Source organism: Sinorhizobium chiapasense (assembly GCF_045277575.1).
Taxonomy (GTDB): domain Bacteria; phylum Pseudomonadota; class Alphaproteobacteria; order Rhizobiales; family Rhizobiaceae; genus Ensifer; species Ensifer chiapasense_A.
The window spans coordinates 3,478,209-3,535,879 of sequence record NZ_CP144205.1 but is presented as its reverse complement, the minus strand read 5'-3'; the positions used below and the strand labels follow the sequence as shown (position 1 = coordinate 3,535,879).

The 57,671-nt window shown below is 63.3% G+C and carries 44 protein-coding genes (1 of these 44 only partly in view); 28 read left to right on the top strand and 16 right to left on the bottom strand.

What is annotated here, in order from left to right:
- The first annotated feature begins 114 nt into the window (after positions 1-114).
- Together QM996_RS16965 and QM996_RS16960 are read left to right on the top strand one after the other, a co-directional pair.
- A complete protein-coding gene (locus QM996_RS16965; protein WP_500268443.1) occupies positions 115-774 on the top strand; it encodes a YggS family pyridoxal phosphate enzyme in 660 nt (219 codons plus the stop codon).
- Between the two features lie 191 nt (positions 775-965).
- On the top strand, positions 966-2,873 hold the full coding sequence (locus QM996_RS16960) for an acyl-CoA synthetase family protein (protein WP_500268442.1): 1,908 nt from the start codon (positions 966-968) through the stop codon (positions 2,871-2,873).
- A 45-nt stretch (positions 2,874-2,918) separates the two neighbouring features.
- Here QM996_RS16960 and QM996_RS16955 read toward each other — a convergent pair whose 3' ends face one another.
- A complete protein-coding gene (locus QM996_RS16955) occupies positions 2,919-3,788 on the bottom strand; it encodes a LysR family transcriptional regulator (protein ID WP_500268441.1) in 870 nt (289 codons plus the stop codon).
- A gap of 137 nt (positions 3,789-3,925) precedes the next feature.
- On the opposite strand from QM996_RS16955, the gene QM996_RS16950 reads away from it, so the two are divergent.
- Positions 3,926-4,312, top strand: a complete 387-nt coding sequence (locus tag QM996_RS16950) for an ectoine synthase (RefSeq protein ID WP_500268440.1) — start codon at positions 3,926-3,928, stop codon at positions 4,310-4,312.
- Positions 4,313-4,387: 75 nt separating this feature from the next.
- Here the strand turns inward: QM996_RS16950 and QM996_RS16945 are convergent, their stop codons facing one another.
- Complete coding sequence (locus QM996_RS16945; protein ID WP_500268439.1) at positions 4,388-5,089, bottom strand: DUF1013 domain-containing protein; 702 nt, start codon at positions 5,087-5,089, stop codon at positions 4,388-4,390.
- Positions 5,090-5,316: 227 nt separating this feature from the next.
- On the opposite strand from QM996_RS16945, the gene acs reads away from it, so the two are divergent.
- Positions 5,317-7,266 (top strand): acetate--CoA ligase, encoded by a 1,950-nt coding sequence (gene acs, locus QM996_RS16940; RefSeq protein ID WP_500268438.1) that lies wholly within the window; start codon positions 5,317-5,319, stop codon positions 7,264-7,266.
- 170 nt (positions 7,267-7,436) lie between these two features.
- On the opposite strand, the gene QM996_RS16935 is transcribed toward acs, so the two are convergent.
- Positions 7,437-7,637: a DUF1674 domain-containing protein gene (locus QM996_RS16935; protein ID WP_500268437.1), complete on the bottom strand. Its 201-nt coding sequence runs from the start codon at positions 7,635-7,637 to the stop codon at positions 7,437-7,439.
- A gap of 124 nt (positions 7,638-7,761) precedes the next feature.
- Here QM996_RS16935 and htpX point away from each other — a divergent pair, with 124 nt between their 5' ends.
- The 4 genes from htpX (at position 7,762) to purH (ending at position 13,765) form a co-directional block, all read left to right on the top strand.
- A complete protein-coding gene (gene htpX, locus QM996_RS16930) occupies positions 7,762-8,721 on the top strand; it encodes a zinc metalloprotease HtpX (protein ID WP_500268436.1) in 960 nt (319 codons plus the stop codon).
- Positions 8,721-10,130: an RsmB/NOP family class I SAM-dependent RNA methyltransferase gene (locus QM996_RS16925; RefSeq protein ID WP_500268435.1), complete on the top strand. Its 1,410-nt coding sequence runs from the start codon at positions 8,721-8,723 to the stop codon at positions 10,128-10,130. The genes htpX and QM996_RS16925 overlap by 1 nt, the downstream gene beginning before the upstream one ends.
- Before the next feature lie 216 nt (positions 10,131-10,346).
- Positions 10,347-12,029 carry a heparinase II/III family protein gene (locus QM996_RS16920; RefSeq protein ID WP_500270342.1) on the top strand — a complete coding sequence of 561 codons (1,683 nt, stop codon included), beginning with the start codon at positions 10,347-10,349 and terminating at the stop codon, positions 12,027-12,029.
- Positions 12,030-12,154: 125 nt separating this feature from the next.
- Complete coding sequence (gene purH / locus QM996_RS16915) at positions 12,155-13,765, top strand: bifunctional phosphoribosylaminoimidazolecarboxamide formyltransferase/inosine monophosphate cyclohydrolase (RefSeq protein WP_500268434.1); 1,611 nt, start codon at positions 12,155-12,157, stop codon at positions 13,763-13,765.
- A gap of 57 nt (positions 13,766-13,822) precedes the next feature.
- On the opposite strand, the gene QM996_RS16910 is transcribed toward purH, so the two are convergent.
- Positions 13,823-15,250, bottom strand: a complete 1,428-nt coding sequence (locus tag QM996_RS16910) for an MFS transporter (RefSeq protein WP_500268433.1) — start codon at positions 15,248-15,250, stop codon at positions 13,823-13,825.
- Positions 15,251-15,435: 185 nt separating this feature from the next.
- Positions 15,436-20,229, bottom strand: a complete 4,794-nt coding sequence (locus tag QM996_RS16905; RefSeq protein ID WP_500268432.1) for an NAD-glutamate dehydrogenase — start codon at positions 20,227-20,229, stop codon at positions 15,436-15,438.
- A 285-nt stretch (positions 20,230-20,514) separates the two neighbouring features.
- On the opposite strand from QM996_RS16905, the gene pdxY reads away from it, so the two are divergent.
- Both pdxY and QM996_RS16895 read left to right on the top strand, forming a co-directional pair.
- On the top strand, positions 20,515-21,396 hold the full coding sequence (gene pdxY, locus QM996_RS16900) for a pyridoxal kinase PdxY (protein ID WP_500268431.1): 882 nt from the start codon (positions 20,515-20,517) through the stop codon (positions 21,394-21,396).
- A 129-nt stretch (positions 21,397-21,525) separates the two neighbouring features.
- Positions 21,526-22,179, top strand: a complete 654-nt coding sequence (locus QM996_RS16895) for a carbonic anhydrase (RefSeq protein WP_429818893.1) — start codon at positions 21,526-21,528, stop codon at positions 22,177-22,179.
- 69 nt (positions 22,180-22,248) lie between these two features.
- On the opposite strand, the gene QM996_RS16890 is transcribed toward QM996_RS16895, so the two are convergent.
- From QM996_RS16890 to QM996_RS16880, 3 genes are all read right to left on the bottom strand, one after another.
- A complete protein-coding gene (locus tag QM996_RS16890; protein WP_500268430.1) occupies positions 22,249-23,070 on the bottom strand; it encodes a lytic murein transglycosylase in 822 nt (273 codons plus the stop codon).
- A 197-nt stretch (positions 23,071-23,267) separates the two neighbouring features.
- A complete protein-coding gene (locus QM996_RS16885; RefSeq protein ID WP_173517921.1) occupies positions 23,268-24,302 on the bottom strand; it encodes an aspartate-semialdehyde dehydrogenase in 1,035 nt (344 codons plus the stop codon).
- 112 nt (positions 24,303-24,414) lie between these two features.
- Entirely contained in the window at positions 24,415-24,756 is a 342-nt protein-coding gene (locus QM996_RS16880; protein WP_500268429.1) for a hypothetical protein, read from the bottom strand.
- 42 nt (positions 24,757-24,798) lie between these two features.
- Here QM996_RS16880 and QM996_RS16875 point away from each other — a divergent pair, with 42 nt between their 5' ends.
- Complete coding sequence (locus tag QM996_RS16875) at positions 24,799-26,688, top strand: MFS transporter (protein WP_500268428.1); 1,890 nt, start codon at positions 24,799-24,801, stop codon at positions 26,686-26,688.
- Positions 26,689-26,800: 112 nt separating this feature from the next.
- Here QM996_RS16875 and QM996_RS16870 read toward each other — a convergent pair whose 3' ends face one another.
- Both QM996_RS16870 and leuB read right to left on the bottom strand, forming a co-directional pair.
- Positions 26,801-27,490 carry a phosphatase PAP2 family protein gene (locus tag QM996_RS16870; RefSeq protein WP_500268427.1) on the bottom strand — a complete coding sequence of 230 codons (690 nt, stop codon included), beginning with the start codon at positions 27,488-27,490 and terminating at the stop codon, positions 26,801-26,803.
- Between the two features lie 202 nt (positions 27,491-27,692).
- Positions 27,693-28,805 carry a 3-isopropylmalate dehydrogenase gene (gene leuB / locus QM996_RS16865; RefSeq protein ID WP_500268426.1) on the bottom strand — a complete coding sequence of 371 codons (1,113 nt, stop codon included), beginning with the start codon at positions 28,803-28,805 and terminating at the stop codon, positions 27,693-27,695.
- A 555-nt stretch (positions 28,806-29,360) separates the two neighbouring features.
- On the opposite strand from leuB, the gene QM996_RS16860 reads away from it, so the two are divergent.
- On the top strand, positions 29,361-30,002 hold the full coding sequence (locus QM996_RS16860) for a LysE family translocator (RefSeq protein WP_500268425.1): 642 nt from the start codon (positions 29,361-29,363) through the stop codon (positions 30,000-30,002).
- 104 nt (positions 30,003-30,106) lie between these two features.
- Positions 30,107-32,170 (top strand): M3 family metallopeptidase, encoded by a 2,064-nt coding sequence (locus QM996_RS16855; protein WP_500268424.1) that lies wholly within the window; start codon positions 30,107-30,109, stop codon positions 32,168-32,170.
- A gap of 152 nt (positions 32,171-32,322) precedes the next feature.
- Here the strand turns inward: QM996_RS16855 and QM996_RS16850 are convergent, their stop codons facing one another.
- Positions 32,323-33,495, bottom strand: coding sequence for a dihydrodipicolinate synthase family protein (locus QM996_RS16850; protein ID WP_500268423.1), 1,173 nt, complete (start codon positions 33,493-33,495; stop codon positions 32,323-32,325).
- 297 nt (positions 33,496-33,792) lie between these two features.
- Between QM996_RS16850 and QM996_RS16845 the strand changes: the two genes are divergently transcribed.
- Genes QM996_RS16845 through QM996_RS16825 form a run of 5 tightly spaced genes read left to right on the top strand, consistent with a single transcriptional unit; the run spans position 33,793 to position 39,735 of the window.
- On the top strand, positions 33,793-34,833 hold the full coding sequence (locus QM996_RS16845) for a LacI family DNA-binding transcriptional regulator (RefSeq protein ID WP_173517914.1): 1,041 nt from the start codon (positions 33,793-33,795) through the stop codon (positions 34,831-34,833).
- Positions 34,830-35,831, top strand: coding sequence for a Gfo/Idh/MocA family protein (locus QM996_RS16840; RefSeq protein WP_500268422.1), 1,002 nt, complete (start codon positions 34,830-34,832; stop codon positions 35,829-35,831). The genes QM996_RS16845 and QM996_RS16840 overlap by 4 nt, the downstream gene beginning before the upstream one ends.
- Before the next feature lie 4 nt (positions 35,832-35,835).
- The gene (locus QM996_RS16835) at positions 35,836-37,455 is read left to right on the top strand and encodes an acyl CoA:acetate/3-ketoacid CoA transferase (protein WP_500268421.1); all 1,620 of its coding nucleotides are present in this window, start codon (positions 35,836-35,838) and stop codon (positions 37,453-37,455) included.
- Positions 37,448-38,227 carry an enoyl-CoA hydratase/isomerase family protein gene (locus QM996_RS16830; protein WP_500268420.1) on the top strand — a complete coding sequence of 260 codons (780 nt, stop codon included), beginning with the start codon at positions 37,448-37,450 and terminating at the stop codon, positions 38,225-38,227. The genes QM996_RS16835 and QM996_RS16830 overlap by 8 nt, the downstream gene beginning before the upstream one ends.
- Positions 38,227-39,735: an aldehyde dehydrogenase family protein gene (locus tag QM996_RS16825; protein WP_500268419.1), complete on the top strand. Its 1,509-nt coding sequence runs from the start codon at positions 38,227-38,229 to the stop codon at positions 39,733-39,735. Before QM996_RS16830 ends, QM996_RS16825 begins: the two co-directional genes overlap by 1 nt.
- A 99-nt stretch (positions 39,736-39,834) precedes the next feature.
- Here QM996_RS16825 and QM996_RS16820 read toward each other — a convergent pair whose 3' ends face one another.
- Positions 39,835-40,899, bottom strand: coding sequence for a LacI family transcriptional regulator (locus QM996_RS16820; protein ID WP_429814507.1), 1,065 nt, complete (start codon positions 40,897-40,899; stop codon positions 39,835-39,837).
- A 315-nt stretch (positions 40,900-41,214) separates the two neighbouring features.
- Between QM996_RS16820 and QM996_RS16815 the strand changes: the two genes are divergently transcribed.
- From QM996_RS16815 to QM996_RS16775, 9 genes are all read left to right on the top strand, one after another.
- Positions 41,215-42,447, top strand: a complete 1,233-nt coding sequence (locus QM996_RS16815) for an ABC transporter substrate-binding protein (protein ID WP_500270341.1) — start codon at positions 41,215-41,217, stop codon at positions 42,445-42,447.
- A 277-nt stretch (positions 42,448-42,724) separates the two neighbouring features.
- The gene (locus QM996_RS16810) at positions 42,725-43,603 is read left to right on the top strand and encodes a carbohydrate ABC transporter permease (RefSeq protein ID WP_429814510.1); all 879 of its coding nucleotides are present in this window, start codon (positions 42,725-42,727) and stop codon (positions 43,601-43,603) included.
- A complete protein-coding gene (locus QM996_RS16805; protein ID WP_500268418.1) occupies positions 43,603-44,484 on the top strand; it encodes a carbohydrate ABC transporter permease in 882 nt (293 codons plus the stop codon). The genes QM996_RS16810 and QM996_RS16805 overlap by 1 nt, the downstream gene beginning before the upstream one ends.
- A gap of 4 nt (positions 44,485-44,488) precedes the next feature.
- Complete coding sequence (locus QM996_RS16800) at positions 44,489-45,604, top strand: ABC transporter ATP-binding protein (RefSeq protein ID WP_429814515.1); 1,116 nt, start codon at positions 44,489-44,491, stop codon at positions 45,602-45,604.
- 6 nt (positions 45,605-45,610) lie between these two features.
- The gene (locus QM996_RS16795) at positions 45,611-47,122 is read left to right on the top strand and encodes a GMC family oxidoreductase (RefSeq protein ID WP_500268417.1); all 1,512 of its coding nucleotides are present in this window, start codon (positions 45,611-45,613) and stop codon (positions 47,120-47,122) included.
- Positions 47,119-47,898 (top strand): 3-ketoacyl-ACP reductase, encoded by a 780-nt coding sequence (locus tag QM996_RS16790; RefSeq protein WP_500268416.1) that lies wholly within the window; start codon positions 47,119-47,121, stop codon positions 47,896-47,898. The genes QM996_RS16795 and QM996_RS16790 overlap by 4 nt, the downstream gene beginning before the upstream one ends.
- Positions 47,899-47,999: 101 nt before the next feature.
- Positions 48,000-49,655, top strand: coding sequence for a GMC family oxidoreductase (locus QM996_RS16785; RefSeq protein ID WP_500268415.1), 1,656 nt, complete (start codon positions 48,000-48,002; stop codon positions 49,653-49,655).
- Positions 49,656-49,662: 7 nt separating this feature from the next.
- The gene (locus QM996_RS16780) at positions 49,663-49,980 is read left to right on the top strand and encodes a Dabb family protein (protein WP_500268414.1); all 318 of its coding nucleotides are present in this window, start codon (positions 49,663-49,665) and stop codon (positions 49,978-49,980) included.
- A gap of 8 nt (positions 49,981-49,988) precedes the next feature.
- On the top strand, positions 49,989-51,254 hold the full coding sequence (locus QM996_RS16775; protein WP_500268413.1) for a glycerate kinase type-2 family protein: 1,266 nt from the start codon (positions 49,989-49,991) through the stop codon (positions 51,252-51,254).
- 111 nt (positions 51,255-51,365) lie between these two features.
- On the opposite strand, the gene aptA is transcribed toward QM996_RS16775, so the two are convergent.
- Complete coding sequence (gene aptA, locus QM996_RS16770) at positions 51,366-52,703, bottom strand: aspartate aminotransferase family protein (RefSeq protein WP_500268412.1); 1,338 nt, start codon at positions 52,701-52,703, stop codon at positions 51,366-51,368.
- A 147-nt stretch (positions 52,704-52,850) separates the two neighbouring features.
- Between aptA and QM996_RS16765 the strand changes: the two genes are divergently transcribed.
- Positions 52,851-53,399 (top strand): cupin domain-containing protein, encoded by a 549-nt coding sequence (locus QM996_RS16765; protein ID WP_057255083.1) that lies wholly within the window; start codon positions 52,851-52,853, stop codon positions 53,397-53,399.
- Between the two features lie 267 nt (positions 53,400-53,666).
- On the opposite strand, the gene QM996_RS16760 is transcribed toward QM996_RS16765, so the two are convergent.
- From QM996_RS16760 to QM996_RS16750, 3 genes are all read right to left on the bottom strand, one after another.
- On the bottom strand, positions 53,667-54,899 hold the full coding sequence (locus QM996_RS16760) for a pyridoxal phosphate-dependent aminotransferase (protein WP_500268411.1): 1,233 nt from the start codon (positions 54,897-54,899) through the stop codon (positions 53,667-53,669).
- Between the two features lie 24 nt (positions 54,900-54,923).
- On the bottom strand, positions 54,924-56,456 hold the full coding sequence (gene amaB, locus QM996_RS16755) for an aldehyde dehydrogenase family protein (RefSeq protein ID WP_500268410.1): 1,533 nt from the start codon (positions 56,454-56,456) through the stop codon (positions 54,924-54,926).
- Between the two features lie 86 nt (positions 56,457-56,542).
- Positions 56,543-57,671, bottom strand: the 3' portion of a protein-coding gene (locus QM996_RS16750; protein WP_500268409.1) for an FAD-binding oxidoreductase. The gene runs 293 nt beyond the window's last position; only the last 1,129 of its 1,422 coding nucleotides appear in the window; its start codon lies off the right edge, out of view — the gene reads right to left on this strand; its stop codon occupies positions 56,543-56,545.

Below are 57,671 nucleotides of genomic sequence, written 5' to 3'. Positions count from 1 at the left end.
CGACACTTTGGCGGATTTGAGCCTGCCGGTGTGGTCACGGCCTTGGCAAGTCGGTCAAGTTTGCCTAAGCCGCTTCGTCAGTGGTTTGATGGTTCCTTGTCGGAGAACAGGTCGATGGAAGTCCAAGAGCGGTTGCAGGATGTCGTGAGCCGGATTCATGCGGCGGAGAAGTCTGCCGATCGCGCCAAGGGCGCCGTTACGCTGGTCGCGGTTTCCAAGACCTTCGACGCCGATGCCATCCGGCCGGTGATCGTGGCGGGCCAGCGGGTCTTTGGCGAAAACCGGGTGCAGGAAGCGCAGGGCAAGTGGCCGGAGCTGAAGGCCGAGACACCAGGCCTCGAACTCCACCTGATCGGCCCGCTGCAATCGAACAAGGCGGCCGAAGCCGTGGCCCTGTTCGACGTCATCGAGACCGTCGACCGCGAGAAGATTGCTCGTGCGCTTGCGGCAGAGATGCAGAAGCAGGGTCGGAACCTCAGTTTTTACATACAGGTCAACACCGGGCTCGAGCCGCAGAAGGCCGGCATCGCACCGGAAGAGACGGTCGCCTTCGTCGATCTCTGCCGCCGGGAGCTGGGCCTTCAGATCGAGGGGCTGATGTGCATTCCGCCGGTCGAGGAAAATCCCGGCCCGCATTTTGCGCTGCTTGCCAAGCTCGCCGCAGCCTGCAAGCTCGACAAGCTGTCGATGGGCATGTCCGGCGATTTCGAGACGGCCATCCAGTTCGGCGCCACCAGCGTTCGCGTCGGTTCGGCCATTTTCGGCGCGCGCTGACGACAGCGCGTCGAACGTTCCATCTCGTTGTTCTTGCACAATTCCGGACGCGAAACCCCGTCAGCTTTCGCTGGAATTGCTCGAGCGCGACGCATACCGCTTTCGTCGGGGTTCCCCTGCCCACTCATTAGCCTATCCTTGTGCACGAGGAGGCCGGACATGTCCGGCAACATGCATAGGGAGGAACGGAAATGGCGAGTCGCTATTCCGAAGTGTACGCCGCCTGGAAGGCGGATCCGCAGGGTTTCTGGTCTGGTGCCGCCGACGCCATCGATTGGTTCGAACGTCCGCAACGGACCTTTGATGCCGAGCGTGGCACCTATGGGCACTGGTATGCCGATGGCCTGACGAATACCTGCTACAACTGTCTCGACCGTCATGTCGAAGCAGGGCGCGGAGAGCAGATTGCCTTTATCTATGACAGCCCGGTCACCGGTCGGGTCGAGCGCATTTCCTATGCGGCACTGCTTGCCGACGTGAAGGCGCTGGCCGCCGTCTATCGGAAGCTCGGCGTTGGCAAGGGCGACCGTATCATCATCTATATGCCGATGATCCCGCAGGCGGCGGTTGCCATGCTTGCTGCCGCCCGGATTGGCGCCGTCCATTCCGTGGTCTTCGGCGGTTTTGCCGCCAACGAACTGGCGGTGCGTATCGACGATTGCCAGGCGAAGCTCGTGGTTTCCGCAAGCTGCGGCATCGAACCCGGCCGGACCGTCGCCTATAAGCCGCTGCTTGATGCGGCGCTGGAGATCGCCACCCACAAGCCGGCGCATTGCCTCGTCTTCCAGCGCGAAATGGCGGAAGCCGCGATGACGGAGGGACGCGACATCGATTTCGCTGCGGCACTGGCGTCGGCGAAGCAGGCGGGCGAAGAGGTCGGATGCACGCCCGTTGTCTCCACCGATCCGCTTTATGTGCTCTACACATCAGGCACGACCGGCCAGCCCAAGGGCGTGGTGCGCGACAATGGCGGCCATATGGTCGCGCTCAAATGGTCGATGGAGAATTTCTTCGGCGTGCAGCCGGGCGAAGTGTTCTGGGCCGCCTCCGACATCGGCTGGGTCGTCGGCCACTCCTATATCGTCTATGGGCCGCTCCTGAACGGCAGCACCTCGATCCTCTTCGAAGGCAAGCCGGTCGGAACGCCCGATCCCGGAACCTATTGGCGGATTATTGCCGAGCACGGCGTCGTGGTGATGTTCACGGCGCCGACGGCACTGCGGGCGATCCGCAAGGAGGATCCCGACGCTTCCCATGTCGGCCGCTATGACCTGTCGCGGTTCCGTGCGCTGTTCCTTGCCGGAGAGCGGGCGGACCCTGACACGATCCGCTGGGCCGAGAAGGCGCTGGGCGTGCCCGTCATCGACCACTGGTGGCAGACGGAGACTGGGTGGCCCGTGGCCGGCAATCCTATGGGCCTCGGCCTGTTGCCGGTCAAATACGGTTCGCCGTCCGTTCCGCTGCCGGGATATGACGTCCAGATCCTCGACGATGCCGGGCATCCGGTCGACCCGGGGACGCTCGGCAACGTCGTCGTGAAACTGCCGCTGCCGCCCGGCTGCCTGCCGACGCTCTGGAATGCCGACCATCGCTTCCGCGCGGCCTATCTCGACGAGTTTCCCGGCTACTACAAGACCGCTGACGCCGGTTACCTCGACGACGACGGCTATATTTTCATCATGGCGCGCACCGACGACATCATCAATGTTGCCGGTCATCGCCTCTCGACCGGGGCTATGGAGGAAGTCTGCGCCAGCCATCCCGATGTCGCCGAATGCGCCGTCATCGGCATCGCAGACGATCTGAAAGGCCAGGTGCCGGCGGGCTTTCTGGTGATCAACTCCAATGTTTCCCGTGAAACGTCGGAGATCGAACGCGAAGTGATCAGCCTCGTGCGCGAGCGTATCGGGCCGGTGGCGGCTTTCCGGCTGGCGATCTGTGTCAAGCGGCTGCCGAAGACGCGCTCGGGCAAGATCCTGCGGGCAACGATCCAGAAGATCGCCGATCGGCAACCCTGGAAAATGCCGGCGACAATCGACGATCCGCTTATCCTCGACGAGATCACCGTGGCCTTGCATGGCCGGGGGATCGGTATCTAGAGGCTTTCTGAGCCGGCTTATGATGTGAGCGCCGCGGCGCTCGCATCAAGACCTGGCAACCATCGCGAACCAGTCGCTGAAGGCCGACACCGCCTTTGAGCGTGCCGTCTTGGTGATGAGAAAATAGCTTTCGTTTTCGAGCGTGGCGATACCGGAGAGGATCACGAGGTCGCCGCTCTCGATTTCGCGCCGGAAGACCTCGACCGGGCAAAGTGCCACGCCATGGCCGGCGATGACGGCCGTGGCGAGAAGGTTGAAGTCCTGGAAGATGGGACCCCGCAGAGTTTGCCCCACTACCACCCCTGCCTTGGCGAACCAATCGCGCCAGCGTGAGGTTGTCTCGTCATGCAGCAGATCGGCGGAAGTGATCGCCGGCGCCGTCCTCAGATCCCCTTTTCGTTCGATGTAGCGTGGGCTGGCAACCGGCCGGTTGATTCGTGAAAACAGCCGGTCTGAGCGCGTCCCTTCGCTTGTGTCGGCGCCGAGGGTAATGAGGATATCGCAGCCGGTTTCGCGCAATTGCTGCTCCGCCATGGCGTAGACGACCTTGACGTCGACCTCCGGGTGATCGCGGAGAAACTCTCCGAGTGCCGGTATCAGCCAGCGAGTGGCGATCGAAGGAATACAGGCGACGCTCACTTGCGCCTTGGCATTCAGCCGCAGCAACTCCGTTTCCGCGGCGATGCGCTCGAAGGCCGATGTCAGCGTTGCTGCCAGGCTCTCGGCTTCCGCCGCCAGCCGCACACCACGCTTCTCCCGCACGAAGAGCGGCCGGCCGAACCACTCCTCCAGCAGGCGGATCTGGTGGCTGACGGCCGCATGGGTCACGTGCAGTTCGTCCCCTGCGCGGGAGAAACTTGCCAAACGCGCCGCGGCTTCGAAGGCGCGCAGCATGCCAAGTGGCGGCAATGTCATCTGTAAGATTTCCTCATCTATTCCGTGAGGAATCGTCGTTTGATCGGCTGCCGATGTCAACGGATACTGGTTTCATCGCGGGAATGAGCGGGAAGCTTGCCCGGAAACATTAGAAATCTTGACAGATGGAGAGGCCCATGTTCGTGCGCAGCCTGCAGCAGGTCGAAGCAACCGATCATTTCGTCGAATGGGGCAGCGGTACCAGCCACCGCCTGCTTACCGAGAAGGATGGCATGGGATTCACCGTATGCCACACGGTCGTGCGCGCTGGCACCGTCTCGCTGCTCGAGTACCGCAACCATCTGGAGGCGTGCTACTGCATCGCCGGCCACGGTGAGGTCGAGGACATGCAGGGCAAGGTCTTCCCGATCAACAAGGGCGACATCTACGTGCTGGACCAGCACGACAAGCACTATCTCCGCGGTGGCAAGGACGAGGATCTGATCCTCGTCAGCATCTTTAATCCGCCGCTCAAAGGGACCGAGCGCCACAACCTCAACGATCCGTCTGGTTCGGCTTACTGAACACTTTATTGGGCAAAGGCCAACAAAAAAGCCCGGATCGTCGATCCGGGCTTTTCTGGTCGAACTGGACGGCGATCAGAACTGATCGTCGTCGTCCTCGTCCTTGCGGTCCGACTTCAGCGACTTGAGCTTGGCGAAGACGGCATCGGCATCGATTTCCTTCTCCTCTTCGCGCTCGTAGCTGAAGCCGAGCTTTTCGGTTTCCTGAGCCGATTCCAGCGTCTGGCCGAGTTCGGCAGCCGTCGGCAGCGGACGGCCCTTGGACGCGCGTTCGACTTCCAGGTCGAGGTCGATCTGCGAGCACAGGCCGAGGGTCACCGGATCCATCGGCGTCAGGTTGGCGGAGTTCCAGTGGGTGCGCTCGCGGATCTGCTCGATCGTCGACTTGGTCGTGCCGACGAGGCGCGAAATCTGCGCATCCTTCAACTCGGGATGGTTGCGTACGAGCCAGAGAATGGCGTTGGGGCGATCCTGGCGCTTGGAGACCGGCGTGTAGCGCGGACCCTTACGCTTGGAATCGGGAACGCGGACCTTCGGCTCCGAAAGCTTCAGCTTGTGGTTGGGGTTTCCTTCTGCGCGCGCGATCTCGTCACGCGAAAGCTGGCCGGTGGCAATCGGGTCGAGGCCCTTGATGCCCTGCGCGGATTCACCGTCGGCGATCGCCTTCACTTCAAGCGGGTGCAGCTTGCAAAACTGCGCGATCTGGTCGAAGGACAGCGCGGTATTGTCAACGAGCCAGACGGCTGTTGCCTTGGGCATAAGCAGTTGCTGAGCCATGGATATAGTCCTTTTGTCCGTCCGCGCCGGTGTCGCGGGCCGTGGAGTCTACCACTGATTTCCGGGAAATGTGGGCCTCTATACCGTCCTTGTCTCAAAATTGCAATTCTTCAGTTCCAAATGTCCTTTTGTCTAATTGCGGCGGGGATTTGACCTGCTATGAATGTGCGCGAAGCGAGCGCCCCGGGGAGGGGTCGCCCGGCATCGAAATGCGCAGGGAGGAAAAAATGTCCGCCAAGATCTATCCGGTGTTGAAGTCTGCCAAGAGCCGGACGCTGCTCGACAACGCCACTTACCTGAAGTGGTACGAGGAGAGTGTTTCGGACCCGGCAAAGTTCTGGGGCAAACACGGCAAACGGATCGATTGGTTCAAGCCCTATACCAAGGTCAAGAACACCTCCTTCAAGGGCAAGGTTTCGATCAAGTGGTACGAAGACGGCCTGACCAACGTCTCCTACAACTGTATCGACCGCCACCTGAAGACGCATGGCGAGAAGACCGCGATCATCTGGGAAGGCGACAATCCCTATATCGACAAGAAGATCACCTACAACCAGCTCTACGAGCAGGTTTGTCGCCTCGCCAACGTGCTGAAGAAGCACGGCGTCAAGAAGGGCGACCGCGTCACCATCTATATGCCGATGATCCCGGAAGCGGCCTATGCGATGCTCGCCTGCGCCCGCATCGGGGCGATCCATTCCGTCGTCTTTGGCGGTTTCTCGCCGGACGCGCTTGCCGGCCGTATCGTCGACTGCGAATCCACCTTCGTCATCACCTGCGACGAGGGCGTGCGCGGCGGCAAGCCGGTGCCGCTCAAGGAAAACACCGACACGGCGATCGATATCGCGGCCAAGCAGCATGTCATCGTCAACAAGGTGCTGGTGGTCCGCCGCACCGGCGGCAAGACCGCCTGGGCACCTGGCCGCGACCTCTGGTATCACCAGGAAATCGCGACCGTGAAGCCGCATTGCGAGCCGGCGAAGATGAAGGCGGAAGATCCGCTGTTCATCCTCTATACCTCGGGCTCGACCGGCAAGCCGAAGGGCGTGCTGCACACGACCGGCGGTTACCTCGTCTACGCATCGATGACGCATGAATATGTCTTCGACTACCGTGACGGTGATATCTACTGGTGCACGGCCGACGTCGGCTGGGTCACCGGCCACTCCTATATCGTCTATGGTCCGCTCGCGAATGCGGCGACGACCGTGATGTTTGAAGGTGTTCCGAATTTCCCGGATGCCGGACGCTTCTGGGAAGTGGTCGACAAGCACAAGGTCAATATCTTTTACACGGCGCCGACGGCGATCCGCTCGCTGATGGGGGCTGGCGACGAGTTCGTCAAGCGCTCGTCGCGCTCGTCGCTGCGCCTGCTCGGCTCGGTCGGTGAGCCCATCAACCCGGAAGCCTGGGAGTGGTACTACAACGTCGTTGGCGAGCAGAAGTCGCCGATCGTCGATACCTGGTGGCAGACGGAGACCGGCGGCATTCTGATCACGCCGCTGCCGGGCGCGACCGACCTCAAGCCCGGTTCCGCCACCCGGCCGTTCTTCGGTGTGCAGCCGCAGCTCGTCGACAATGAGGGCAACGTGCTCGAGGGCCCTGCCGACGGTAACCTCTGCATCATTGATAGCTGGCCGGGGCAGATGCGCACGATCTATGGCGATCACGCGCGTTTCGGCCAGACCTACTTCGCCACCTACAAGGGCAAGTATTTTACCGGTGACGGCTGCCGTCGCGATGAGGACGGCTATTACTGGATCACCGGTCGTGTCGACGACGTTCTCAATGTCTCGGGCCACCGTCTCGGCACGGCTGAAGTCGAATCCGCGCTGGTGTCGCATCACCTGGTCTCGGAAGCCGCCGTCGTCGGCTACCCGCATCCGATCAAGGGCCAGGGCATCTACTGCTATGTCTCGCTGATGGCCGGCGAAGTCGGCAATGATGATCTTCGCGCAGCTCTGGTGAAGCACGTTCGTTCGGAAATCGGACCGATCGCCACGCCTGACAAGATCCAGTTTGCGCCCGGCCTGCCGAAGACCCGCTCGGGCAAGATCATGCGGCGCATCCTGCGCAAGATCGCCGAAGACGATTTCGGAACGCTCGGCGATACGTCAACGCTCGCCGATCCGGCTGTCGTCGACGATCTGATCGCCAACCGCCAGAACAGGGCCTGAATTTTTCGGCCGCTGCGTATCCCATTGGGATGGGCAGCGGCCGTTTCGATCGAAACAAATAAGCTTCGGAAGGGAAGTGCGGGTCGCGACGTGCCTGTTTTGCGCCCGTTGCGACTTTATGAGCCGGATTCAGATCGCGGCTAAGGGGCTGACAGCTTGCAGTCTCAGATTCAGAAATCGATCGCCCGACCCTTGATCTCCCAGTCGCCGTAGCGGGCAGGATCTTCACCGCCGCGCCCGCCGATTTCCGGCGGCAGTTCCGTCTTGATCTCCGCCCGACGTCGCTCTTCGGCTTCCTTCAGCGCGCGTATGGCTGCAGGCGGCAGTGGTCGCCTCGGACGATCGGGAGCATTGTCATTGTCGTTCTGCATCTGAACGGTATCCGGATTCGAGCATCAATATTGAAGAATGGGGCATTTGCACCCATCATATAGGATGCCGTTCCCAGTACGGGAACCCTGATTCACGTGAAACATCGACGATCCGGAGACTTTGATGAACCTTGTCCGCACCGCCATGCTGCTTGCAGTCATGACCGCCCTGTTCATGGCGGTAGGCCTCGCCATCGGTGGACGTGGCGGCATGATGATCGCCTTCGTCATCGCTGCGGGCATGAACTTCTTCTCCTACTGGAACTCCGACAAGATGGTGCTGCGCATGTATCGCGCCCAGGAAGTCGATGAACGCAGCGCACCGGAATATTACGGCATCGTCCGTGACCTTGCCAGAAATGCCGGCCTGCCGATGCCGCGCGTCTATGTCATCGACAGCCCGCAGCCGAATGCGTTCGCCACCGGTCGCAACCCGGAAAATGCCGCGGTAGCCGCCTCGACCGGCCTGCTGCATGCGCTGAGCTATGATGAGGTCGCGGGCGTGATGGCGCATGAACTGGCACACGTCCAAAATCGTGACACCCTCACGATGACGCTGACGGCGACGCTTGCGGGTGCGATCTCGATGCTCGGCAACTTTGCCTTCTTCTTTAGTGGCAACCGCGAAAACAACAACTCGTTGGGTTTCATTGGCACGCTGGTCGCCATGATCGTGGCACCGCTGGCGGCGATGCTGGTGCAGATGGCGATCAGCCGTACCCGTGAATACTCGGCAGACCGGCGCGGCGCCGAGATCTGTGGCAAGCCCCTGGCGCTGGCCTCCGCGCTGGAGAAGATCGCCGGTGCTGCCCATCGGATTCACAATGACGACGCCGAGCGCAATCCGGCGACGGCGCATATGTTCATCATCAATCCGCTCTCCGGCGAGCGCATGGACAATCTGTTCTCGACCCATCCGAACACGGAAAACCGGATTGCGGCTCTTCAGCAGATGGCCCAGGAAATGTCTTCGGTCTCGACGCCGCCGGTTCGTGCTGATAATCCCGTGCGCAAATCGCGCTCTGTGCCTTCTACCGGTTGGGGTCGCGGTGGTTCCGAACCGCCCAAAGGTCCCTGGTCCTGATGTCCGCAGAAAATAAAAACGATTCACGTCCGAAACGATCACATCGAAACGGCGCCGCGGCGAAATCGAAGAAGCCCGCCGCGCCGCGCGGCCCGGAAAAACCGGGTCTCAGAGCGCGCCAGGCCGCCGCAAAAATTCTGGCCGCGGTCATCGACCGCAAGACTTCGCTCGACGGGATGCTCGACAGCGAGCACGGCAATCCGGCCTACCGCGAGCTCAACGAGGCCGACCGCGCTCTGGTTCGGGCAATCCTGAACTCCGCACTTCGCCATCTGCCACGCATCCAGGCCGCAATCGGTTCGCTGCTGCAGACGCCTTTGCCGGAGGGCGCACGCGCGCTCGAGCACGTGCTTGCCGTGGCGGCAGCGCAGATCCTCTATCTCGATGTGCCTGACCATTCCGCCGTCGACCTCGCCGTCGAGCAGGCGCAGGCGGATCCGCGCAATCGGCGTTTTGCCAATCTCGTGAATGCGGTCCTTCGGCGCCTGTCGCGTGAGAAGGATGCCATTCTCGAAAGCATGCGGCATGTGCCTGCGATGCCGGAATGGTTCTTCGAGCGCCTGGTCGCCCGCTATGGCGCTGGACCAGCCCAGCAGATCGCCGAAGCGCAGCTCACACCGGCGGCAATCGATCTATCGGTCAAAGCGGAACCGGCAAGCTGGGCCGAGCGTCTTGGTGGCACCGTCTTGCCGACGGGCTCGGTTCGTCTCGGCGCATTCTCCGGCGCCATTCCTTCCTTAGCCGGATTCGAAGAGGGCGCCTGGTGGGTTCAGGACGCTGCCGCATCGATACCGGCGCGGCTGTTCGGCGACCTCAGCGGCAAGCGGGTCGTCGATCTCTGTGCCGCACCGGGCGGCAAGACCGCTCAGCTCATCCTCGCCGGGGCTGAAGTGACGGCGCTTGATCAGTCCGGCAGCCGCTTGCGCCGGCTGAAGGGCAATCTGAAGCGGCTCGGCCTGGAGGCGGAGACGAAAGAAGTCAACATGGCTGACTTCCAGCCGGAAACGCTGTTCGATGCGGCCCTGCTCGACGCCCCCTGCTCTTCCACCGGTACGACGCGTCGTCACCCCGACGTGCTGTGGACCAAGGGCCCGGAGGATATCGCCAAGCTCGCCGCCTTGCAGGAGCGGTTGCTCCGCCACGCGCTCACCGTGGTCAAGCCCGGCGGCATTGTCGTCTTCTCCAATTGTTCCCTCGATCCGCTCGAAGGCGAAGAGGTCGTCGAACGAGTGGTCGGTTCCGGCGCCGCCTATGAGCGGGTTGCGATCTCGGCTGCGGATTGGCCGGGGCTGGAGGACGCAATCACGCCGCTCGGCGAGATGCGCACCACGCCGGCCATGCTGCCGCTCGATGCGCCCTTTGCCAGTGGGCTCGATGGCTTCTACGCGGCAGTGATTCGCCGCAAATAACACAACTGGCCCGCGCTCAGGGCCCGTCAGAATGGGGCTCAAGGCCCTGTTTTGTCGCGTCATTTGACGCTTTCGCGCCAGAGGCCTATCAAAGGTGGCAAGATTGATAAAAGTTTAACGGTCTCTCTGGCACCATGCGGCGGCTGGCGCGAGACCATCGCCCGTTCAGATGTTTGAGCGGTCGTGCCAGAAATGAGGAAACCGGCGGCGTTGAGGTTGTTTTCCGGCAGGCGGAGGCTTTCTTACCTATATGTGCGTGAAGGCTGGCGCCGCGTGTCGCGCCGGCTGTCGATCGGCCGCGTCTCCACCCTGCGTTTCACCGGCTCGACGCCGAACCGCCTGATCGTCGCGCCGACCGACCTTAGGGCCGTCGATCCCTTTGTCGCCGAGGAAATCCTCGCCGGGCGTTTCCCGCTTGCTGGCCGCGTTCTCGATACGGAAGGCGACTCGCCGTTCGAGATCGATCTTCCGTCGCGCGAGTTTGCGGCGCGTCTCCACTCCTTCGGCTGGCTGAGACATCTGCGTGCGATCCGCGAGGACGCCGGCTACGTGCGCTTGCGCCAGATTGTCGACGACTGGATCGCCACCCATGGCCGCGATCTCGGCGGCCTTGCCTGGGATCCTGATATCATCGCCCAGCGCATCATTGCCTGGCTTTCCCACTCGCCTGTGGTTCTGCGCAACGCGGAACACGGTTTCTATCGCCGTTTCCTGAAGAGCCTCGCGCTTCAGGTGCGTTATCTTCGTCATATCGCTGATACGGTGCGCGACGGCGAGGCGCGGCTTCGGGTGCGGCTTGCGCTTGCCATGGCGTCGGTCGCCATGCCGGCTTCGCCGAGCGCCATTCGCAAAGCCTCGCGCCACCTCGACCTCGAACTCGACCGCCAGATCCTGCCGGATGGCAGCCATTGCTCGCGCAGCCCGCGGGCCGGGCTCGAACTGCTGCTCGATCTGCTGCCGCTCCGGCAGACCTACGTCAATCTCGGCCATGACGTGCCGTCGCGGCTGATCCCCTGCATAGACCGGATGTATCCGGCGCTGCGTTTCTTCCGGCATCAGGGCGGGGAGCTCGCGCTGTTCAATGGCGCGACCTCGGTCCTTGCGCATGAACTGGCCTCGGTGCTGCGTTACGACGAGACGGCAGGTGAACCGTTCCGGTCTCTGCCCCATGCGCATTACGAGCGTTTGGCGATCGAGAACACGGTTGTCATCATGGATACCGGCCGGCCGCTGTCCGTCGATCTTTCGCGTAGCGCCCATGCCGGCTGCCTGTCCTTCGAAATGTCCTCGGGCAAGACTCGCTTCGTCGTCAATTCGGGCGCACCGAAATTTGCCGGCGATCGTTTCAGGCAGATGTCGCGCGCGACCGCCGCGCATTCGACGGTGACCGTCAACGACACGTCCTCGTCACGCTTCTCGCAGTCGCGCTTTCTCGGGCCGATCATGACGACAGGCGTTTCCAAGGTCGCGGTGGCGCGCAAGGACGAGCCGGGTGGGCTGGAGTCGGTGACGGCAAGTCATGACGGTTATCTTGCCGCCTTCGGCCTGGTGCACGAGCGTGATATTGGCGTCCTGAACGGCGGCCGCATGATCCGCGGTCGCGACCGGCTGTCGCGTGCCGACGGCAGTGATCCGGACGAAGGCGATACGGCCACCGCGGTCGCCCGCTTCCATATTCATCCGGCGGTCGGCATCCGCCAGAACAATGCGCGCGAGATCTTTCTGACCGCGCCGGATGGCGAGATCTGGCTCTTTGCCTGCCAGGACGGAGAGCTCGCGGTCGAAGAGGATATCTTCTTTGCCGATCCTTCCGGCATCCGCGCGTCATCGCAACTGACCATAACCTTCGCCGTTGCCCGCCAGCCGGAGATCCAGTGGACCTTCTCGCGCGCGAACTGAGGTGCTTATTTTAGCCCTGCCGTCTCGTGGAGGTTCCTTCGACCGGCAAGCTATGCTAACGGGCAGCCATCCCAACCGCCGGAGCATCCTCCCGGGCGTCCGGCGCCGCCAAAGGAGCATGGTTGATGGCTGTCGCCTCCAAGAAAATCCCCGCCCCGAACGAGGTTACGGTCCGCACCGCCCTCCTCTCCGTCTCCGACAAGACCGGCGTCGTCGATCTGGCGCGTTCCCTTCACGAGAAGGGTATCCGGCTCGTATCGACCGGCGGCACACACAAAGCACTTTCGGAGGCCGGTCTGCCGGTGAGCGACGTTTCCGAACTAACCGGTTTTCCTGAAGTCATGGATGGCCGCGTGAAAACGCTGCATCCGGGCGTGCATGGCGGCCTGCTGGCAATCCGTGACGATGTCGAGCACGTCGCTGCCATGTCGACGCACGGCATTACCGCGATCGACCTCGCGATCATCAACCTCTATCCCTTCGAAGAAGTCCGGGCCCAAGGCGGCGACTACCCGACGACCGTCGAGAATATCGACATCGGCGGCCCGGCGATGATCCGCGCCTCGGCCAAGAACCATGCCTATGTGACGATCGTCACGGATCCGGCCGATTATCCGGTGCTGTTGGACGAGCTTGCTGGCGGCAAGACGACCTATGCGTTCCGCCAGAAGATGGCGGCCAAGGCCTATGCCCGCACTGCGGCTTACGATGCGGCCATCTCCAACTGGTTTGCCGAAGCGCTGGATACGCCGATGCCGCGCCACCGGGTCATCGGTGGCGTGCTCAAGGAAGAAATGCGTTACGGCGAGAACCCGCATCAGAAGGCGGGCTTCTATCTCACCGGCGAGAATCGTCCGGGCGTCGCCACCGCGACGCTGCTGCAGGGCAAGCAGCTTTCCTACAACAACATCAACGATACGGATGCCGCCTTCGAACTCGTCGGCGAATTCCTGCCGGAGAAGGCGCCGGCCTGCGCCATCATCAAGCATGCCAATCCGTGCGGCGTTGCCACCGCGCCGACGCTTGCCGAAGCCTATCGCCGGGCGCTTGCCTGCGATTCCACCTCGGCCTTCGGTGGCATCATCGCGCTCAACCAGGAACTCGATGCGGAAACGGCGGAAGAAATCGTCAAGCTGTTCACCGAAGTGATCATCGCTCCGTCCGTCAGTGACGCGGCCAAGGCCGTGATCGCCCGCAAGCCGAACCTGCGCCTGCTTTCGACCGGCGGCCTGCCGGACCCGCGCATCCCAGGCCTTGCGGCCAAGACCGTCTCGGGCGGCCTGCTGGTGCAGACGCGTGACAACGGCATGGTCGAAGATCTCGAGCTCAAGGTCGTGACCAAGCGGGCACCGACGCCCCAAGAACTCGAGGACATGAAGTTCGCCTTCAAGGTGGCGAAGCACGTCAAGTCGAACGCGATCGTCTATGCGAAGGATGGCCAGACCGCCGGCATCGGCGCCGGCCAGATGAGCCGCGTCGACTCCGCTCGCATCGCGGCAATCAAGGCCGAGGAAGCGGCCAAGGCCCTGGGCCTGGCAACACCGCTCACCAAGGGCTCCGCTGTCGCCTCCGAGGCCTTCCTGCCGTTTGCCGACGGTCTGCTCTCGGCGATCGCCGCGGGTGCGACCGCCGTCATCCAGCCGGGTGGTTCGATGCGCGACGAAGAGGTGATTGCCGCCGCCGACGAACATGGCGTCGCCATGGTCTTCACCGGCATGCGCCACTTCCGTCACTGAGACGACACCGGGATAGGCGTTTGACGCTTGTCCCGGAGTTGCCTGTACAATCAACAGTCAGAGGCCGTCGCGTCCCCAGGACTCGGCGGCCTTCTTGTGCCTGGTGTCGGCTGGATAAGGTGTGCGCAGCAGGATCAGGAAACCGACCACAAGGAAGACGATGAGCGCCATCATGCCGGTGCGGGCCGAGTCGGTGGCAAGCGTGATCGTGGCAACCGCCGCCGGGGCGAGGAATGAGGTGGCGCGGCCGGAGAGCGCATAGAGGCCGAAGTAGCGGCCTGCCTCGTCCGGACTGACGCTGCGGGCGAGATAGGAGCGCGAGGAGGCCTGTACGGGACCGAAGGCGATGCCGACCAGCAGTCCATAGAGGATGTAGGCTTTCTCGGCGGCGGTGCCGAAGAGCGCACCGGAGTCGTCTGTCGGTAGCGGTATCAAGCCAAAGGCGGTGAAGCCGGGGCCGGTCGAGACGATGCCTATCGTCGCAATGATGAGGCAGATGAGGCTGGCGGTGACGATGGCCTTGGAACCGAGCCGGGCGTCGAGCCTGCTTGCATAGAGACAGCCGCCGATGGCGACGACGTTGAGAATGATGCCGTAGATGCCGAGTTCCAGCGTCCGCCAGCCGAACATGGCCGCGGCGAAGGTGCCGCCGAGTGCCAGAAGGCCGTTGACGCCGTCCTGGAAGATCATGCGCGCGATCAGGAAGCGCAGAATGCCAGCTCTTTCCTTGAGTTCGCCGAGCGTGCCTTTGAGCTCTCTGAGGCCGGTCACGGTCGCCTTGCCGAGCGACATGGTCGCCTTGGTCGCATCAGGCGTGAACAGGAACATCGGCAGGATGAAGACGAAATACCAAAGCGCTGAAATCGGTCCGGTGATGCGCGCGTCCTCTCCCGTTGCCGGATCCAGCCCGAACAAGGGATCGATGCCGGCTGCCGTCTTGCCGGTTTCGGGGTTGCCGGCAAGCAATGCGACGACGGCGATCAGCACGATCATGCCGCCGAGATAGCCGAGACCCCAGGCGATGTTGGAGATGCGGCCGACATTCTTCTCGTCGACCAGCCGGGTCATCATCGAATCGTTGAAGACGATCGAGAATTCGGCCGCGACGGTGGCGAGCACCATGAAGGTCGCCGGATAGAGGATCGGCGAACCCGGGGCTGCAAACCAGAGCATGGCCAGCGATGTGATCTTGATGACGGCGAAGAAGGCGATCCAGGGCTTTCGCGGGCCGGTCGCGTCCGCGATGGCGCCAAGCACTGGCGAAAGGACCGCGATGATGATGCCGGAAACGGTCAGCGTATAGCCCCACATCGCCTGGCCGACGGCGTGATCCTCGGTCAGTCGGGAGACGAAATAGGGGCCGAAGATGAAGGTGGTGACGACGGTGAAGAAGGGTTGCGCCGCCCAGTCGAACAGCATCCAGCCGGCGATGCCTGCCCGCGATGTCCGCGGCTGTTCTTCGGTCCTCTCGGCCAAAATCTGCAAGGTCCCCTCCCGAAACGACTGCGCCGCGCGTCCCTGGAACGCGCGGCGCAGCCTATCTTCAATCGGACCGATTCCAAAAGGTCCAGAGCAGGATCCGGGCGAAAAAACTGCCGGCATCCCTGTTCGTTCTGTTCAGGCGGACCGGTTCAATCCGATCCGCGCCGATCTATACGGGGCGAACCATCTCACTTCGCCCGTCCGCGCGCCAGGTCGTTGAGGAGACCTGCAGCAACCGTGATCTTGGCGAGCGTGGTTTCGCCCTTCTCGGTCAGGAGCTGTAGCTGTCCGGTCGCCTGGGCGACACGGACACGCGCGCTCTCCTCCCAGGCGGCAACCGGATTGCGCTCCTTCTTCTGCTCGCGCAGCGCCGCTGCGGTGATCTCCCGCCGTGCCGCGGCGATATCGGACACGGCCCGTGACAGGGCCATGGCCTCGAACTGCTCCGTTGCCGGAACGCGATCGGAGGCCGCCAGCAGCCGGTTGATCCGAAGCGTATCGGTGACGGCGAAGTAGCCCTGCGCCGTGCGGCTCAGCGTCTCGCCGGTTTCAGCGGCAATCTGCATGATCTCCGGCACGAGCGTCATCAGCGCCAGTTCCGAGATCTCCTCGGCGAGCTTGGCCGGTACGCCGCCTTCGACGAAGGCCGCCGTCTTCAGCCGTGCTTCTTCGGCGCTCTCGCCGGAAACCGCGGTCCGCATCGTGCCGCGCAGCTTCTGCAGGCCGTCACGCAGGCGCGATACGGCCTCGGAGACGGAGCCGGTCGCCGCATGGGTACGCAATGCCCGCTCGGTGACGAGCGTGAAGATGCGGCCGACTTCCTGGTAGAGGATGTTCTGCAGGCCGCCGCCGATCTTGTTGTCGAGCGCGTCGATCTCGTCATAGATGCGCGGCAGGTCGAAGCCGTCGAGTGCCAGCACTGCGGCCTTGACGACATCGGCCGATAGGAAGCCGGTGGCGTCCGTCAGGGTCGAGACGAAGGCGGGACCGCCGCGGTTGATCACCTCATTGGCGAGGATCGTCGCGATGATTTCGCGGCGCAGGCGATGCCCGCGGATGTCGCCCGCATAGGCCTTGCGCATCTTCGCCGGGAAGTAACGCTCCAGCGTTGCCGTGAAGTACGGATCGTCAGGCAGTTCGCTCGCAATCAGCTCATCGAAGAGAACGAGCTTGGAGTAGGACAGCAGCACGCCGATTTCCGCGCGGGTCAGAGGCTTGCCCGCCTGGTAGCGCTCGGTCATCGCCTGGTCGGTTGGCAGCGTCTCGACCTTGCGGTTGAGATGGCCGTCGGCCTCGAGGCGCGTCATGAGCCGGCCAAGTGTCGTGCGGTTGCCGAGGCCCTGCATCGCAGTCAGCGAGATCGCCAGCGATTGCTCGTAGTTGTTGCGCAGCACCAGATGGCCCACTTCCTCGGTCATCGAGGCGAGCAGCGTGTTGCGCTTCGCACGGGTCAGGCGACCATCGCGCATGGCGGAAGCAAGCGCGATCTTGATGTTGACCTCGACGTCCGAGGAGTTGACGCCGGCCGAGTTGTCGATCGCATCCGAATTGCAGCGGCCGCCATTGAGGCCGAAGCCGATGCGGCCCTTCTGGGTAACACCGAGGTTGGCACCCTCGCCGATGACGCGGGCGCGGACCTCTTCGGCCGTCACGCGGATGGCATCGTTGGCGCGGTCACCGACTTCCGCATCCGTTTCGTTGCTGCCGCGCACATAGGTGCCGATGCCGCCGAACCAGAGCAGGTCGACCTGGCTCTTCAGGATCGCGTTCATGATCTCGAAGGGGGTCGCCTTCTGCTTGTCGAGGCCGATGGCCGCCATCGCCTGCGGCGTCAGCGTCACCGATTTCTCGGCACGCGAGATGATCATCGCGCCCTCGGAAAGGGTCTTGCGGTCATAGTCCTGCCAGCTCGAACGCGGCAGGGCGAACATACGTTTGCGCTCGGCAAAGGAGGCTTCGATATCCGGCGACGGATCGATGAAGATGTCGCGGTGGTCGAAGGCCGCGATCAGGCGGATCTTCTCCGAGAGCAGCATGCCGTTGCCGAAGACGTCGCCCGACATGTCGCCGACACCGGCGACGGTGAAGGGCGTCGTCTGGATGTCGATGTCCATCTCGCGGAAGTGCCGCTTGACGGTCTCCCAGGCGCCGCGAGCGGTGATGCCCATCTTCTTGTGGTCGTAGCCGGCGGAACCGCCGGAGGCGAAGGCGTCGTCGAGCCAGAAGCCCGCTTCCTGCGCAAGGCCGTTGGCGGTGTCGGAGAAGGTTGCCGTGCCCTTGTCGGCGGCAACGACGAAATAGGGATCGTCGCCGTCGCGGCGCAGCGTGTCGGCCGGCGGCACGATATCCTGGCCGACGATGTTGTCGGTCACCGAAAGCAGGGTGCGGATATAGGTCTTGTAGGCCTCGGTACCGGCCTTGAAGACCTCGTCACGGGTACCGCCGACCGGGAGCTGCTTCGGATAGAAGCCGCCCTTGGCGCCGACCGGCACGATGACGGCGTTCTTGACCTGCTGCGCCTTGACGAGGCCAAGCACTTCCGTGCGGTAGTCCTGAGCGCGGTCCGACCAGCGCAGGCCGCCACGGGCGACCTTGCCGAAGCGTAAGTGCACGCCCTCGACCTCGGTGCCGTAGACGAAGATTTCGCGGAACGGACGCGGCTCTGGCAGGCCGTCGAGCTGCTTCGGATAGAGCTTGAAGGCGAGAACCGCGCGCGGCTTGCCCTCCGCGTCGTGCTGGAAGTAGTTGGTCCTGAGCGTCGCTTCGATCGCGTTGACGTAGCGGCGCAGGATGCGGTCTTCGTCGAGGCTCGGAACGGCTGACAGCGCGTCTTCGATCGCGGAAAGCAGGGCGCTGCACTTCTTGGCACGCGGCTTTTCCTCGAGCTTCGGATCCATGCGGGTCACGAACAGCTTGAAGATATCGGCGGCGATCGCTGGATACTTGTTCAGCGTGTCGGCGATATAGCCCTGCGAATAGGTGATGCCGGCCTGGCGCAGATAGCGGGCATAGGCGCGCAGCACCGTGACTTCGCGGGCATTGAGGCCCGCAAGCAGGATCAGCCGGTTGAAGTTGTCGTCCTCGATCGTGCCGTTCCAGGCGGCGAGGAAGGCCTCTTCCAGGGCCGGGCCTGTCTTGTCGAGGTTCAGCGTGTGCCCGTCGCGGTGGATCAGCTCCATGTCGTGCAGCACGACCTTGCGCTCGTCTTCGCCATGGGCGTTGACGCCGATGTCGTAGGTTTGCTCGCTGATCACCCGGAAGCCGAGGTTTTCGAGTAGCGGCACGCGGCGCGACAGCGATACGGGCTCGCCGGCATGGAAGATCTTGAGCTCCGCCGTATCAGCACGCGTGACGGCGCGTGGGTAGTGATAGAAGGAGATCCGGATCGGATCTTCCGTCTTGCAGGCGGCGATATCCGCGAGGTCCGCATAGGCTTCCGCCGGGGTGAAGAACGACTGGTAGGCCTCGTCGACATTGAGTGCGATGCCGTCCTTGCGGGCGAGCAGATCGAACCGGTCGATCCAGCGCGTCACGATTTCGCGGACAGCTTCCTCGAGCTTTGCCTGCGGAATGCGCGGGGTCTTGCCGGCGGAACGGCCGATGATGAAGTGCACGCGGGCAAGGCCGCCTTCCGGGAAGGCCGGGTAGTAAGCCGAGACGCGGCCGTCATAGACCGTCTTCAGGTAGTCGCCGATCTTCTCGCGAACGTCCGAATCATACTGTTCGCGCGGCACGAAGACGATGACCGAGACGAAACGGTCGAAATGGTCGATGCGCGGCAGCACGCGGATGCGCGGCCGGTCGCCGAGTTCGTTGATCTGCTCGCAGAAGGCGGCAAGCAGGCCGACATCGATCTGGAACAGGTCGTCACGTGGATAGGATTCCAGCGTGTTCGCCAGCATCTTGCCGGAGTGGCTCTGCGGGTCGTAGCCGAAGTGATCGACGATCTTCTCGATCTTGTGGCGCAGCAGCGGGATCTCGGATGCCTGACGGGTGTAGGCCGTGGAGGTGAACAGGCCGACGATGCGCAGTTCCCCGGTGACATTACCGTCGGCATCGAAACGCTTGACGCCGACATAGTCCATATAGGCGCGGCGATGCACGACCGACTTGACGTTGGCCTTGGTGACGATCAGGAAATCCGGGCCATCAAGGAAGGCGAGGATTTCCGGCGTGGTCAGCACTGCGTCCTTGCCCTGGCGCAGGACGCGTACGTCCGGGTTGGAAAGAATGCCGAGGCCCCTGCCCTTGCCGCGTTCGACGGCTGCCTTCTCGCCCTTGCCCGAATAGGTGTACTCGCGCATGCCGAGGAAGGTGAAGTTGTTGTCGCGCAGCCAGCGAAGGAAGGCGAGCGCCTCGTCGCGGTCGCTCTTCTTGCGCGACGCGTTGTAGGCCTCGAGTTCCTGCATGGCCTGGTCGAGCAGCGCCGTCATCGCCGGCCAGTCGTGCACGGTCTGATGCACCTGCTCCAGCACGTCGCGAATGCGGTTGCTGAGGTGTTCGGCCTCGACGGGCGCGAGCTTGGTCAGATGGATCTGGATGTGGCTGACGCGGTGCGCCGGATCGCTTGCCTCTTCCGGATCGAAGAGCTTCGCCGGCTTGCCCGGTTCCTGAACCAGAATGGGGTGGATCGCGAGGTGAATGTCGCGGTGCGTGCTGGTGATCTCTCCCATGATCGAATCATAGAGGAACGGCATGTTGCGTTCGGTGATCGCGATGATCGAAACCTCGGTGCCGCCAGGTGCGACGCCGGCGACGCTCTCCACCGAAACCTGTGGCTTGCCGCCATCCCAGCGGGCGAGTTCACGGTGCGCATGGGCTGCAATCAGCGCCAGCATGTCCGCCGAATAGAGATCGAGGTCGTCGTTGCTGGCCCCACCGAAGAGGATTTCCGGCGCCAGCCCCTCGACGCCCAGTTTGATGGCGGCTGCCTTTGCTGCGTCGATGTGTCTGTCCCGCTTCGGATTGTATTTCACGCCCATGAAGTCTCTCCCACTCATGATAGGCCAAACCCTATCAGAACCATGGCTAATGGCGACCGCTTTTTACGCCGATTTCGGCAAAATCGAGCCCAAAATCGGAGAATTTCACGTGAAAACAGCTTAAATCCATTTAAAACGAAGGCAATTTCGCGAAAATTGCTCGAAAATCGATGAAAAAGCACGAAAACGCCAGCGGCTTCTGCGGGACCTATCTGCCATCGGCTGTTGACAGGGCGGTGACAGTCGGGTGATCAGAGTTTCTAGACTGAAGGATTGGACTCGTCGATGCCCGAAATGCCCTCCCTGCCCGGCGCCGTCATCGTCATCTCGAGCCATGTCGTGCGTGGCAAGGTCGGCAACCGGGCCGCAGTCTTCGCGCTGGAGACGCTGGGGCATCCGGTCTGGGCGCTGCCGACGGTCATTCTTCCCTGGCATCCCGGGCACGGGCGCTCGACGCGCGTCACCATTCCGGATGCGGATTTCCAGTCGGTGATCGACAATCTCATTGCCGCGCCCTGGGTGGGCGAGGTTCGCGCCGTGCTTTCGGGCTATCTCGGCTCGGCCGGCCAGGCCGAAGATGTCGCGCGACTGGTGGCCGCTCTCAGAGAGCGCAATCCCAAGCTCATCTATGCCTGCGATCCCGTCATCGGCGATGCCGGCGGGCTCTATGTTCCGGAGGCGACCGCTGCGGCTATTCGCGACCGGCTGCTGCCCCTTGCCAATCTGGCGACACCGAACCGCTTCGAGCTTGCCTGGCTCTCCGGCGCCACGCTGGAAACGAATACGGCGATTCTCGATGCCGCTCTCGGCCTCGGCCCGGCCCGCGTGCTGGTGACCTCGGCAGTGCCGATGATGAGCGGCGGTACGGGCAACCTCTTCCTTTCGGGCAATCATGCGCTGCTCGCCGAGCATCGGCTCGTCGAGAACCCGCCGAATGGCACAGGCGACTTGCTGACTGCCGTGTTCCTGGCGCGACTTCTCGAAGGACTGTCAGAAGAGCGCGCATTGCAGATGGCGACCGCGAGCGTGTTCGAGATCATCGCGCGCAGCGTCAAGCGCGGTGCCGATGAATTGACGATCGAGCAGGACGCCTCGAGCCTTTCGACGCCGATGGCGATGGTGCAGATGCGCCGTCTGGTGCATCCGAATCAGATACGGCGAAAATAGAAGAAGCTGTTCATCGACGATGTCTGGAAGACATCGTGGATTGAACTTTAGATCATGATGATTTTCATGACTTGGAGCGTGATGCGGGCGAAGGCCCGCGCCTGGCTCGAAGCAGCAGCGGAGAAACCGATGGACAAGCAGCAGCAGCGTTTTCCGGATCACCTTCTGAACGGCTACCGCAACTTCATGAATGGCCGCTTCAACGAACAGCAGAAACGCTACAAGGCACTCGCGGAAACCGGCCAGAAGCCGAAGACGATGGTCGTTGCCTGTTGCGATTCGCGCGCGGCGCCGGAAACGATCTTCGACAGCGGCCCGGGCGAACTCTTCGTCGTGCGCAACGTTGCCAATCTGATGCCGCCCTATGAGCCCGACGGTCACTATCACTCGACGTCGGCCGCCCTGGAGTTCGCCGTGCAGTCGCTGCGCGTCAGCGATATCGTCGTGATGGGGCATGGCCGCTGCGGCGGCATCAAGGCGGCCCTTGATCCGGATGCCGAGCCCTTGTCGCCTGGTGATTTCATCGGTCGCTGGATGCACCTCCTGAAGCCGGCAGCCGAGCAGATTCAGAGCAACGACATCATGACCCAGGCGGAGCGCCAGCGTGCGCTCGAACGGGTCTCGATCCGCAACTCGCTTGCAAACCTGCGCACCTTCCCCTGCGTTCAGATCCTCGAGGCCAAGGGCAAGCTGCACCTGCATGGCGCCTGGTTCGACATCTCGACCGGCGAGCTCTGGGTGATGGACCCGGCGACCGGCGACTTCTCCCGCCCGGGCATGTAGCCAGTAAAAAGCCCGGTCCATTCGAACCGGGCTTGAGACTTTCTCAGAAAAGGTCGGACATCCGAAAAATCAGAGGCCGTCGATCTCCGCGCCGATGATGGCGATTGCCTGCTGGTAGACGCTTGCCGCGTTCCAGCCCTGGATCGCACCGAAGTTCGCCTGGCCGGGCTGATAGCCTGCACCCGGCTGCCAGCCGTGGCCGCGCAGGAAGTTGGCGGTCGAAGCCAGCGCGTCGGCCTTGGAACGCACCATGTCGATGTGGCCATTGCCATCGCCATCGACGCCGTACTTCAAGACGTTGGCCGGCAGGAACTGGGTCTGGCCGATCTCGCCGTGGGCAGCACCGTGCGCATCCGGGCTCAGGTCGCCGCGCTGCACGAGCTGCAGTGCCGCATAGAGCTGGTCGGTGAAATAGTCCGAGCGGCGGCAGTCATAGGCAAGCGTCGACACGGCCGAGAGCGTATGCTCCTTGCCCATGAAGCCGCCGAAGCCGGTCTCCATGCCCCAGATGGCGATCAACGGGCCGGCCGGCACGCCGAAACGCTGTTCGATGCTGGCGAACAGCGCGGCGTTCTGCTGCTTCATCTTCTTGCCGCGGGAAATGATCGCCTGGCCACCGCGCTTCTGCATGAACTGGTCAAGTGACAGCTTGAAGCTCTTCTGGCCGCGGTCGGCGCGGATCGTCGCTTTGTTGTAGGAGACGCTCGACAGGGCGCGTTCGAGGACTGCAGGGCTGATCCCGTTGCCGGAGGCCTCCTGCTTGAAGTTCTGCACCCAGGCAGCAAAGCCGCTTCCGTCATTGCCGCATTGGGCGGCAGATGCCACCGCCGGAAAAACTGCAGTCGAAATCAGGGCAGCAAGCCCCACTGCTACGCACTTTGCCCTGTGCATGAAATACCCCGTCATAGCCCGAATCTCGTTGCTTTCAAAAAATGCCAGCCTTCGCCGGCGGTGTCACCTACCGGGAGGGCGGGTAACTTTATCGTGGTTTCACGTGAATCCGGGGCGACACCGCCCATGGCCCGTGAAACAGGAAACCCGCCAAGCCCGGATGGGCTCGGCGGGAACGAACTGCTCTACTGCCTCTTTCAGGCCGCCTGCTTGCGCGGCTTGATGAGGCCGCGGTTGACCAGGAGCTCGGCGATCTGGATCGCGTTCAGTGCGGCGCCCTTGCGCAGGTTGTCGGAGACGACCCACAGGTTGAGGCCGTTTTCGACCGTGGCGTCTTCGCGGATGCGCGAGATATAGGTCGCGTCTTCGCCGGCGCATTCGTAAGGCGTGACGTAGCCACCGTTTTCGTGCTTGTCGACGACCAGGCAACCCGGTGCCTCGCGCAGGATGTCGCGCGCTTCATCGGCGGTGATCTCGTTTTCGAATTCGATGTTGACCGATTCCGAATGGCCGATGAACACGGGAACGCGCACGGCGGTGCAGGTCACCTTGATCTTCGGATCGAGCATCTTCTTGGTTTCTGCCAAGACCTTCCACTCTTCCTTCGTGTAGCCGTCTTCCATGAACACGTCGATGTGCGGGATGACGTTGAAGGCGATGCGCTTGGTGAACTTCTTCGATTCGATCGGGTCGGCAACGAAGACCGCGCGGGTCTGGTTGAAGAGTTCATCCATGCCCTCCTTGCCGGCACCGGAAACCGACTGGTAGGTCGAGACGACGACGCGCTTGATCTTGGCGTGGTCGTGCAGCGGCTTCAGCGCGACGACGAGCTGGGCGGTCGAGCAATTCGGGTTGGCGATGATGTTCTTCTTGGTGAAGAGCGAGACCGCATCCGGGTTCACTTCCGGCACGATCAGCGGCACTTCGGCGTCGTAGCGCCAGGCCGAAGAGTTGTCGATGACGACGCAGCCCTGCTGGCCGATCTTCGGCGAATACTTGAGCGAAACCGCGCCGCCAGCCGACATCAGGCAGATATCGGTATCGGAGAAATCGTAGTTTTCGAGGTTCTTGACCTTGAGGGTCTTGTCGCCAAAGGAAACTTCCGTGCCCTGGGAGCGGGCGGAAGCGAGGGCGACCACTTCATCCGCGGGAAAGCCGCGTTCGGAAAGGATGTTCAGCATCTCCCGGCCGACATTGCCGGTGGCGCCTGCGACTGCAATCTTGAAACCCATGATCTAAGCTCTCTTTCTGTCTCTCCTCATCGGGTGGAGGGGGAACCGCGCGCGTTGCCGCGAAGGTTCCGGTCCCCGGCCTTACCGGGGAGAGAGCGGAGGGCCAGAGACGTCAGACGGTTTTCGTCGTCGTTTTGGCCGTTGTTTTGCAAGCGAACGAAAAATCGACATCCTGCCCCGCGGCAAGAGCCGGCAGGATCAAAGCAGCGATGGCTGGACCGATCGGTCGCATGGTGGTGATTTCCTCGTTCGACGCTGCTCTTACGCGGTTTTGGGGAAGAGTCAAGACATGGCGGCGCTGCGGCGCCTTTGCCTGGCCCTCCGCGGTCGATCGCCGCATTAGACGAAAGTCATAAGCCGAAAGCATCTCTGCCTGCGACGGCGCTTTTCTGACATCCTCGAGATCAGGCGCACCACGCTCGGCGATTCTAGGGAGGAATGCCGGGCCAGCCAATGGGCGCTCCAACAAGCTGTTTTGGAGTGGAGGATAAGCAAAATGGCAAATGTCGCGACAGCGGACGACGCAAAAACGCGTCCGATGACCGGCGAGGAGAAGAAGGTCATCTTCGCCTCGTCGCTTGGTACCGTGTTCGAATGGTACGATTTCTACCTCTACGGCTCACTCGCCGTCTATATCGGCGCGACCTTCTTCAGTTCCTATCCGGAAACGACGCGAAACATCTTCGCGCTTCTGGCATTCGCAGCCGGCTTCCTGGTTCGCCCGTTCGGCGCCCTGGTCTTCGGTCGCCTCGGCGATCTCGTCGGCCGCAAGTACACCTTCCTCGTGACGATCCTGATCATGGGTCTGTCGACCTTCCTGGTCGGCATCCTGCCCGGCGCTGCTTCGATCGGCATCGCCGCACCGATCCTGCTCATCGCGCTGCGCATGCTGCAGGGCCTGGCGCTCGGCGGTGAATATGGCGGTGCCGCCACCTATGTGGCCGAACATGCGCCGCATGGGCGCCGCGGCTACTTCACCTCCTGGATCCAGACCACGGCGACGCTCGGCCTGTTCCTGTCGCTGGTGGTGATCCTGCTCGTGCAGTTTGCCGTCGGCAAGGAAGCCTTTGCCGCCTGGGGTTGGCGCATTCCCTTCCTTCTGTCCTGCGTGCTGCTCGGTATCTCCGTCTGGATTCGTCTGAAGATGAATGAATCGCCCGCCTTCAAGAAGATGAAGGACGAGGGCAAGGGCTCCAAGGCACCGCTGTCGGAAGCCTTCGGTCAGTGGAAGAACGCCAAAATCGCGCTTCTGGCACTGTTCGGGGCTGTCGTCGGTCAGGCGGTCGTCTGGTACTCCGGTCAGTTCTACGCGCTGTTCTTCCTGACGGGCGTGCTCAAGGTGGACGGCCAGTCGGCCAACTTGATGGTCGCCGCCTCGCTGCTGATCGGCACCGGCTTCTTCGTGTTCTTCGGCTGGCTCTCCGACAAGATCGGCCGCAAGCCGATCATCATGGCCGGTCTGCTGCTTGCCATGCTTACCTACTTCCCGCTGTTCAAGGCGATGACCTGGGCCGGCAACCCGGCGCTCGCTCAGGCCCAGGCAACGGTCCGCGCGACCGTGACTGCAGCACCGGGCGACTGCAAGTTCCAGTTCAACCCGACCGGTACGGCGAAATTCACCACCTCGTGCGACATCGCAACGGCGTTCCTGACCAAGAACTCGGTACCTTATGATGTCGTTACGACCGCAGCCGCCGGTACGGCCGCAACGGTCAAGGTGGGCGAAACCACGATCAACAGCTACGACGCGGCCGCAGCCGGTGATGGCGCCAAGGCTGCCAACGGTGCCTTTGAAAAGCAGGTCAACATGGCGCTTCACAATGCCGGCTACCCGCTGGTTCGTGGTGCGGCAAAGGTTCCGGAATCCAAGCTTGACGGCTTCGTTGCCGCCAACCCGGAGCTGTCGCTCGATGCGGCTGCCGTCCGCGGCGGCGAAAAGGCCATGGTTCCGGCGGAGAAGCTGATCGCTGACAAGCTGCTGACCAAGGATGAAGTCGGCACTGCCACCGAGATGGCCGTCTACACGATCGCCGGCGGCGGCACCTTCGCGATGGTGGCGGATCCCGCCAACGTCAACTGGACAACGATCATCGCCGTTCTGACGGTGCTCGTCATCTACGTGACGATGGTCTATGGCCCGATCGCGGCGCTGCTGGTCGAACTCTTCCCGACCCGCATTCGCTACACCGGCATGTCGCTGCCCTACCACATCGGCAACGGCTGGTTCGGCGGCCTGCTGCCGGCAACGGCCTTCGCGATGAGCGCGGCCCAGGGCGATATCTACTACGGTCTCTGGTACCCGATCGTGTTCGCAGGCATCACGCTGGTGATCGGTCTGCTGTTCCTGCCGGAAACGAAGGATCGCGACATCCATGCGATGGACTAGACGCTGAAATCACGCAATTCCGGGCGGAAAACCGTTTCGTCCGGAATTGCCCGGATCTTCCCCGAGCTATCACGGCTCTCCTGACTCCGGCGCGGCCTTCCGCGCCGGCTTTTTATTTGGCCTGGTCGCTGCGCCCCAGCAACGGCCAGCCGCCTGGGCCGAGATGGAACAGCCGGCCATATCTGGCGAAGAGAAACGCCATCATCACCGATGTCCAAAGGCCGAGCAGCAACCCGGCAGCGACGTCACTTGGATAGTGCGCGCCGACGATGACGCGGGAGACGCCGATAATCAGCGCCAGGATCAGAAACAGCGGCCTCAGCTTCGGCAGCAGCATGGCGAAGACGCCGAAGAAGGCGCCGGCGGCCGTCGAATGGCCGGAGGGAAAACTCTCGTAGAGATTGGTGTTGGCAAATGGCGTCAGACTATAGGCGCCGAGCTCGGTAAAGAGCTCCGGTCGGGCCCGGCCGACGACAATTTTCAGCGTGTGCACCAGCACGCTGGCCGTGCCGATCGTCAGGAAAAAATAGGCCGCAAGATCGCTGGCGGTGCTTGCCTTGCGCTGAAGTGGCTCCTGCTTTGCCGCGCGCTGCACGACGAAGGCGATGGCCAGGGCGGTGGCGGAAAGATAGATCATCCAGCCGAAGCGGCCGAAGTCGGTGATCTTTTCGTTGAAGGCCACGATGCTGGCCGGCAGGCCCTGCGCCTTTTGGGACAGAAACGGGTCCAGCGGAACGAGGGCGAACACGAGGACGATCGTCGTCAGCATAATCCATCCGGTGGCCACCAATGGTCGTTTCATGACACTCCGTCCGGCCGCCAGTTCTCGTGAGTCCTGCGGTCATTGTTTCTTGACTGGCTCTCGGGCCATCTCTCCCGATGTGTCGGTTCTTTTGGCAAATTCAAGGCCGTAAACGCAAGACACCTCCGGATGCGCTCCGGAGGTGTCTGTTTCTCGGGTGGCGACTGGCGACAAGCCGGTGCCATGCGGCATCGGCTGCTGATCAGGCCGACAGCGCCTTGAACTCGGCGAGGATGGCGTCGCCCATCTCTGTCGTGCCGACCTTCCTCGCGCCTTCGGCCATGATGTCGCCGGTGCGGATGCCCTGGTCGAGCACGTTGGCGATCGCCTTCTCCAGATTGTCGGCGTCCTTCGTCAGATTGAAGGAGTAGCGCAGGCACATGGCGAACGAGGCGATCATCGCGATCGGGTTGGCAATGCCCTTGCCGGCAATGTCGGGGGCCGAGCCATGCACCGGCTCGTAGAGCGCCTTGCGCTTGCCGCTGACCGCATCCGGGGCGCCGAGCGAGGCCGACGGCAGCATGCCGAGCGAGCCGGTCAGCATCGCCGCCACGTCCGACAGCATGTCGCCGAACAGGTTGTCGGTGACGATGACGTCGAACTGCTTCGGCTGGCGCACCAGCTGCATGCCGCCGGCGTCCGCCAGCATGTGCTCGAGCTGAACGTCGGCATATTTCGCCTTGTGCGTCTCGGTCACCACCTGGTTCCACAGCACGCCCGACTTCATGACGTTGCGCTTCTCCATCGAGCAGACGCGGTTCTGCCTTGTGCGGGCGAGCTCGAAGGCGACGCCGGCGATGCGCTCGATCTCGTAGGTGTCGTAGACCTGGGTGTCGATGCCGCGCTTCTGGCCGTTGCCGAGATCGATGATCTCCTTCGGTTCGCCGAAATAGACGCCGCCGGTGAGTTCACGCACGATCAGGATGTCGAGGCCTTCGACGAGCTCGGGCTTCAGCGACGAGGCGGCCGCCAGTGCCGGATAGCAGATCGCCGGCCGCAGGTTGGCGAACAGCTCGAGGTCCTTGCGCAGGCGCAACAGACCGGCTTCCGGGCGGACCTCGTAGGGCACCGCATCCCACTTCGGACCGCCGACGGCGCCGAACAGCACCGCATCGGCGGCCAGCGCCTTCTTCATGTCCGCTTCCGAGATCGCCTGGCCGTGGGCGTCAAAGGCCGAACCGCCGACCAGGCCCTCGTCCGTCACGAAGCCGGCGCCAAGTTCGGCATTCATGTAGGCGATGATTTTGCGGACTTCCGCCATGGCTTCCGGGCCGATGCCGTCGCCGGGCAGAAGGAAGAGGTTGCGCACAGTCATGGATAGTCCTTCTCGCGGGGAAAACTGACTGCATGTTCCCTTAGATCCTGGCCGACCTGAGGGCAAAACATGCAGCCCTTCAAAAAATGCTGCAGCGGTCTTCGTCCGTCTGCACAGACGCGCGGCGCTGCTGGCCGCGTTCTAGCGCAACTTCGTGTCGAGGGAAATCGTTACGACGAAAGATTTGTGCGCCCGTCGTGGCCGCGCGTTCCCGGAGAAACAGGCGGTTGTGCAGGCAGATGGAATGCTTCCGGTGCGAGCGTGTCCGAGGGCAGGCTCACCCACCGGGAGAGGAGTGCAGTCATGCGGAAATTCATCCGCGCCGTAATGGCGATGCTGCAGGCGACCATCGATGCTCTGACCTTTGTCGACCGCGGTCGCGGACGGTGACCGCCGTCGGCAGCACATGGAGGATGGAGAGCGGGGAAATGGCGAGCGGGGCGGGCCACGTTCCCCGCCTCGCTGATGCAGCGGCTGGAATCGAATGCATGGCTTTCCTCTTGACGGAATCGGTGCTGCGGGATCGAATGCCGGCGATACAATCAGGAATATGCCATGTCCGAGACGCTGCTGACCGGAGCCTTTCTCGCCGCCCTCTCCTATACGCTCATTCCAGGCCCCGCCTTTCTGGCATTGCTCGGTATCGGTGCCGGCCAGGGGCGCAAGGCAGGCGCCCTATTCATGGGCGGGCATCTGGCTGGCGATATCCTCTGGTCGACCCTGGCGCTGGTCGCGATCGTCGGCGCCCGTTCCGTCGGCACGACGATCTTCGATATCCTCGGCCTTTTCTGCGGTGTCTATCTCGGCTGGATCGGCTGGACGGCGCTGCGAGCACGGCCAGCCGGCGAAAATCGGGCGCTGCTGACGGTCGAGCGTCCGTTGCGACGCGGTTTGATCTTCGGGCTTACCAATCCCAAGGGTTACCCGGTAGCGCTTGCAACCTTCACGGCCCTGCTTGCCGGTTCCGCCAATGCGCTTGAATTCGACGCGCTGCCGGCGCTGCTCGGCGTTTCGCTGGTCGGCTTTCTCGTTGCCGACCTGATCCTGATCATCATCATCGGTGCTTCGGTGGTACGGCGCTTCTATCGTCGCCACGAACTGGCGATCGTCAGGCTCTCTGGACTCCTGTTCATGGGCTTTGCTGTCCAGGCGGTCTGGCATGCCGCTCCCGGCCTTCTCGGCCTGCGCAAGCCTTGACGGTGTCCCCGCCGGCAACCACCTTCATTTTCGCCGCTTCCTGATGTCATAGGTCGCCGGCCCCTCCCCGGTTTCGAGCCGGATCGCATGCGAAAGGATTTCTGATGACCACCAGCACCCCGCTCAACCCCGCACTCACGCAGTGGACTGGACACGAGGGCCTGCCGCGTTTCGATCTGGTGAAGGACGAGGATTTCGCCCCGGCTTTCGACGCGGCCTTTCGGGACCATGAGGCGGAGATTGACGCAATCGCCGAAAATCCTGCCGCGCCCACCTTCGAGAACACGATCGTGGCGCTCGAAATCGCCGGCGATGGGCTTTCGCGGGTGTCCTCGATCTTCTGGAACAAGGCTGGCGCCGATACCAACGAAACGATCCAGGCTCTGGAACGGGACATCGCGCCGAAGATGTCGCGGCATTATTCGAAGATCGGCATGAACGCGGCGCTGTTCAAGCGCATCGATACGTTGTGGCAGGGACGTCAGGCCCTCGGTCTCGATCTCGAAGCGACGCGTGTGCTCGAGCGGCATTGGAAGGGTTTCGTCAAGTCCGGCGCCAAGCTCGAAAAGCCGGAGCAGGAACGCTTGGCGGGAATCAATGAGAAGCTCGCCGGCATCGGCGCCAAGTTCGGCCAGAACGTGCTTGCCGACGAAAAGAGCTGGGTGCTGTTCCTGGAGAGCGAGGAGCAGCTTGCCGGTCTGCCGGACTTCCTGCGTGACGCGATGGCGGCGGTCGCCGAGGATCGCGGTCAGAAGGGAAAATACGTGGTCACCCTGTCGCGCTCGATCATCGAACCGTTCCTGACCTTCTCGGACAATCGCGAGCTCCGTGAACAAGCCTTCCGCGCCTGGATTGCGCGCGGCGAGAACGGCGGCGACACCGACAATCGCGGGCTGATTGCCGAGATGCTGGCGCTGCGCGCGGAAAAGGCGAAGCTGCTCGGCTACGAAAACTTCGCGTCGCTGAAGCTCGACGACACCATGGCGAAGACGCCGGCCGCCGTGAATGGTCTCCTGATGCAGGTCTGGGAAAAGGCCGTTGCCCGCGCCCGCGAGGAAGAGGCCGAACTTGCGCGGCTCATTGCCGCCGAGGGCCGCAATCACGACGTCATGCCCTGGGACTGGCGCCACTACGCCGAAAAGCTCCGGGCCGAGAAGTTCAATTTCTCCGAAGGCGAGCTCAAGCCTTACCTGCAGCTCGAAAAGATCATCGAGGCCTGCTTCGACGTTGCCAAGCGCCTGTTCGGCATCACCGCGACGGAGAAGAAGGGCATTGCCGCCTACCATCCCGATGTGCGCGTCTTCGAGATCCGCGATGCGGCCGGAAAGCTGGTGGCGCTCTTCCTCGGCGACTATTTTGCCCGGCCCTCCAAGCGCTCCGGCGCGTGGATGAGCTCGTTCCAGTCGCAGCACAAGCTCAAGCTGAAGAACGGTGCCGAGGGCGAGCTGCCGATCATCTACAATGTCTGCAACTTCGCCAAGCCCGCCGAAGGCAAGCCGGCGCTGCTGTCGCTCGACGATGCCCGCACGCTCTTCCACGAGTTCGGGCACGCCTTGCATGGCATGCTATCGAATGTCACCTATCCCTCGGTTTCCGGGACGGGCGTCTCGCGCGATTTCGTCGAGCTGCCGTCACAGCTTTACGAACATTGGCTGACGGTGCCGGAGATCCTCAAGCGCTACGCGGTGCATTACCAGACCGGCGAGCCGATGCCGCAGGCGCTGCTCGACAAGGTGCTGGCGGCCCGGACCTTCAACTCCGGATTCGCGACCGTGGAGTTCACCTCCTCCGCCCTGGTCGACATGGCCTATCATACGGCCGAGGCGACGGCGGAGCCGATGGCGCTCGAAGCGAAGAAGCTCGATGAGATCGGCATGCCCCGATCGATCGTCATGCGTCACCGCAGCCCGCATTTCCTGCATGTCTTCTCCGGCGATGGCTATTCGGCGGGCTACTATTCCTACATGTGGTCGGAGGTGCTCGACGCCGATGCCTTCGCCGCCTTCGAGGAGACGGGCAACGCTTTCGATTCGGCGATGGCCGCTCGGCTCAAGGACAACATCTATTCGGTCGGCGGCTCGGTCGACCCGGAGGATGCCTACAAGGCGTTCCGCGGCAAGCTGCCGAGCCCGGATGCGATGCTTGCGAAGAAGGGCCTGGCAGCCTGAGCCGCTCCTATCTCCGGTCACGCTGTCCGGCGTGACCGGTCGGCCGCCGCATCTGGGTGGGCCGGACGGCCAAGTTCCGACCGGAGGCCGGTCCCTGCCCGGCTCAAGTCAAGTGCAGATGGCGCCCTCACCGGGGCGCCGTCTGGTTCTTCTTACGCGCCCTGGTCCACGCCCAAGGTCGATAGCAGGCTCTTCATTCTCTCTGCCGCCAGTTCCGGCCGGTCGAGCACATTGGCGTGGTCGGCGAGGCGGAAGATGTCGGCATAGTGCAGCACCCCACGGGCGGACTGCATGCCGGCCGGCATGGTGAAGTGGCGTTGGTGACCGTTCAGCCAGGCGAGAAAGACGACGCCGGCCTTGTAGTATTGAGTCGGTGCTTCGAAGATCTTGCGCGACAGCGGCACGGTGGGCTCGATGACACCGCGGAAGATGGCGAGGTCGCCCTTCGCGAGAGCGGTGAGCGCCTTGGAGGCGGAGGGCGCCACCGCATCGAAGATGCCGAGCAGCGCATGGCTGTATTTCCGGCCGTCGCCCTCGATCAGTTCCGCATAATTGAAGTCGTCGCCGGTGAAGCAGAGCACGCCTTCGGGCAGGCGATTGCGCAACACCACTTCCTTGGCGTTGTCGAGCAGCGAGATCTTGATGCCTTCCACCTTGTCGCGGTTGGCCTCGATGATCGAGAGCACCGTATCGAGCGCTTGATCGAAATTCTCAGAGCCCCAATATCCACGAAGCTGCGGATCGAACATGTCGCCGAGCCAGTGCAGCACGACCTTGTGCCGGGTCTGGCGAAGGATGTGCCCATAGACGTGGCGGTAGTCGTCGGCCGAGCGCGCGACGCGGGCGAGCGCCCGGCTTGCCATCATGATCGCCCTGCCTCCCTCGCCCTCGACGAAACCGACCTGCTCCTCATAGGCGGCAATCACGTCGTCCAGCGATCGTACATCGGCGGGCGCCAAATGGTCGGTGCCGGCGCCGCAGGCAAGGTCTGCCCCAGGCACCTGCCGCGCATCGGCAAGCGAGCGGCGGATCAATTCCTGCGCGCCTGGCCAGGCAAGGCCCATGCCGCGCTGGGCGGTATCCATCGCCTCGGCGATCTTGAAGCCCAGGCTCCAGAGGTGATGGCGGAACGCCATCGTCGCGTCCCAGTCGATCGCCGGATTGCTCCAGGGATCGAGATCGCGAAGCGGATCCGAGACCACATGGGCGGCCGCGTAGGCAATGCGGTTGAAGGTCGGCGGCGTCTCAGGCCGCGCGATCGGCGTTCCGGTCAGGCGATACTGTTCAAGCGAGCCGTCTTGGCGCGGCAGCGTCAGGCTTGTCATCGGGATGGGTCTCCTCCACGGAAATTTGTCTTGGAATACTTTGGATCGTTCCAAATGGCAAGCGGCAATCTTTTTGAATATGCGCCCCATGCCTGATCATCGGTAACGAAGCTAAGAATATACCTATATTTTTCATCATGTTACCTTTCTGAAAATCTCTCTTTGCATCGGTCAATGAGGCTTATAAATCATGCGAAGAGCGAGCAATGTGGAAAAAAGTGATCATCTATCTCTTGACGAAATTGGAACGTTCCAATTATGAAGGAGGAAAGCGGCGAAAGAATTCGGGAGGATGCTGTGGTCAAGGAGAGGGTAACGGTCATCGATATTGCGCGCGCCGCCGGCGTGTCGAAGTCGACCGTGTCGCTCGTCCTCCAGGGCAGCTCGCTCGTCAACGAGGCGACGCGCGCCAAGGTCAATGCCACGATCCGCGACCTCGGCTATGTCTATAATCGCAGCGCCGCCAATCTTCGCCAGGCGAAGTCGAAGATCATCGGCATCGTCGTCAACGACCTCACCAACAGCTTCTTTGCCGAACTCGCTGTCGGCGTCGATGCCGTCGTGCAGTCGGCGGGCTTCGTGCAGTTTCTCGCCAATACCGGCGAAAAGATCGAGCGCCAGCGCGAAGTGGTGGCGTCGATGCGCGAACATGGCGTTTCCGGCCTGATCGTCTCGCCGGCGCGCGGCACGGAAGCGGCAGATCTCGCGCCGCTCGTCGCCAGCGGCATTCCTGTTGTTCTGGTCGTGCGCGACATTGCCGGCGCCCATGTTTCGTCGCTGACCTCCGACAACCACGCCGGCGCCATGGCTGCCGTGCGGCATTTGATCGAGCGCGGTCACCAGCGCATCGCCTTCCTCGGCGGTTTTCCGGATACCGCCGTGTTCGAGGCGCGTATGCGCGGCTATCGCGATGCCCTTATCGAAGCCGGCATTCCGGTCTCCGATGCGCTGATCATCGGTTCGGCGCCATCGCGTGCCGGTGGCGTGACGGCTGTGGAGCAGGCGATGATGCTCGCCGACCGGCCGACGGCAGCGCTCTGCTTCAACGATGCGGTTGCCTTCGGCGTTTGCGACGGCCTCCGGGCGCGGCGGCTGGAGCCGGGCGCGGATTTTGCCGTCATCGGCTTCGACGACGTGATCGAGGCGAAGACCGCCGTGCCGGCGCTGACGACGGTTTCCGTCGATCCGCAGGGCATGGGCCAACGGGCTGCCGAATTGCTGCTGAAGCAGATCAAGGCCGGGAAGGCGGAGCCGGAAGCGATCGTCGGTTCGGTCCGTCTCGTTGTCCGCCAGAGCTGCGGTGCTGCGGTCGAAAGAAAAAGGGAGGCATTGGCATGACGAGGTGGGGGCTGATCGGCGCAAGCACGATTGCGCGCGAATGGGTGATCGGCGCGATCCGCGCCGCTGGAGGCGAGGTCGTTTCCGTCATGAGCACCAGCGCCGAGCGTGGTGCGGCCTATGCCGAAGAGAACGGCATCGCCAAGTCGGTGACCTCGGTCGCGGAACTGGTCGGCGATCCCGATGTCGATGCCGTCTATGTGTCGACCACCAACGAACTCCATCGCGAGCAGACGCTGGCGGCGATCGCCGCCGGCAAACACGTGCTCTGCGAAAAGCCCTTAGCGATGAACCTCAATGATGGCTGCGAAATGGTGCTGAAGGCGTGTGAGGCCGGCGTTGTGCTCGGCACCAATCACCACCTGCGCAATGCCGCTACCCATCGCGCCATGCGCGAGGCGATCGCCGAGGGAAAAATCGGTCGGCCGATCGCCGCCCGGGTCTTCCACGCGGTCTATCTGCCGCCGCATCTCCAGGGCTGGCGGCTTGACAGGCCGGCGGCCGGCGGCGGCGTCATCCTCGACATCACCGTGCACGACGTCGATACGCTGCGCTTCGTCCTCGACGACGATCCGATCGAAGTCGTCGCCATCAGCCACAGCGCCGGCATGGGCAAGGAGGGGCTGGAGGATGGCGTCATGGGCGTGCTTCGCTTCCGGTCGGGCGTCATCGCCCAGTTCCATGATGCCTTTACCACGCGCTTCGCCGACACCGGCCTTGAAGTGCATGGCACCGAGGGTTCGCTGATCGGCCGCAAGGTCATGACCCAGCGACCGGTGGGAACCGTGACGCTGCGCAATGCCGATGGCGAGACGGAACTCACGCTCGACCATCGCAATCTCTACGAAACCGCACTTTCCGCCTTCCATGCCGCCGTCCGAGGCGAAGGCCGTCCTTCGGCGACGGGCGAGGATGGCGTCTGGTCGCTGGCGACGGGTCTTGCCGTCGTCAAGGCAGCCGCGACCGGCCAGGCGGTGGCGATCGAAACGGGACTTTGAACTTATGTCGATGAACAAGTATATTTCGCCGGCCGAAGCGGCCGCCCTGATCCCCGATGGAGCGGTCGTTTCCGTTTCCTCCTCCAGCGGTCTCGGCTGCCCCGATCTGATGCTGAAGGCGATCGGCGAACGCTTCGAGACGACCGGTCATCCACGCGATCTGACGACGTTGCACCCGATTGCCGCCGGCGACATGAGCGGCATCAAGGGTGTCGACTACATCGCCAGGAAAGGTCTCCTGAAGAAGATTATCGGCGGCTCTTATCCCTCCGGTCCGTCGAGCGCCGAACCGCCGCTGATCTGGCAGATGATCGGCGCCAACGAGGTGGCCGCGTACAATATTCCCTCCGGCATCCTTTTCGACATGCATCGCGAAGCTGCGGCCAAGCGGCCGGGCGTGATGACCAAGGTCGGTCTCGACACCTTCGTCGATCCGTCGCGCGAAGGCTGCGCCATGAATGCTTCGGCCGCGGCCGAGCCGGTGGTGAAGAAGGTCTCGTTCGAAGGTGAGGACTGGCTCTATTTCAAGGCGATCGCGCCTGAGGTGGCGATCATCCGCGCGACGACCGCCGACGAGCGCGGCAACCTCACCTACGAGCACGAGGGCGCCTATCTCGGCGGTCTCGACCAGGCGCTCGCCGCCCGCAATAATGGCGGCATCGTCATTGCCCAGGTCAAGCGCATCACCAAGGAAGGATCGCTGAAACCCCACGACGTGCGCGTACCCGGCGTTCTGGTGGACTATGTCATCGTCGATCCGGACCAGAAGCAGACGACCCAGACGCTCTACGATCCGGCGATTTCCGGCGAGATCTTCCGGCCGCTCGACAGTTTCCGGGTGCCGGAGTTCAACATCCATAAGGTGATCGCCCGTCGAGTGGCGCAGGAGCTGCACGCCGGCAGCGCCGTCAATCTCGGCTTTGGCATTTCGGCCAACGTGCCGCGCATCCTTTTGGAAGAGGGGCTGCATGGTGCGGTCACCTGGGTGATCGAGCAGGGCGCCGTCGGCGGCGTACCGCTTCTCGATTTCGCCTTCGGCTGCGCCTCGAATGCCGACGCATTCATGCCCTCGCCCTACCAGTTCACCTATTTCCAGGGGGCAGGCTTCGATGCCTCGCTGCTCTCTTTCCTCGAGATCGATCGCAACGGCTCGGTCAACGTCTCGAAGCTCTCCTTCCGTCCCCATGTGACGGCGGGTGCCGGCGGCTTCGTCGACATCACTGCGCGGGCGAAGAAGATCGTCTTCTCCGGCATGTTCAATGCCGGCGCCAAGCTTGCGGTCGCCGATGGCAAGCTGGTGATCGAAAAGGAAGGCAAGCTCAAGAAGCTGGTCAACGAGGTCGAGCATGTCACCTTCTCCGGCCGTCGCGGCATCGAGCAGGGCCAGGACATCACCTATGTGACGGAGCGCTGCGTGATGAAGCTGACGCCTCAGGGCGTCATGCTGACGGAGATCGCGCCGGGCGTCGATCTGCAGGCGCATATCCTCGACCAGTCCGAGTTTCCGCTGCTCGTTTCCGACAAGCTGAAGACGATGGATGCCTCCCTGTTCCGGGAAGCTCCGATCGGGCTCGAATTGTCGAAGAAACCGGCACGCCGGCTTGAAGGAGGCGCGCGTGGCTGACGGCCGTATCCGCATCGAGGTGGATGGAGCGATCGCGACCATGACCGTCGCCCGTCCGGACAAGCTCAACGCCTTCGACATCGATATGCTGAAGGCGCTGGCATCCGCTTGCGATACGGTCGAGGCCGACCGCAACGTCCGCGTCGTCATCCTCACCGGCGAAGGCAAGGCATTCTCCGCCGGCGGCGACATCAAGGCCTGGGGCGGCATGGACGCGCCCGCCTTCGGTCATGACTGGGTGCGTTTTGGTCACCGGGTCTTCGAGCGGCTGGCGACGCTGCGCATGCCGGTCATCGCCGCGCTCAACGGCCACGCACTCGGCGGCGGGCTGGAGTTGGCCGCCGCCGCCGATATCCGCCTGGCAGAAACGCAGATCAAGATCGGCCTGCCGGAGACGAGCCTCGGCATGGTGCCGGGCTGGTCCGGCACGCAGCGCCTGGTTTCCCGCTTCGGTGCCCAGGTCGTCAGGCGCATGGTGCTCGGCGGCGAGATGTTCACGGCCGAGGCGGCTCTTGGTGAAGGCCTGGTCGATACCGTGGTCGAAACCGGCACGGTCGTTGCTGCCGCCCGCGACTATGCGGCCCGCGTCGCCAGGCGCGGGCCTGCGGCGCTCGAGATTTCGAAACTGATGATCGCTTCGGCAAATGGCGAAGACAATGGTGCCGCCGTCGAGGCGCTCGGCTCGATTCTCGTCGCCAAGACCGGCGACCTCAAGGAAGGTGTCGCCGCCTTCTCCGAGAAGCGCGAAGCCCAATTCAAGGGAGAATGGTAATGACCGTGCTCGTGAAACCCAAGCCGATCGAAGGTCACAAGGTTCGCGCCTTCCAGATGCTGATCGACGGCAAATGGGTGAACAGTGCCGAAGGACGCACGATCGAGCGTGTGGCGCCCGGTCACGGCGTCGTCGTCAGTCGCTATCAGGCCGGCACCAAGGCCGACGCCGAAAAGGCGATCGCTGCTGCCCGCCGCGCCTTCGATGAGGGCGCATGGCCGCGCATGACCGCGTCGCAGCGCTCGCTGGTTCTTTTGCGTGCCGCCGACATCATCGCCGAACGGGCCGATGAACTTGCCTATCTCGACGCGATCGAATCCGGCAAGCCGATCAGCCAGGCCAAGGGCGAACTCGATGGTGCCGCCGATATCTGGCGCTATGCCGCAGCACTTGCCCGAGACCTGCATGGCGAAAGCTACAACACGCTCGGCGACGGCACGCTTGGTGTCGTGCTGCGCGAGGCGATCGGTGTGGTGTCGATCATCACGCCCTGGAACTTCCCGTTCCTGATCGTCAGCCAGAAGCTGCCATTTGCACTCGCCGCAGGCTGCACCACGGTGGTCAAACCATCGGAGCTGACCTCGGCCTCGACCCTGCTACTCGGCGAAATCCTGGAAGCAGCCGGTGTTCCCGCCGGTGTCGTCAACATCATCACCGGCACGGGACCTGAGGTCGGTGCGCCGATGACCAGCCACCCGGATGTCGACATGGTGTCCTTCACCGGCTCGACCGGCGTCGGCCGGCTGACCATGGCGAGTGCCGCGCAGACCCTGAAGAAGGTCTCGCTGGAGCTTGGCGGCAAGAACCCGCAGATCGTCTTCCCGGATGCCAATCTCGACGAGTTCATCGATGCGGCCGTCTTCGGCGCCTATTTCAATGCCGGCGAATGCTGCAATGCCGGCTCGCGGCTGATCCTGCATCGCGATATCGCCGACGAGGTGACGCGCCGCATCGCCGCGCTTTCGGCCAAGGTGAAGGTCGGCGATCCGCTCGACCCGGAAACCCAGGTCGGCGCAATCATCACGCCACAGCATCTGGAAAAGATTGCCGGCTATGTTTCAGCCGCTTCCAGGGACGGCGCTGCGGTCGCCCATGGCGGTATGGCGCTCGATCTCGGCATGGGCCAGTTCATGGCGCCGACGATCCTTTCTGCCGTTCGCCCGGACATGGCGGTCGCGCGCGAGGAAGTGTTCGGCCCGGTTCTCTCGGTGCTGACCTTCGAGACGACGGAAGAAGCGATCCGGATCGCCAATGCGATCGACTACGGCCTTTCGGCCGGCGTCTGGAGCCGCGAGTTCGACACTTGCCTGACGATCGGCCGCCGCGTGCGCGCCGGCACCATCTGGATGAACACCTTCATGGACGGCGCGTCCGAGTTGCCGTTCGGCGGCTATCGCCAATCCGGGCTCGGTCGCGAGCTCGGCCGCCACGCGGTCGAGGACTATACCGAGACCAAGACGCTCAACATGCATATGGGGCCGCGCACCGGCTGGTGGATGCCGCGCTAAGGCTGGAACAGGGGAGCAGAGGACATGCGGACCAGGGAGGGAACACGGCGGCAGCAGGCAGCGTCACGTGACGCCGCCCTGCGCGCCTGTTCCGTCCGCTCAGTCGGCGGCGCCGAAGCTCGACGGGATCTGCGGACAGAGCAGCAGTTGCAGCTTGCTGACGTCGCCCTCGCCGCCGATCTTCTGCAGCAGCACCCGGCCCATGTCCTCGCCGGTCGCCGTCAGGTCCTCGTAGATCGTCTCGACCTGCGGCTGGATGGCGCTGAGAAGATGCGAGGTCTGCTTGGCGACGATGTCGTATTCGCGGCCGAGCGTCAGTCCGCAATCGCTCATGCCGGTGATGGTCGCCAATGCACAGACCTCGCCGCCGCACATGAAGCTGTCGGGCGGATCTGGCTCGGCGTAGCGCTGGCGGATTCGGTCGCGGATCGCGCCTGCGGGACTGTCGAGGTCGATACCGGAGAGGATCTCGTAGGCGCAGCCGGCCTCACGCACGGCGGTCATGAAGCCGTGCTGCAGATGGCCGGCAAAGGTGAAGTCGGCGGGGCCGCTGATCAGCGCGGGCTTGCGTCTGCCCTTGGCGATCAGGCGTTTCGTCGCCTGGTAGGAAAAGGTGAAGTTGTCGTAGTCGACATAGGGGTGTGGGGTCGAAAGTTCCGTGCGTCCATGGGTGACGAAGGGAAAGCCGAGATCGGACAGCAGCCGGACGCGCGGATCGAGCGGTTCCGTGCGCGAGAAGATCAGGCCGTCGGCCATGCCGTTGCGGGTGATGTAGTGCACCGCCTCAACATTGGTCGAGTTGAGGAAGTTCGGCATGACGATCAGGTGATAGGCGGTGCCCTGCAACGCCTTGGCGATGCCGCTCATGATCGAGGTGCCGTAGCCGAGGATTTCCTCGTGCGGGTCGAGCAGCACGCCGATGACATTGGTGCGGCCGGTTTTCAGGCGCTGGGCGGCCCGGTCCGGCGAATAGCCGATCTGATCGGCGACCTCGCGCACCCGCTTGCGGGTTTCGATGGAGATCTGCGGTGCGTCGGAGAGCGCGCGCGAAACGGTGGTGACCGCAAGGCCGGTGATTTCCGCGATGGTGCGAAGGGTCGGCTTGCTGCGCTTGGCGGCAGCGCCACTGTCTTCGTGGTGGGCGGGCTTGGAGGGATCGGCCAATGCTAGTCATCCTGAAAGCGGGCGAGAGCGGGTTTTGTAACGTGGAGCGAACGCTTAGGCAATCGAATCATGAAAACGTTTTAAATCTCGCATTGCGGTACGGTTTGCTGCATCGCAATAGCTAGTATGTGCTATATAATTCAGTAAATTCAAACGGTTCCGAAGGTGCTAAAATACAGATCGGCGGAATGCTTGACTTGCTGAATTTATAACGTTTTAAATGGCCAGCCGCTGGCTAGAGCGGCGCGAATTCCGGGGTGGAAGGAGGTTCCATCCCGAAAACTTGCAAACGGGAGGATAACGATGCGCAAGTTGATGACGACGACGGCCGTTGTGGCGCTGATGATGGCGGCCACCGCCGCGCGCGCAGCCGAAAACGTGGAAGTTCTGCACTGGTGGACATCCGGTGGCGAAGCCGCCGCACTCGACGTTCTGAAGAAGGATCTGGAAAGCAAGGGTATTTCCTGGACCGACATGCCGGTTGCCGGTGGTGGCGGTACGGAAGCCATGACCGTTCTGCGCGCTCGCGTCACCGCGGGCAACGCTCCGACCGCCGTGCAGATGCTCGGCTTCGACATTCTCGACTGGGCCAAGGAAGGTGCCCTCGGCAACCTCGACGACACCGCTGCGAAGGAAGGCTGGGACAAGGTGATCCCGACCGCCCTGCAGCAGTTCTCGAAGTATGACGGGCACTGGATCGCAGCGCCGGTCAACGTGCATTCGACCAACTGGGTCTGGATCAACAAGGCGGCACTCGACAAGGCTGGCGGCAAAGAGCCTACCAACTGGGACGAGCTGATCGCGCTGCTCGACAACTTCAAGGCTCAAGGGATTACCCCGATCGCCCATGGCGGCCAGCCCTGGCAGGATGCGACCATCTTCGACGCGGTCGTGCTCTCGCTCGGCACCGACTTCTACAAGCAGGCCTTCATCGACCTCGATCCGGCAGCGCTCGGCGGCGACAAGATGAAGGAAGCCTTCGATCGCATGACGAAGCTGCGCTCCTATGTCGACGACAACTTCTCCGGCCGTGACTGGAACCTCGCTTCCGCCATGGTCATCGAGAACAAAGCCGGCCTGCAGTTCATGGGCGACTGGGCGAAGGGTGAATTCCTGAAGGCCAAGAAGGTGCCGGGCACCGATTTCGTCTGCATGCGCTTCCCAGGCACCCAGGGCGCGGTCACCTTCAACTCCGACCAGTTCGCGATGTTCAAGGTTGCCGACGACAAGGTCCCGGCGCAGCTCGCCATGGCTTCGGCCATCGAAAGCCCGACCTTCCAATCGGCCTTCAACGTCGTCAAGGGCTCGGTACCGGCCCGCACCGATGTTCCGGACACGGACTTCGACGCCTGCGGCAAGAAGGGCATCAAGGACCTCGCCGAAGCCAATGCCAACGGCAAGCTCTTCGGTTCGATGGCGCACGGCCATGCCAACCCGGCTGCCGTCAAGAACGCGATCTACGACGTCGTGACGCGTGAGTTCAACGGCGAACTGACGTCCGAAGCGGCCGTCAAGGAACTGGTCGCTGCCGTCGAGGCTGCAAAGTAACGGGCTTGTTCCGGGGCGCTTACTGCATAATTCCTTGAATCCCTATTGGATTTAAGGACAGAATTATGCAGCAACTTAAGTGTTGCAGCGACCTTAGCGCGTCTTGAAAGACGCGCGGCGCTGCTAAGCGCCCCGGACACCCATTCCGACATGCGAGCGCCGTCGAGCCGCCGTGGCCAATGGGACGCGGGGAGGGGCGCTCTGATACCCAGAACCTCGCGCAGGTGCCGAAATCAGGGGCTTCCCGACGGCCGAGCGCCAGAAGTGGTGAACGTTCATGGATAGCCGCAGTCGACTGCAGGAACTGGTGCCGAAGCTGGTCCTTGCCCCGAGCTTCCTTATCGTCCTCGTCTTTGTTTACGGCTTCATCGCCTATACCGGCTTTCTGTCGATGACAGACAGCAAGATGCTGCCGTCCTACAACTTCGTGGGCTTAAGCAACTATGCGAAACTGTGGGCGCTGCCGCACTGGTGGCGGGCGGTGAGCAACCTGGCGATCTTCGCCGTGCTCTATATCGCCATCTGCTCCGTGCTCGGCCTGGGACTGGCGATCCTGCTCGACCAGAAGATCCGCGCCGAAGGCTTTCTGAGGCCGATCTACCTCTATCCGATGGCACTTTCCTTCATCGTCACCGGTACCGCCTGGAAGTGGTTCCTCGATCCCGGCATCGGGCTTGAGAACACCATGCATCTCTGGGGCTGGGAGAGCTTCTCCTTCAACTGGATCAAGGATCGCAACTACGCGATCTACTGCGTCGTCATCGCCGCGGTCTGGCAGTCGACCGGCTTCATCATGGCGATGTTCCTGGCGGGCCTTCGCGGTGTCGACAACGAAATCATCAAGGCGGCGCAGATCGACGGCGCCAAGACCTCGACGATCTATCGCCGGATCATCATTCCGCTGATGCGGCCCGTATTCCTCTCGGCTTTCGTGGTCCTCGCCCATCTCGCGATCAAGGCCTATGACCTGATCATCGCCTTGACCGGCGGCGGCCCGGGCCAGGCGACCGAGCTGCCGGCGACCTTCATGTATTCCTACACCTTCACCCGCAACCAGATGGGCATCGGCGCGTCCTCGGCGATCATCATGCTGGTGATGATCTTCTCGATCATCGTGCCCTATCTCTATTCCGAAATCCGGGGAGCAAAACGCTGATGAGCGCTCCGAGCCCAGACAACATCATCTCGCACAACCGCCTCACCCGGGCGCTGATCTACACCGCGCTGATCTTCTTCGCGCTCTATTCGCTGCTGCCGCTCTACGTGATGGTGGTGAACTCGCTGAAGCCGCTCGACGAGATCCGCCAGGGTGGCATGCTCAACCTGCCGCAGACCTGGACCATCGAGCCCTGGCTCTCGGCCTGGTCGACGGCGCAGATCGGCGTTCAGCCGACCGGCCTCAAGCCCTTCTTCATCAACTCGATCCTGATGGTGGTGCCGGCCGTGGCGATCTCGACGATCGTCGGTGCGCTGAACGGCTACGTCTTGACGAAGTGGCGGTTTCCCGGTGCCAACATCTTCTTCGGCATGCTGCTGCTCTCCTGCTTCATTCCGTTCCAGATCGTGCTGATCCCGATGGCGCGCATCCTCGGCATCCTCGGGCTCGCCGGGTCGATCTGGGGTCTGATCATGGTGCATGTGGTTTACGGTATCGGCTTCACGACGCTCTATTTCCGCAACTACTACGAGGCCTTCCCGACCGAGTTGGTGCGCGCGGCGCAGATCGATGGCGCAAGCTTCTTCCAGATCTTCTGGCGCATCCTCTTGCCGTCCTCGGGTCCGATCATCGTCGTCTCGGTCATCTGGCAGTTCACCAACATCTGGAACGACTTCCTGTTCGGCGCCTCCTTCTCCGGCCCCTATTCGACGCCGATGACGGTCGCGCTCAACAACCTCGTTTCGTCCTCGACAGGCGTCAAGGAATACAACGTTCACTTCGCGGGCGCGATCCTCGCTGCCCTGCCAACGCTCATCGTCTACATCGTGTCCGGCCGCTACTTCGTTCGCGGTCTGATGTCGGGCGCCGTGAAAGGATAAGCTCATGTCTTTCTTGAAAATCACCAACCTGCGCAAATCCTATGGTTCGCTCGAGATCCTGAAGGACATCAACCTCGAAATCGAAGAGGGCGGCTTCCTCGTGCTGGTCGGCCCGTCCGGCTGCGGCAAGTCGACCCTGCTCAACACCATTGCCGGGCTTGAGCCGATCACCTCGGGTGATATTGCCATCAAGGGCCGCTCGGTCGCGGATCTGCATCCGTCGAAGCGCGACATCGCCATGGTGTTCCAGTCCTACGCGCTCTATCCGAACATGACGGTCGCCGGAAACATCGCCTTCGGCATGGAAATCCGCGGCGTGCCGAAGGAGGAGCGCGAAAAGGCGATCAAGCAGGTCGCGGACATGCTGCAGATCGGCCATCTGCTCGACCGCAAGCCGAGCCAGCTTTCCGGCGGTCAGCGCCAGCGCGTCGCCATGGGCCGGGCGCTGGTGCGCAATCCGCAGGTCTTCCTGTTCGACGAGCCGCTTTCGAACCTCGATGCCAAGCTGCGTGTCGACATGCGCACGGAGATCAAACGGCTGCATAACCGCATGAAGACGACGATCGTCTACGTCACCCACGACCAGATCGAGGCGATGACGCTGGCGACGAAGATCGCCGTCTTGAAGGATGGCGTGCTGCAGCAGTTCGGAACACCGGCCGAGATCTACAACAACCCGGCCAACATGTTCGTTGCCGACTTCATGGGGTCGCCGGCGATGAACCTCCTGACCGCGCGGATCGAAAAGAGCGGCTCCGATATCGCGGTGGCGCTGGCGCGTCCGAATTCCGAACCGCTGAAGCTTGCGGTGCCGCACGCCAATGGCGCGCTGTCGGCCTATGCCGGCAAGGACGTCGTTTTCGGCATCCGTCCGGAAGCACTGACCGATCCTGACGGCGCCGACCGCAACGCCAAGGTGGTCGCCGAGGGCGATTGCCTGATCGAGGTGGTGGAGCCTGCCGGCTCCGATACCTTTGCGGTCACCCGTCTCGGCGGCAAGGAGATCGTCGCCCGGTTGAGAGCCGATGCCCGCATTGCGGCTGGCCAGACCTCGCGCCTTGCCTTCAACCTCGACAAGGCGGTGTTCTTCGATCCGCAGAGCCAGCAGCGGATCGCGTAACCGACGATGCAGACGCAGCCGGACATCGTCATCATCGGTTCGGGGATCGGCGGCTCCACCATTGCGGCGGGGCTCGCCGGCTCCGGTGCCCGCATCGCCATACTCGAGCGGGGCGAACGCCTGCCCGATACTCCGGATGCGCGAAGCTACAACTCGATCTTCGTCAAGGGCCATTTCCGGCCTCGGGAAATGTGGCGTGAGCCTGACGGTACGGAGTTCAATCCGGGAAACTTCTATTTCGTCGGCGGCAATTCCAAACTCTTCGGTGCGGTGCTGCTGCGCTATCGTGCCGAGGATTTCACCGAGATGCAGCATCTCGGCGGCGTTTCGCCGGCCTGGCCCTTTCCCTACGAAGAGCTGGAGCCGTGGTACGGCAAAGCCGAGCAATTGTTCGAGGTGCGCGGCGAATTGGGCGAGGATCCGACGGAGCCGTTCCACACCACGCCTTACCCTCACGGACCTGTACCGGACGAGCCGGCCATTGCGCGTGCTCGCGCCGAGCTGAAGGCGCAGGGGCTCAATCCGGCGACGCTGCCGCTCGGTGTCGACATCGAGACGTGGCTGGCCGGCGGGCGCACGCCGTGGGATGGTTTTCCCAATACCGGCGAAGGCAAGAGGGATGCCGAGACCGCATCGCTTGCCTCCGCGCTGAAGGACCCCAATATCGAGCTGATCACCTCTGCCCATGTCGACACGCTGGAGGCAGGCCCGGGCGGCCGGATCGAGGCGATCCACTACACCCATAGGGGCGAGAAGAAGAAGTTGTCGTCGAAGCTGGTGATCCTGTCGGCAGGCGCAATCAACTCGGCCGCGATCCTGCTGCGCTCCGGCGACGGCAAGGGGCTCGCCAACGCTTCCGACCAGGTCGGCCGCAACTTCATGAACCACAATTGCAGTGCCATGCTGGCGATCAATCCGTTCAGGCGCAATGACAGCATCTACCAGAAGACGTTGATGCTGAACGATTATTACCTGACTGGCGGCCGGGACGGCTTACCGCTTGGCAACGTCCAGCTTCTCGGCAAGATCAACGGCGATATCCTCAAGGCCAATGCGCCGCGAGTAATTGGCACCTGGGCGCCGCGCTTCGCCTTCGACTTCATGGCCGGCCATGCGGTGGATTGGTACATGATGACGGAGGACTTGCCGAATCCCGAAAGCCGCATCATGGTCGACGGCAAGGGCATCATCATGCAGTGGCGGCGCTCGAACATGGAAGCGCTTTCGGGTCTCGAAGCGAAGATGCGCGCGCACTTCAAGGCTGCCGGCTATCCGATCGTGCTGTCCCAGGCCTTCGACAAGCGGACGCCATCGCATCAGTGTGGCACGGTGCGGATCGGCAAGGACCCGAAGGACGCGCCGCTCGATGCCTATTGCCGCGCCTTCGACCATCCGAACCTCTTCGTCGTCGACGCCGGCTTCCTGCCCACATCCGCTGCCGTCAATCCGGCGTTGACCGTCGCCGCCCAGGCGCTCAGGGTCGCCGACCATATCGCCACGAGGGAGTTGCGCTCATGACGTCATCGACGCGTCCCGTCGCCATCGTCACCGGCGGCCGCCGCGGCATCGGTCTCGGCATTGCCCGTGCGCTTGCCCGAGAAGGTTTCGACATCGCCATCACAGGCCTCGGTGCCGCAGATGCCACGACCGCCCAGACGCTTTCGGAACTTTCAAGCGGCCACGGCCGGGCCATCTACATTGAGGCGAACCTCGCCGATGTCAGCGGCCATGCCGCGACCGTCGAGCGGGTTCGCGCCGAGCTCGGCCCGATCCGCTGCCTCGTCAACAATGCCGGCATCGCCTCGGTGGTCCGGGGAGACTTCCTCGATCTGCTGCCGGAGAACTTCGACACGATCGTCGCCACCAATCTGCGCGGCACGGTGTTCTTCACCCAGGCGGTGCTGGTGTCGATGCTGACCGATCCGGCCGACGTGACGCCGCGGTCGATCATCAACATCACCTCGGTTTCGGCGACGATGAGTTCGCCGGAGCGGCTCGACTATTGCATGACCAAGGCCGGCCTTGCTGCCTTCAGCCAGGGGCTGGCGCTCCGGCTTGCCAATACCGGTATCTCGGTGTTCGAGGTCCGGCCCGGCATCATCCGCTCCGATATGACCGCGGGCGTTTCGGCGAAATACGACGCCCTGATCGATGGTGGGCTGGTGCCGATGCGGCGTTGGGGTGAGCCGGAGGACATCGGCAACATGGTGGCCGGGCTTGCCGGCGGCAAATTCGGCTTTGCAACGGGCTCGGTCATCCAGGCGGATGGCGGCCTTTCGATTGGCCGGCTCTAGGGACAGGCAGGACTTTTGAGGCTCGCAAGCGGGCAGGTTTTGGAATTATCACGTCGAAAATTTGGAACGTTCCAAATTGCGGCGGCGGAGGAAGACAGGGAATGAGCTACGACTACATCATCACCGGCGCCGGTCCGGCCGGCTGCGTTCTTGCCAATCGCCTCTCCGAGGATCCTTCGGTTCGTGTCCTGCTGCTGGAGGCCGGCGGCGGCGACTGGAACCCGCTGTTCCACATGCCGGCGGGCTTTGCCAAGATGACCAAGGGGGTCGCGAGCTGGGGCTGGCACACGGTGCCGCAAAAACACATGAAGGACAGGGTACTGCGCTACACCCAGGCCAAGGTGATCGGCGGCGGCTCGTCGATCAATGCCCAGCTCTATACCCGCGGCAATGCCGCCGACTACGACCTCTGGGCGTCGGAGGACGGCTGCAGCGGCTGGGACTATCGGAGCGTGCTTCCCTATTTCAAGCGCGCCGAGGACAACCAGCGTTTCGCCGACGATTACCATGCCTATGGCGGGCCGCTCGGAGTTTCGATGCCGGTCTCGGCGCTGCCGATCTGCGACGCCTATATCCGCGCCGGCCAGGAACTCGGCATTCCCTATAACCACGATTTCAACGGCCGCCAGCAGGCGGGCGTCGGTTTCTACCAGCTCACCCAGCGCAATCGCCGCCGATCGAGCGCCTCGCTTGCCTATCTCTCGCCGATCAAGGATCGCCGCAACCTGACGGTCCGGACCGGTGCGCGCGTCGCGCGGATCGTGCTCGAAGGTACACGCGCCGTCGGCGTCGAAGTCGTCACCAGCAAGGGCAGCGAGATCATCCGGGCCGAGCGCGAGGTACTCGTTTCCTCCGGCGCCATCGGTTCGCCAAAGCTGCTCTTGCAATCCGGCATCGGCCCGGCCGATCACCTGAAATCGGTGGGCGTCTCGGTGAAACACGACCTGCCGGGTGTCGGTGGCAACCTGCAGGATCACCTCGATCTCTTCGTGATTTCCGAATGCACCGGCGACCACACCTATGACGGCGTGGCCAAACTTCATCGTACGCTATGGGCTGGGCTGCAATATGTGCTGTTCCGTTCCGGCCCGGTGGCCTCCTCGCTCTTTGAGACCGGCGGCTTCTGGTACGCCGATCCCGAAGCCCGCTCGCCCGATATCCAGTTCCATCTGGGTCTCGGGTCCGGCATCGAGGCGGGCGTGGAGAGACTGAAGAACGCCGGCGTGACGCTCAACTCCGCCTATCTGCATCCGCGCTCGTGCGGAACCGTGCGGCTTTCATCGTCCGATCCGGCGGCAGCGCCGCTGATCGATCCCAACTACTGGGAGGATCCGCATGACCGCAAGATGTCGATCGAGGGCCTGAAGATTGCCCGCGAGATCATGCAGCAGGCAGCACTCAAGCCGTTCGTCTTGGCGGAGCGTCTGCCGGGCAATTCAGTTGCGACCGACGCCCAGCTCTTCGATTATGGCTGCGCCAACGCCAAGACCGATCACCACCCGGTTGGAACCTGCAAGATGGGGACGGATGCCTCGGCTGTGGTCGGGCTTGACCTCAAGGTGCGCGGGCTCGAGGGCCTTCGGGTCTGCGACAGCTCTGTGATGCCGCGGGTTCCCTCTTGCAACACCAACGGACCGACGATCATGATGGGGGAAAAGGGCGCCGACATCATCCGCGAGCGCCCGCCCCTGCCACCAGCGATCTTCGCCCACGAACGCAACGACAGCCGCCCGCGCGCCCGCGCCGAGATCCGTTGAGGTCCCCATGATCCGCCATTGTGTCTTCATCCGCTTCCGCCCCGAAATCACCAAGGAGGAAAAGGTGGCGATCTTCGACGAGATCGTCGCGCTGAAATCGCGGCTGCCCGGATTCATGGCGGCCCATATCGGCGGCAATGTCAGCCCGGAAGTGGGCATGGACAAGGGCCATGGCCTGGGCTTCATCATCGACTTCACCGATGCGGTGGCGCGCGATACCTATCTGGAAGACCCGGAACATCGCAAGACCGGCGCCAAGATCGTCGCGGCGGCCGAGGGCGGCGTCGCCGGCATCTTCGTCTACGACCTCGAAATCGCCGCTTGAGCCCGACGATGATCGAAGCGCGCCCCTTCCTCACTCGACTTTTCGAGGCGGCCGTTCGAGCCGCCGATCCCTATGAGGCGATCAAGGCGCATCTCCCCGAACCGCCGAAGGGGCGGACGGTCGTCGTCGGTGCTGGCAAGGCGGCCAGCCAGATGGCGGCGGCCTTCGAGAAGCTCTGGCAGCATCCCTGTAGTGGCACCGTGGTGGCGCGTCATGGGCCGGTGGAGCATTGCGAGCGGATCACGGTGCTGCAATCGGCCCATCCGGTGCCGGATGAGGCGGGACTTGTCGCATCGGATACCTTGCTCAAGGCCGTGGCGGGCCTGACCGCCGACGATCTTGTCATCGCCTTGATCTCCGGCGGCGGCTCGGCGCTGCTGCCGGCGCCGCCCGGGGGGGTGACGCTTGCCGATGAGATCGCCGTCAACAGGGCGCTGCTCGCCTCGGGCGCGCCGATCTCGGCGATGAACGTCGTGCGCAAACACGTGTCGCGGATCAAGGGTGGGCGGCTTGCCGCAGTGGCTTTCCCGGCTCGCGTCGTCAGCCTCGTGGTCTCCGACGTGCCCGGCGACAACCCGGCCTTCGTCGCCTCCGGCCCGACCGTTCCGGACCGCAGCACCGCGGAAGAGGCGCTCGACATCATCACCCGCTACCGGATGCAGCTCCCCGATGGAGTGATGGCGCATCTGCGTTCGGAAGCGGCCGCAGCGCCCGATCCGGATGATCCCCGATTCGCCGGGCATCGTTGCCATGTCATCGCTTCGGCCAGCGTGTCGCTGGAGGCGGCCGCCGCCAAGGCGCGGGAACTCGGCATCGAAGCGCGTATCCTCTCCGATGCCGTCGAAGGCGAGGCCCGCGACATCGGCCGCATGCATGCGGCGCTGGCGCGCGAGGTAGCGCTCCGGAATCGCCCCTTCGACAAGCCGGTGGTTCTGCTTTCCGGCGGCGAAACGACGGTGACGATCTCAGGTAAGGACTACGGCAAGGGCGGCCGCAACAGCGAATTGCTGCTGTCGCTGGCGCTCGACATCGAGGGGATGACGGGCATCGACGCGCTTGCGGCGGATACGGATGGCATCGACGGTTCGGAAGACAATGCCGGGGCGTTTGCCGATGGCGAGAGCATAACCCGCATGCGGGCGGCGGGCATTGATCCGCGCCTGCATCTCGCCCGACATGATGCCTGGTCAGCCTTTGCCGCCAGCGGCGACCTCTTCGTCCCCGGGCCGACCGGAACGAATGTCAACGATTTCCGGGCGCTGCTGATCCGCTAAGAAGGCGGCTCACGCAGAGACGTTAGCCGGATTCTTGAGCCGTACTTAAAAGTGCAACGCCGCCGCGGAGATCCTCGGCGGCGGCGTTGTTTTTGACGCTTTTGATGTTGCTTACTTGGCGTGCTTCAGCGCGTCACCGAGGGTCGAGACGATCTCGCCGAAATGCTCTTCTTCGGCGATCAGCGGCGGCGAGAAGGCGATGATGTCGCCGGTGACGCGGATCAGCAGGCCCTTCTCGAAGCAATCGACGAAGACGTCATAGGCGCGGGCGCCGATCGCGCCATCACGCGATTGCAGTTCGATGCCGGCGATGAGGCCGATCGTGCGGATGTCGATGACATGCGGCAGACCCTTCAGCGAATGCATGGCGTCGTGCCAGGCGTCCTGCAGCTCGACGGCGCGGGTCATCAGGCCCTCGTCGCGGTAGATGTCGAGCGTGGCGATGCCGGCGGCACAGGCGGCCGGGTGGCCGGAATAGGTGTAGCCGTGGAAGAGCTCGATCGCGTTTTCCGGGCCATGCATCAGCGCATCGTGGACCTTGCGGCTGGCAAAGACCGCGCCCATCGGGATCGCGCCGTTGGTGAGCCCCTTGGCGGTGGTGACCAGGTCCGCCGTGACGCCGAAGAAGTCCGTAGCAAAGGGCGCACCGAGGCGGCCGAAGCCGGTAATGACTTCATCGAAGATCAAGAGGATGCCGTGCTTGTCGCAGATGGTGCGCAGCCGCTCGAGGTAGCCCTTCGGCGGGATCAGCACGCCGGTCGAGCCGGCAACCGGTTCGACGATGCAGGCGGCGATGGTTTCGGCGCCGTGCAGCGCGACCAGCCGCTCGAGGTCGTCGGCAAGCTCGGCGCCATGTTCCGGCTGGCCCTTGACGAAGGCGTTCTTGGCAAGGTCATGGGTATGGCGCAGATGGTCGGAGCCCGGGAGCTGCGGGAAGACGCGGCGGTTGTTGAGGATGCCGCCGACCGAAATGCCGCCGAAGCCGACGCCGTGATAGCCACGCTCGCGGCCGATGAGGCGCGTGCGGGTGCCCTGACCGATGGCGCGCTGGTAGGCGATCGCGATCTTCAGTGCGGTATCGACCGATTCAGAACCCGAGCCGGTGAAGAACACGCGGTCAAGTTTCTGGCCTTCCGGGCCTGGCGCGATCTCGGCGAGGCGTTCGGCAAAATCGAAGGCGATCGGATGACCCATCTGGAAGGAGGGGGCGAAATCCATGGTCGAAAGCTGGCGCTCGACGGCAGCCGCGATCTGGCGGCGGCCGTGGCCGGCGTTGACGCACCAGAGCCCGGCGGTACCGTCGAGGATCGTGCGTCCATCGGTGCTGGTGTAGTGCATGCCCTCGGCCGAGGCGAGCAGCCGGGGTGCCGCCTTGAACTGCCGGTTGGCGGTAAAGGGCATCCAATAGCTGTCGAGAACGGGGGCGTTGGGTTTGGTGTGCTGGTTCATGGCATCCTCCTGAGGTCGCGCGATTGACGCCATGATTTGATTTGCCAAACAAGTCCTTTTCTGCTGTCAGTTAAAGCGTTGATTTATAAAGATACGAGATCGCGTGTTTGCGCTATACCGAACAACCTGAACAGGGGGCATGCGCCCATGACCGTCGACATCGGAAACCGGCTTCGCCATCTGAGGCTGATGCACAACCTGTCGCAACGCGAACTCGCCAAGCGCGCCGGCGTCACCAACTCGACGATCTCGCTGATCGAATCGAACGCCTCCAACCCTTCCGTCGGCGCACTGAAGCGCATCCTCGACGGCATTCCGATCGGGCTTGCCGAGTTCTTCTCCTTCGAGCCGGAGAAGCCGCGCAAAGCGTTCTATGCGGCGGAGGAACTGGTTGAGATCGGCAAGGGACCGATTTCCTATCGCCAGATCGGCGAGAACCTCTTCGGCCGCAGCCTGCAGATCCTGAAGGAATGCTACCAGCCGGGCGCCGACACCGGAAAGGTGCCGCTGGTGCATGATGGCGAGGAGGGGGGAATCGTGCTTTCGGGGCGCATCGAGGTCACCGTCGATGACGAGCGGCGGATCCTAGGGCCCGGGGATGCCTATTATTTCGAAAGCCGGCGACCGCATCGCTTTCGCTGCGTCGGGCCGGTGCCCTGCGAGGTCATCAGCGCTTGTACGCCGCCGACGTTTTGAGGCGGGGGCCGCCCGAATCGCAGCGGTGAGGTGGAAGAATGCTCCTCATCCCGCTGCCGCGACCTTCTCCCCGTTCTGACGGGGAGAAGGGACATGAGGCGTGCTCCCCAATCCCTCTCAAAATCTGTGGAGGTGCGGAGCTACTCTTGAGAAGCGGCGCCGACCAGAAAACCTGTCCTTGGAGATAGAAAGTGTTGGTACGGCGGTCCGACCGTCCCCTCGCCCCGCTTGCGGGGAGAGGGCCAGGGTGAGGGGCCAATCAGCCCGTTACGAAAGCCGCGCGCAGGCGTCGGCGATGCGTTTCAGCGCTTCCTTCAGCTCCGTTTCCGAGGTCGCATAGGAGATGCGGAAGAAGGGCGAGAGACCGAAGGCGGAGCCCGGAACGACGGCGACATGGGCGTCGTCGAGCAGGTAGGCGCAGAAGTCCGCATCCGTCTCGATCTTCTTGCCCGAGGGCGTGACCTTGCCGAGCATGCCGGCGCAGCCGGAGAAGGTGTAGAAGGCGCCTTCCGGGACGCGGCAGTCGAGGCCGTCGATGGCGTTGAGGCCGTTGACGACGAGATCGCGGCGGCGCTGGAAGCTGGCCGTGCGTTCCTTCAGGAATTCCTGCGGACCGGTCAGCGCGGCAACCGAAGCGGCCTGGCTGACGGAGGAGGGGCAGGAGGTCGCCTGGCTCTGGACGACGGCCATCGCCTTGATCAGATCGCGCGGGCCACCGGCATAACCGATGCGCCAGCCGGTCATGGCATAGGCCTTGGAGACGCCGTTGACCGTGAGCGTCCGGTCCTTGAGGCGGGGCTCGAGCTGGGCCGGGGTGACGAAGCGGAAGCCGTCATAGACGATGTGCTCGTACATGTCGTCGACCAGCAGCCAGACATGCGGATGCTTCAAGAGCACGTCGAGCAGCGGGCGGTAGTCGGCAGCGCTGTAGGCGGCACCGGACGGGTTCGACGGCGAGTTCAGGAGCACCCAACGCGTCTTCGGCGTGATGGCCGCTTCGAGCTTGTCGGCGGTCAGCCGGAAGCCGGAGGAGGCGTCGCAGGGGATCAGAACCGGCTTGCCTTCGCAGATCTGGACGATATCCGAATAGGAGGTCCAATAGGGCGTCGGAATGATCACTTCGTCGCCGGGATTGATCGACGCCATCATGGCGTTGAAGAGGATCTGCTTGGCGCCGGTCGCCACCGTGATCTCGTCCTGCTCGTAGGCAAGGCCGTTCTCGCGCTGGAACTTCTCGCGGATCGCCTTCTTCAGTTCCGGCGTGCCGTCGAGCGCGGTGTACTTCGTTTCGCCGCGCCGGATCGCTTCGCAGGCGGCGTCCTTGACGGTGTCGGGCGTGTCGAAATCCGGCTCGCCCGCACCGAGGATGATCACCGGCTTGCCTTCGCGCTTCATGGCTTGCGCGCGGGCGCCGATCTTGAGGATTTCGGACACCCCGATCGAGGAGATCCGCGAGGCGGGCTGAAAGCCCGCCCCCTTGACCGTTGCATTGATGGTCATGATCGAATCCTACCGGTGCGCCGATTATTCGATGTCGAACGACACGCCCTGCGCCAGCGGCAGAGCCTTCGAATAGTTCACCGTGTTGGTGGCGCGACGCATATAGGCCTTCCACGAATCGGAACCGGATTCGCGGCCGCCGCCGGTTTCCTTCTCACCGCCGAAGGCGCCGCCGATTTCGGCGCCCGAGGTGCCGATGTTGACGTTGGCGATACCGCAATCCGAACCGTCGACGGCGAGGAAGCGTTCCGATTCCTGCATGTCGCGGGTGAAGATCGAGGACGACAGGCCGGCTGCGACCGCATTGTGGTCGGCGAGAACGGCGTCGAAGTCGCTGTACTTCATGACGTAGAGGATCGGCGCGAAGGTTTCTTCGAGAACCGGGCCAGTCTGCTTCGGCATTTCGACCAGCGCGGGCTTGACGTAGAAGCCGTTGTCATAGCCGAGGTCGACGCGTTCGCCGCCGGTGACAGTGCCGCCGTGCGACTTCGCTTCACCGATCGCCTTCTGCATGCCGTCGAAGGCCGCCTTGTCGACGAGCGGGCCGACGAGGGCCGTCGTTTCCAGCGGGTTGCCGACCGATACCGAGCCATAGGCCTTCTTCAGGCGCGGAACGAGCTGGTCGTAGATGCTCTCGTGCACGAAGAGGCGACGCATGGTGGTGCAGCGCTGGCCGGCGGTGCCCATGGCGCCGAAGGCGATGGCGCGCAAAGCCATGTCGAGGTCGGCCGAGGGGCAGACGATGCCGGCATTGTTGCCGCCGAGTTCGAGGATGGCGCGGGCGAAGCGCTTGGCGAGGCGCGGGCCGACGTCGCGGCCCATGCGGGTGGAGCCGGTGGCCGAAACGAGCGGAACCTTCGGGTTGTCGACGAGGACTTCACCGACGGTGCGGTCGCCGATCAGCACCTGCGACAGGCCTGCCGGAGCGTCACCGAAGCGGGCGAGCGCGCGCTCGAAGATCGCCTGCGAGGCAAGCGCGGTGAGCGGGGTCTTTTCCGACGGCTTCCAGACGACCGAGTTGCCGCAGACGAGCGCCAGCGCAGTGTTCCACGACCAGACGGCGACCGGGAAGTTGAAGGCGGAGATGACGCCGACGACGCCGAGCGGATGCCAGGTTTCCATCATGCGGTGGCCGGGGCGCTCGGTGGCGATCGTCAGGCCGTAGAGCTGGCGGGAGAGACCGACGGCGAAATCGCAGATGTCGATCATTTCCTGCACTTCGCCGAGGCCTTCGGAGGTGATCTTGCCGGCTTCGATCGAAACCAGGCGGCCGAGGTCGGCCTTGAAGGCGCGCAGTTCTTCGCCGAGCAGGCGGATCAGTTCGCCGCGCTTCGGCGCCGGAACGAGACGCCAGGCCTTGAAGGCTTCATGGGCCTGTTCGATCTTGGCAGCGGCTTCAACGGCCGAAACGGTCTTGAGGCTGGCGATCTTCTCGCCGGTGACCGGGCTATAGGACGGCATGTCGCCGCCGGTGTAGAGTTCCTTGGCGACGCCCATCTTTTCGAGAAGCGCTGCGGCTTCCTTGGTCACGTCGACTTTCTTGGTTGCGATATTCATGGTCTGACTCCCGTTTTCCTTAGATCATTCGTTTGAGCGGAATGCGGGCGGAAAACCGCATACACTTTTCCTCATTCCGCTCTGGCCTACCCAAAGCGCACGCTGCCGAGCTTTCCCGGCGAGGTGAGCGTCTTCAGGCCTGCGGCCATGTCCTTGAGTTTGTCTGGTGTATAAAAGTCGTAATAGGCCTGGTTGCGGCGGCCGATCGCATGTTCCGCGCTGAAGCTGCCGTGATACTCCTCGACGGCGACGGCGAAAACCCATTCGCGAAGCCGCGGTTCGAAGGTCTCATCCTTGAGAAGGTCGCTGTCCTTCGGCACGACGAGGTTGAAGTGCACGCCACCGTCGCCGATATGGCCGAAATCGCAGACGGTCACGTCAGGAAATTTCGCCGGTATTTCGCCCTTCATATGGTCGCAGAAGGCCATGATGTCACCCCTGCGGAAGGAGACATCGAAGGCGATCAGCTTGCCCAAGTGCTTGACGCCTTCGGAAAGCGCGTGGCGCAGCGCCCAGACTTCGTGCGGTGGGCCGACGAAAGCATCGGCGAGCGGCGCCGATTCCATTTCCCAGATCTCGGCCAGCGCCGATTCCAGCACGGCGTCGAGCGACTGTTCGCCCTCGCGCGGCGCCCAGGTGCGGCTGATCTCGGCGAGGATGACGTAATCAGGAACGTTGCCGCCCTGGAACGGGTTCTTCAGCGACGGCACATGGGCAAAAGCCGCCTTCACGGCGTTCTTCGACATGCCCTCGAAAGCCGAGAGATAGACGCCGAGGCGCTCTTCCATGGCGCGGAGCAGCGGCATCACATGGGCACCGCTGGCCGGAACCAGCAATGCCGTTGCCGTCTGCTGCGGCAGGCGCTCGAGGTTCAGGACGCATTCGGTGACGATGCCGAAGGCGCCCGACGTGCCGAAGAAGATCTGTTTCCAGTCGACACCGGTGTTGTTCTTGCGCAGGTCGCTTTGCAGGTCGAGAACGGTGCCGTCCTCGTCCGCCAGCACGACCTTGAGGCCCAGAGTATTGCGACGCACGTCGCCGTATTTCAGGAAGCGTGAACCGCCGGTGTTGGTGGCGATCATGCCGCCGATGCGCGGGTCGGCGCCGAGATCGATCGGGAAGAACAGGCCGTGCTCTTCCAGGCGCCGGTTGAGATCGGACAGCCGGAAGCCGGCATCGAGCCGTACCGAACGGTTGTCGAGGTCGAGATCGAAG

Bases quoted from the DNA above. Each gene is read 5' to 3' on its own strand.
- QM996_RS16960 (WP_500268442.1), top strand. From the start codon at position 966: ATGGCGAGTCGCTATTCCGAAGTGTACGCCGCCTGGAAGGCGGATCCG.
- leuB (WP_500268426.1), bottom strand. From the start codon at position 28,805: ATGACTGTGCGCAACCTCTTCCTTCTGCCCGGCGACGGCATCGGCCCG.
- QM996_RS16775 (WP_500268413.1), top strand. From the start codon at position 49,989: ATGATCGAAGCGCGCCCCTTCCTCACTCGACTTTTCGAGGCGGCCGTT.
- QM996_RS16825 (WP_500268419.1), top strand. From the start codon at position 38,227: ATGACCGTGCTCGTGAAACCCAAGCCGATCGAAGGTCACAAGGTTCGC.
- QM996_RS16840 (WP_500268422.1), top strand. From the start codon at position 34,830: ATGACGAGGTGGGGGCTGATCGGCGCAAGCACGATTGCGCGCGAATGG.
- aptA (WP_500268412.1), bottom strand. From the start codon at position 52,703: ATGAACCAGCACACCAAACCCAACGCCCCCGTTCTCGACAGCTATTGG.
- QM996_RS16950 (WP_500268440.1), top strand. From the start codon at position 3,926: ATGTTCGTGCGCAGCCTGCAGCAGGTCGAAGCAACCGATCATTTCGTC.
- QM996_RS16760 (WP_500268411.1), bottom strand. From the start codon at position 54,899: ATGACCATCAATGCAACGGTCAAGGGGGCGGGCTTTCAGCCCGCCTCG.
- QM996_RS16895 (WP_429818893.1), top strand. From the start codon at position 21,526: ATGGACAAGCAGCAGCAGCGTTTTCCGGATCACCTTCTGAACGGCTAC.
- QM996_RS16805 (WP_500268418.1), top strand. From the start codon at position 43,603: ATGAGCGCTCCGAGCCCAGACAACATCATCTCGCACAACCGCCTCACC.
- QM996_RS16790 (WP_500268416.1), top strand. From the start codon at position 47,119: ATGACGTCATCGACGCGTCCCGTCGCCATCGTCACCGGCGGCCGCCGC.
- QM996_RS16795 (WP_500268417.1), top strand. From the start codon at position 45,611: ATGCAGACGCAGCCGGACATCGTCATCATCGGTTCGGGGATCGGCGGC.
- QM996_RS16785 (WP_500268415.1), top strand. From the start codon at position 48,000: ATGAGCTACGACTACATCATCACCGGCGCCGGTCCGGCCGGCTGCGTT.
- QM996_RS16835 (WP_500268421.1), top strand. From the start codon at position 35,836: ATGTCGATGAACAAGTATATTTCGCCGGCCGAAGCGGCCGCCCTGATC.
- QM996_RS16870 (WP_500268427.1), bottom strand. From the start codon at position 27,490: ATGAAACGACCATTGGTGGCCACCGGATGGATTATGCTGACGACGATC.
- QM996_RS16855 (WP_500268424.1), top strand. From the start codon at position 30,107: ATGACCACCAGCACCCCGCTCAACCCCGCACTCACGCAGTGGACTGGA.
- QM996_RS16885 (WP_173517921.1), bottom strand. From the start codon at position 24,302: ATGGGTTTCAAGATTGCAGTCGCAGGCGCCACCGGCAATGTCGGCCGG.
- QM996_RS16965 (WP_500268443.1), top strand. From the start codon at position 115: ATGGAAGTCCAAGAGCGGTTGCAGGATGTCGTGAGCCGGATTCATGCG.
- QM996_RS16925 (WP_500268435.1), top strand. From the start codon at position 8,721: ATGTCCGCAGAAAATAAAAACGATTCACGTCCGAAACGATCACATCGA.
- QM996_RS16860 (WP_500268425.1), top strand. From the start codon at position 29,361: ATGTCCGAGACGCTGCTGACCGGAGCCTTTCTCGCCGCCCTCTCCTAT.
- pdxY (WP_500268431.1), top strand. From the start codon at position 20,515: ATGCCCGAAATGCCCTCCCTGCCCGGCGCCGTCATCGTCATCTCGAGC.
- QM996_RS16905 (WP_500268432.1), bottom strand. From the start codon at position 20,229: ATGGGCGTGAAATACAATCCGAAGCGGGACAGACACATCGACGCAGCA.
- QM996_RS16875 (WP_500268428.1), top strand. From the start codon at position 24,799: ATGGCAAATGTCGCGACAGCGGACGACGCAAAAACGCGTCCGATGACC.
- amaB (WP_500268410.1), bottom strand. From the start codon at position 56,456: ATGAATATCGCAACCAAGAAAGTCGACGTGACCAAGGAAGCCGCAGCG.
- QM996_RS16955 (WP_500268441.1), bottom strand. From the start codon at position 3,788: ATGACATTGCCGCCACTTGGCATGCTGCGCGCCTTCGAAGCCGCGGCG.
- QM996_RS16815 (WP_500270341.1), top strand. From the start codon at position 41,215: ATGACGACGACGGCCGTTGTGGCGCTGATGATGGCGGCCACCGCCGCG.
- QM996_RS16945 (WP_500268439.1), bottom strand. From the start codon at position 5,089: ATGGCTCAGCAACTGCTTATGCCCAAGGCAACAGCCGTCTGGCTCGTT.
- QM996_RS16890 (WP_500268430.1), bottom strand. From the start codon at position 23,070: ATGCACAGGGCAAAGTGCGTAGCAGTGGGGCTTGCTGCCCTGATTTCG.
- QM996_RS16765 (WP_057255083.1), top strand. From the start codon at position 52,851: ATGACCGTCGACATCGGAAACCGGCTTCGCCATCTGAGGCTGATGCAC.
- QM996_RS16810 (WP_429814510.1), top strand. From the start codon at position 42,725: ATGGATAGCCGCAGTCGACTGCAGGAACTGGTGCCGAAGCTGGTCCTT.
- QM996_RS16935 (WP_500268437.1), bottom strand. From the start codon at position 7,637: ATGCAGAACGACAATGACAATGCTCCCGATCGTCCGAGGCGACCACTG.
- QM996_RS16800 (WP_429814515.1), top strand. From the start codon at position 44,489: ATGTCTTTCTTGAAAATCACCAACCTGCGCAAATCCTATGGTTCGCTC.
- acs (WP_500268438.1), top strand. From the start codon at position 5,317: ATGTCCGCCAAGATCTATCCGGTGTTGAAGTCTGCCAAGAGCCGGACG.
- QM996_RS16780 (WP_500268414.1), top strand. From the start codon at position 49,663: ATGATCCGCCATTGTGTCTTCATCCGCTTCCGCCCCGAAATCACCAAG.
- purH (WP_500268434.1), top strand. From the start codon at position 12,155: ATGGCTGTCGCCTCCAAGAAAATCCCCGCCCCGAACGAGGTTACGGTC.
- QM996_RS16850 (WP_500268423.1), bottom strand. From the start codon at position 33,495: ATGACAAGCCTGACGCTGCCGCGCCAAGACGGCTCGCTTGAACAGTAT.
- htpX (WP_500268436.1), top strand. From the start codon at position 7,762: ATGAACCTTGTCCGCACCGCCATGCTGCTTGCAGTCATGACCGCCCTG.